Source organism: Leisingera sp. ABD4_442 (assembly GCF_056160905.1).
In genome coordinates this window covers 147-54214 of the sequence record NZ_JBSWYB010000011.1, presented here as the reverse complement: position 1 = coordinate 54214, position 54068 = coordinate 147, and the positions used below count along the sequence as shown (strand labels likewise).

The 54068-nt window shown below is 64.9% G+C and carries 58 protein-coding genes (1 of these 58 only partly in view); 29 read left to right on the top strand and 29 right to left on the bottom strand.

Annotated elements, in window-relative coordinates; all coding sequences use genetic code 11:
- Both secG and ACXAHG_RS11030 read left to right on the top strand, forming a co-directional pair.
- Nucleotides 1-324: the 3' portion of a preprotein translocase subunit SecG gene (gene secG / locus ACXAHG_RS11035; protein ID WP_475042091.1), read on the top strand. It extends 36 nt beyond the left edge of the window; only the last 324 of its 360 coding nucleotides appear in the window; its start codon lies off the left edge, out of view; it ends in the stop codon at nt 322-324.
- Nucleotides 325-496: 172 nt separating this feature from the next.
- On the top strand, nt 497-2140 hold the full coding sequence (locus ACXAHG_RS11030) for a CTP synthase (protein WP_475057238.1): 1644 nt from the start codon (nt 497-499) through the stop codon (nt 2138-2140).
- Nucleotides 2141-2296: 156 nt separating this feature from the next.
- Here the strand turns inward: ACXAHG_RS11030 and ACXAHG_RS11025 are convergent, their stop codons facing one another.
- The gene (locus tag ACXAHG_RS11025) at nt 2297-2677 is read right to left on the bottom strand and encodes a DUF983 domain-containing protein (RefSeq protein ID WP_475042089.1); all 381 of its coding nucleotides are present in this window, start codon (nt 2675-2677) and stop codon (nt 2297-2299) included.
- A gap of 147 nt (nt 2678-2824) precedes the next feature.
- On the opposite strand from ACXAHG_RS11025, the gene ACXAHG_RS11020 reads away from it, so the two are divergent.
- The 4 genes from ACXAHG_RS11020 (at nt 2825) to ACXAHG_RS11005 (ending at nt 5980) form a co-directional block, all read left to right on the top strand.
- Complete coding sequence (locus ACXAHG_RS11020) at nt 2825-4195, top strand: aminotransferase-like domain-containing protein (RefSeq protein ID WP_475057237.1); 1371 nt, start codon at nt 2825-2827, stop codon at nt 4193-4195.
- 123 nt (nt 4196-4318) lie between these two features.
- Nucleotides 4319-4591 carry a hypothetical protein gene (locus ACXAHG_RS11015; RefSeq protein WP_475057236.1) on the top strand — a complete coding sequence of 91 codons (273 nt, stop codon included), beginning with the start codon at nt 4319-4321 and terminating at the stop codon, nt 4589-4591.
- 73 nt (nt 4592-4664) lie between these two features.
- Entirely contained in the window at nt 4665-4997 is a 333-nt protein-coding gene (locus ACXAHG_RS11010; protein ID WP_475057234.1) for a DnaJ family domain-containing protein, read from the top strand.
- Between the two features lie 80 nt (nt 4998-5077).
- Nucleotides 5078-5980, top strand: a complete 903-nt coding sequence (locus tag ACXAHG_RS11005; protein ID WP_475057233.1) for a fructose bisphosphate aldolase — start codon at nt 5078-5080, stop codon at nt 5978-5980.
- 63 nt (nt 5981-6043) lie between these two features.
- Here the strand turns inward: ACXAHG_RS11005 and ACXAHG_RS11000 are convergent, their stop codons facing one another.
- The 4 genes from ACXAHG_RS11000 to ACXAHG_RS10985 all read right to left on the bottom strand — a co-directional run bounded on the left by ACXAHG_RS11000 (nt 6044) and on the right by ACXAHG_RS10985 (nt 8868).
- The gene (locus ACXAHG_RS11000; RefSeq protein WP_475042079.1) at nt 6044-6310 is read right to left on the bottom strand and encodes a hypothetical protein; all 267 of its coding nucleotides are present in this window, start codon (nt 6308-6310) and stop codon (nt 6044-6046) included.
- Complete coding sequence (locus ACXAHG_RS10995; RefSeq protein ID WP_475042077.1) at nt 6307-6504, bottom strand: hypothetical protein; 198 nt, start codon at nt 6502-6504, stop codon at nt 6307-6309. The genes ACXAHG_RS11000 and ACXAHG_RS10995 overlap by 4 nt, the downstream gene beginning before the upstream one ends.
- A 422-nt stretch (nt 6505-6926) precedes the next feature.
- Nucleotides 6927-7712, bottom strand: coding sequence for a crotonase/enoyl-CoA hydratase family protein (locus ACXAHG_RS10990; RefSeq protein WP_475057232.1), 786 nt, complete (start codon nt 7710-7712; stop codon nt 6927-6929).
- 85 nt (nt 7713-7797) lie between these two features.
- Nucleotides 7798-8868, bottom strand: a complete 1071-nt coding sequence (locus ACXAHG_RS10985; protein ID WP_475057231.1) for an SMP-30/gluconolactonase/LRE family protein — start codon at nt 8866-8868, stop codon at nt 7798-7800.
- 93 nt (nt 8869-8961) lie between these two features.
- Here ACXAHG_RS10985 and ACXAHG_RS10980 point away from each other — a divergent pair, with 93 nt between their 5' ends.
- Nucleotides 8962-10071: a pyridoxal phosphate-dependent aminotransferase gene (locus ACXAHG_RS10980; protein WP_475057230.1), complete on the top strand. Its 1110-nt coding sequence runs from the start codon at nt 8962-8964 to the stop codon at nt 10069-10071.
- A gap of 104 nt (nt 10072-10175) precedes the next feature.
- A complete protein-coding gene (locus ACXAHG_RS10975; protein WP_475057229.1) occupies nt 10176-10370 on the top strand; it encodes a histidinol phosphate aminotransferase in 195 nt (64 codons plus the stop codon).
- 108 nt (nt 10371-10478) lie between these two features.
- On the opposite strand, the gene ACXAHG_RS10970 is transcribed toward ACXAHG_RS10975, so the two are convergent.
- Entirely contained in the window at nt 10479-11687 is a 1209-nt protein-coding gene (locus tag ACXAHG_RS10970) for a pyridoxal-phosphate-dependent aminotransferase family protein (RefSeq protein WP_475057227.1), read from the bottom strand.
- Between the two features lie 207 nt (nt 11688-11894).
- Between ACXAHG_RS10970 and ACXAHG_RS10965 the strand changes: the two genes are divergently transcribed.
- Nucleotides 11895-13757: an ABC transporter ATP-binding protein gene (locus ACXAHG_RS10965; protein WP_475057353.1), complete on the top strand. Its 1863-nt coding sequence runs from the start codon at nt 11895-11897 to the stop codon at nt 13755-13757.
- A 37-nt stretch (nt 13758-13794) separates the two neighbouring features.
- Here the strand turns inward: ACXAHG_RS10965 and ACXAHG_RS10960 are convergent, their stop codons facing one another.
- Nucleotides 13795-14475 (bottom strand): TIGR04283 family arsenosugar biosynthesis glycosyltransferase, encoded by a 681-nt coding sequence (locus tag ACXAHG_RS10960; protein ID WP_475057225.1) that lies wholly within the window; start codon nt 14473-14475, stop codon nt 13795-13797.
- An 89-nt stretch (nt 14476-14564) separates the two neighbouring features.
- On the opposite strand from ACXAHG_RS10960, the gene ygfZ reads away from it, so the two are divergent.
- The 3 genes from ygfZ (at nt 14565) to ACXAHG_RS10945 (ending at nt 16705) form a co-directional block, all read left to right on the top strand.
- Nucleotides 14565-15299, top strand: a complete 735-nt coding sequence (gene ygfZ / locus ACXAHG_RS10955) for a CAF17-like 4Fe-4S cluster assembly/insertion protein YgfZ (protein WP_475057223.1) — start codon at nt 14565-14567, stop codon at nt 15297-15299.
- Nucleotides 15296-16099, top strand: coding sequence for a fructosamine kinase family protein (locus tag ACXAHG_RS10950; protein ID WP_475057221.1), 804 nt, complete (start codon nt 15296-15298; stop codon nt 16097-16099). The genes ygfZ and ACXAHG_RS10950 overlap by 4 nt, the downstream gene beginning before the upstream one ends.
- A 69-nt stretch (nt 16100-16168) precedes the next feature.
- Nucleotides 16169-16705, top strand: coding sequence for a hypothetical protein (locus ACXAHG_RS10945; protein WP_475057220.1), 537 nt, complete (start codon nt 16169-16171; stop codon nt 16703-16705).
- 138 nt (nt 16706-16843) lie between these two features.
- On the opposite strand, the gene efp is transcribed toward ACXAHG_RS10945, so the two are convergent.
- Nucleotides 16844-17407: an elongation factor P gene (gene efp, locus ACXAHG_RS10940; protein ID WP_065270015.1), complete on the bottom strand. Its 564-nt coding sequence runs from the start codon at nt 17405-17407 to the stop codon at nt 16844-16846.
- 219 nt (nt 17408-17626) lie between these two features.
- Between efp and ACXAHG_RS10935 the strand changes: the two genes are divergently transcribed.
- Together ACXAHG_RS10935 and ACXAHG_RS10930 are read left to right on the top strand one after the other, a co-directional pair.
- Nucleotides 17627-17944 (top strand): DUF6280 family protein, encoded by a 318-nt coding sequence (locus ACXAHG_RS10935; protein ID WP_008556013.1) that lies wholly within the window; start codon nt 17627-17629, stop codon nt 17942-17944.
- A 193-nt stretch (nt 17945-18137) separates the two neighbouring features.
- Nucleotides 18138-19592 (top strand): cobyric acid synthase, encoded by a 1455-nt coding sequence (locus ACXAHG_RS10930; RefSeq protein WP_475057218.1) that lies wholly within the window; start codon nt 18138-18140, stop codon nt 19590-19592.
- A 235-nt stretch (nt 19593-19827) separates the two neighbouring features.
- Here the strand turns inward: ACXAHG_RS10930 and ACXAHG_RS10925 are convergent, their stop codons facing one another.
- The 5 genes from ACXAHG_RS10925 to ACXAHG_RS10905 all read right to left on the bottom strand — a co-directional run bounded on the left by ACXAHG_RS10925 (nt 19828) and on the right by ACXAHG_RS10905 (nt 24274).
- Entirely contained in the window at nt 19828-20982 is a 1155-nt protein-coding gene (locus ACXAHG_RS10925; protein ID WP_475057217.1) for a hypothetical protein, read from the bottom strand.
- 75 nt (nt 20983-21057) lie between these two features.
- Nucleotides 21058-22482 carry a TolC family outer membrane protein gene (locus ACXAHG_RS10920; RefSeq protein ID WP_475057216.1) on the bottom strand — a complete coding sequence of 475 codons (1425 nt, stop codon included), beginning with the start codon at nt 22480-22482 and terminating at the stop codon, nt 21058-21060.
- Nucleotides 22483-22619: 137 nt separating this feature from the next.
- Nucleotides 22620-23273 (bottom strand): protein-L-isoaspartate O-methyltransferase family protein, encoded by a 654-nt coding sequence (locus ACXAHG_RS10915; protein WP_475042057.1) that lies wholly within the window; start codon nt 23271-23273, stop codon nt 22620-22622.
- A gap of 193 nt (nt 23274-23466) precedes the next feature.
- Nucleotides 23467-23793, bottom strand: a complete 327-nt coding sequence (locus ACXAHG_RS10910) for a TraR/DksA family transcriptional regulator (protein WP_475057215.1) — start codon at nt 23791-23793, stop codon at nt 23467-23469.
- 154 nt (nt 23794-23947) lie between these two features.
- Nucleotides 23948-24274 (bottom strand): TraR/DksA family transcriptional regulator, encoded by a 327-nt coding sequence (locus ACXAHG_RS10905; RefSeq protein WP_475057214.1) that lies wholly within the window; start codon nt 24272-24274, stop codon nt 23948-23950.
- Between the two features lie 172 nt (nt 24275-24446).
- On the opposite strand from ACXAHG_RS10905, the gene ACXAHG_RS10900 reads away from it, so the two are divergent.
- Nucleotides 24447-24584 (top strand): entericidin A/B family lipoprotein, encoded by a 138-nt coding sequence (locus ACXAHG_RS10900; protein ID WP_475042052.1) that lies wholly within the window; start codon nt 24447-24449, stop codon nt 24582-24584.
- Between the two features lie 72 nt (nt 24585-24656).
- On the opposite strand, the gene ACXAHG_RS10895 is transcribed toward ACXAHG_RS10900, so the two are convergent.
- Complete coding sequence (locus ACXAHG_RS10895; protein ID WP_475030703.1) at nt 24657-24914, bottom strand: hypothetical protein; 258 nt, start codon at nt 24912-24914, stop codon at nt 24657-24659.
- Between the two features lie 355 nt (nt 24915-25269).
- Between ACXAHG_RS10895 and ACXAHG_RS10890 the strand changes: the two genes are divergently transcribed.
- Nucleotides 25270-26388: a hypothetical protein gene (locus tag ACXAHG_RS10890; RefSeq protein ID WP_475057213.1), complete on the top strand. Its 1119-nt coding sequence runs from the start codon at nt 25270-25272 to the stop codon at nt 26386-26388.
- A gap of 382 nt (nt 26389-26770) precedes the next feature.
- Here the strand turns inward: ACXAHG_RS10890 and lepA are convergent, their stop codons facing one another.
- Nucleotides 26771-28570: a translation elongation factor 4 gene (lepA, locus tag ACXAHG_RS10885; RefSeq protein ID WP_475057212.1), complete on the bottom strand. Its 1800-nt coding sequence runs from the start codon at nt 28568-28570 to the stop codon at nt 26771-26773.
- Nucleotides 28571-28654: 84 nt separating this feature from the next.
- Between lepA and ACXAHG_RS10880 the strand changes: the two genes are divergently transcribed.
- The 4 genes from ACXAHG_RS10880 to ACXAHG_RS10865 all read left to right on the top strand — a co-directional run bounded on the left by ACXAHG_RS10880 (nt 28655) and on the right by ACXAHG_RS10865 (nt 32165).
- On the top strand, nt 28655-30019 hold the full coding sequence (locus ACXAHG_RS10880) for a hypothetical protein (RefSeq protein ID WP_475057211.1): 1365 nt from the start codon (nt 28655-28657) through the stop codon (nt 30017-30019).
- A 362-nt stretch (nt 30020-30381) separates the two neighbouring features.
- On the top strand, nt 30382-30564 hold the full coding sequence (locus ACXAHG_RS10875) for a hypothetical protein (protein WP_475042046.1): 183 nt from the start codon (nt 30382-30384) through the stop codon (nt 30562-30564).
- A 138-nt stretch (nt 30565-30702) separates the two neighbouring features.
- Nucleotides 30703-31023, top strand: a complete 321-nt coding sequence (locus ACXAHG_RS10870; protein ID WP_475057210.1) for a hypothetical protein — start codon at nt 30703-30705, stop codon at nt 31021-31023.
- A gap of 176 nt (nt 31024-31199) precedes the next feature.
- Nucleotides 31200-32165 (top strand): LysR family transcriptional regulator, encoded by a 966-nt coding sequence (locus ACXAHG_RS10865; protein ID WP_475057209.1) that lies wholly within the window; start codon nt 31200-31202, stop codon nt 32163-32165.
- 1 nt (nt 32166) lies between these two features.
- Here the strand turns inward: ACXAHG_RS10865 and ACXAHG_RS10860 are convergent, their stop codons facing one another.
- Nucleotides 32167-32604: a low molecular weight protein-tyrosine-phosphatase gene (locus ACXAHG_RS10860; RefSeq protein WP_475057208.1), complete on the bottom strand. Its 438-nt coding sequence runs from the start codon at nt 32602-32604 to the stop codon at nt 32167-32169.
- A 70-nt stretch (nt 32605-32674) separates the two neighbouring features.
- Between ACXAHG_RS10860 and ACXAHG_RS10855 the strand changes: the two genes are divergently transcribed.
- Nucleotides 32675-33367, top strand: coding sequence for an NAD-dependent deacylase (locus ACXAHG_RS10855; protein ID WP_475057207.1), 693 nt, complete (start codon nt 32675-32677; stop codon nt 33365-33367).
- 94 nt (nt 33368-33461) lie between these two features.
- Here ACXAHG_RS10855 and ACXAHG_RS10850 read toward each other — a convergent pair whose 3' ends face one another.
- From ACXAHG_RS10850 to meaB, 5 genes are all read right to left on the bottom strand, one after another.
- Nucleotides 33462-33950: a copper chaperone PCu(A)C gene (locus ACXAHG_RS10850; protein WP_475057206.1), complete on the bottom strand. Its 489-nt coding sequence runs from the start codon at nt 33948-33950 to the stop codon at nt 33462-33464.
- Between the two features lie 53 nt (nt 33951-34003).
- Nucleotides 34004-34375, bottom strand: a complete 372-nt coding sequence (locus ACXAHG_RS10845) for a hypothetical protein (protein WP_475057204.1) — start codon at nt 34373-34375, stop codon at nt 34004-34006.
- A 117-nt stretch (nt 34376-34492) separates the two neighbouring features.
- Complete coding sequence (rpmB, locus tag ACXAHG_RS10840) at nt 34493-34783, bottom strand: 50S ribosomal protein L28 (protein WP_475057203.1); 291 nt, start codon at nt 34781-34783, stop codon at nt 34493-34495.
- A gap of 150 nt (nt 34784-34933) precedes the next feature.
- Complete coding sequence (locus tag ACXAHG_RS10835) at nt 34934-35737, bottom strand: alpha/beta hydrolase (RefSeq protein ID WP_475057201.1); 804 nt, start codon at nt 35735-35737, stop codon at nt 34934-34936.
- Between the two features lie 5 nt (nt 35738-35742).
- The gene (gene meaB / locus ACXAHG_RS10830; RefSeq protein WP_475057200.1) at nt 35743-36720 is read right to left on the bottom strand and encodes a methylmalonyl Co-A mutase-associated GTPase MeaB; all 978 of its coding nucleotides are present in this window, start codon (nt 36718-36720) and stop codon (nt 35743-35745) included.
- Nucleotides 36721-37069: 349 nt separating this feature from the next.
- Between meaB and hrpB the strand changes: the two genes are divergently transcribed.
- The 3 genes from hrpB to ACXAHG_RS10815 all read left to right on the top strand — a co-directional run bounded on the left by hrpB (nt 37070) and on the right by ACXAHG_RS10815 (nt 41755).
- On the top strand, nt 37070-39517 hold the full coding sequence (gene hrpB, locus ACXAHG_RS10825) for an ATP-dependent helicase HrpB (protein ID WP_475057199.1): 2448 nt from the start codon (nt 37070-37072) through the stop codon (nt 39515-39517).
- Between the two features lie 207 nt (nt 39518-39724).
- Nucleotides 39725-40183, top strand: coding sequence for an NUDIX hydrolase (locus ACXAHG_RS10820; RefSeq protein WP_475057197.1), 459 nt, complete (start codon nt 39725-39727; stop codon nt 40181-40183).
- 90 nt (nt 40184-40273) lie between these two features.
- Nucleotides 40274-41755, top strand: a complete 1482-nt coding sequence (locus ACXAHG_RS10815; protein WP_475057196.1) for an inorganic phosphate transporter — start codon at nt 40274-40276, stop codon at nt 41753-41755.
- Nucleotides 41756-41830: 75 nt separating this feature from the next.
- Here ACXAHG_RS10815 and ACXAHG_RS10810 read toward each other — a convergent pair whose 3' ends face one another.
- The 5 genes from ACXAHG_RS10810 to ACXAHG_RS10790 form a co-directional block, all read right to left on the bottom strand.
- Nucleotides 41831-42550, bottom strand: coding sequence for an SDR family NAD(P)-dependent oxidoreductase (locus ACXAHG_RS10810; RefSeq protein WP_475057194.1), 720 nt, complete (start codon nt 42548-42550; stop codon nt 41831-41833).
- Between the two features lie 107 nt (nt 42551-42657).
- Entirely contained in the window at nt 42658-43230 is a 573-nt protein-coding gene (locus ACXAHG_RS10805; RefSeq protein WP_475057193.1) for a cysteine hydrolase family protein, read from the bottom strand.
- A 228-nt stretch (nt 43231-43458) separates the two neighbouring features.
- On the bottom strand, nt 43459-43845 hold the full coding sequence (locus ACXAHG_RS10800) for an ACT domain-containing protein (RefSeq protein ID WP_475057191.1): 387 nt from the start codon (nt 43843-43845) through the stop codon (nt 43459-43461).
- Nucleotides 43846-43847: 2 nt separating this feature from the next.
- Nucleotides 43848-44774, bottom strand: coding sequence for an ornithine carbamoyltransferase (gene argF / locus ACXAHG_RS10795; RefSeq protein WP_475042025.1), 927 nt, complete (start codon nt 44772-44774; stop codon nt 43848-43850).
- 79 nt (nt 44775-44853) lie between these two features.
- The gene (locus tag ACXAHG_RS10790; protein ID WP_475057190.1) at nt 44854-46029 is read right to left on the bottom strand and encodes an acetylornithine transaminase; all 1176 of its coding nucleotides are present in this window, start codon (nt 46027-46029) and stop codon (nt 44854-44856) included.
- A gap of 396 nt (nt 46030-46425) precedes the next feature.
- On the opposite strand from ACXAHG_RS10790, the gene ACXAHG_RS10785 reads away from it, so the two are divergent.
- Both ACXAHG_RS10785 and ACXAHG_RS10780 read left to right on the top strand, forming a co-directional pair.
- The gene (locus ACXAHG_RS10785; RefSeq protein ID WP_475057188.1) at nt 46426-47337 is read left to right on the top strand and encodes a DMT family transporter; all 912 of its coding nucleotides are present in this window, start codon (nt 46426-46428) and stop codon (nt 47335-47337) included.
- Between the two features lie 116 nt (nt 47338-47453).
- Nucleotides 47454-48686 (top strand): MFS transporter, encoded by a 1233-nt coding sequence (locus ACXAHG_RS10780; RefSeq protein WP_475057186.1) that lies wholly within the window; start codon nt 47454-47456, stop codon nt 48684-48686.
- Nucleotides 48687-48691: 5 nt separating this feature from the next.
- On the opposite strand, the gene ACXAHG_RS10775 is transcribed toward ACXAHG_RS10780, so the two are convergent.
- Nucleotides 48692-49504, bottom strand: coding sequence for an ABC transporter permease (locus tag ACXAHG_RS10775; RefSeq protein ID WP_475057185.1), 813 nt, complete (start codon nt 49502-49504; stop codon nt 48692-48694).
- A gap of 161 nt (nt 49505-49665) precedes the next feature.
- On the opposite strand from ACXAHG_RS10775, the gene ACXAHG_RS10770 reads away from it, so the two are divergent.
- Nucleotides 49666-50262, top strand: a complete 597-nt coding sequence (locus ACXAHG_RS10770) for a GcrA family cell cycle regulator (RefSeq protein ID WP_475042017.1) — start codon at nt 49666-49668, stop codon at nt 50260-50262.
- A gap of 68 nt (nt 50263-50330) precedes the next feature.
- Here the strand turns inward: ACXAHG_RS10770 and ACXAHG_RS10765 are convergent, their stop codons facing one another.
- Nucleotides 50331-51209, bottom strand: coding sequence for a LysR family transcriptional regulator (locus tag ACXAHG_RS10765; protein ID WP_475057184.1), 879 nt, complete (start codon nt 51207-51209; stop codon nt 50331-50333).
- A gap of 125 nt (nt 51210-51334) precedes the next feature.
- On the opposite strand from ACXAHG_RS10765, the gene ACXAHG_RS10760 reads away from it, so the two are divergent.
- Nucleotides 51335-52183 (top strand): alpha/beta fold hydrolase, encoded by an 849-nt coding sequence (locus tag ACXAHG_RS10760; RefSeq protein WP_475057182.1) that lies wholly within the window; start codon nt 51335-51337, stop codon nt 52181-52183.
- A gap of 101 nt (nt 52184-52284) precedes the next feature.
- Here the strand turns inward: ACXAHG_RS10760 and ACXAHG_RS10755 are convergent, their stop codons facing one another.
- The gene (locus tag ACXAHG_RS10755) at nt 52285-52803 is read right to left on the bottom strand and encodes a YHS domain-containing (seleno)protein (RefSeq protein WP_475042011.1); all 519 of its coding nucleotides are present in this window, start codon (nt 52801-52803) and stop codon (nt 52285-52287) included.
- A gap of 273 nt (nt 52804-53076) precedes the next feature.
- Here ACXAHG_RS10755 and yghU point away from each other — a divergent pair, with 273 nt between their 5' ends.
- On the top strand, nt 53077-53952 hold the full coding sequence (yghU, locus tag ACXAHG_RS10750) for a glutathione-dependent disulfide-bond oxidoreductase (RefSeq protein WP_475042009.1): 876 nt from the start codon (nt 53077-53079) through the stop codon (nt 53950-53952).
- The last annotated feature ends 116 nt before the right edge of the window (nt 53953-54068 follow it).

Genomic DNA, 54068 nt, shown 5'->3' with positions numbered 1-54068 from the left:
GCTCTCGGCCTGATTGCCGTGGTTCTGCTGCAGCGCTCCGAAGGCGGCGGCCTGGGCATGGGCGGCGGCGGCGGCGGCGCGATCTCCGGCCGCGCGGCGGCAACCGCGCTCAGCAAGGTGACCTGGCTGCTGGCCATTGCCTTCATCTGCACCTCGATCACCCTGACCATCATGGCCGCGCAGAAATCCGCAGGCGCCTCGGTCACCGACCGCCTGGCCGTGCCGCAGGCTGAGGGCGACGCCCCTGCCGCACCGGCGCTGGGCAGCGATCTCCTGCCGCCCTCCGAAGGCGACAACGCACCGCTGGTTCCCAGCGCAGACTGATCCACTACACCTTGAGAGGGTTATAGGGACCGCAACAGCATCTTGCGGTTCCCTTGCACTTTTTGTGCGAATCCTTTATATATGAAGTCCCGTGATGCAGCGGTTTTTGATCCCGAAATCGAAACCGCCGGGCAGCTGAAATCTGACTTCTCACGGGGGCAGCCGAACACTTATGGCGCGTTTTATCTTTATCACTGGCGGTGTTGTTTCATCCCTGGGCAAGGGCCTGGCCTCCGCCGCATTGGGTGCCCTTCTGCAGGCGCGGGGCTACTCGGTCCGGCTGCGCAAGCTGGACCCCTATCTGAACGTCGACCCGGGCACGATGAGCCCGTTTGAGCACGGCGAAGTCTTCGTCACCGACGACGGCGCCGAGACCGACCTGGACCTGGGCCACTACGAACGCTTCACCGGCGTTCCTGCGCGCAAGACCGACTCGATCTCCTCGGGCCGCATCTACACCAACGTGCTGGAGAAGGAGCGCCGCGGCGACTACCTCGGCAAGACCATCCAGGTCATTCCGCACGTTACCAATGAAATCAAGGACTTCATCTCCATCGGCGAGGATGAGGTCGACTTCATGCTGTGCGAGATCGGCGGCACCGTCGGCGACATCGAGGGCCTGCCCTTCTTCGAGGCGATCCGCCAGTTCGCCCAGGACAAGCCGCGCGGCGAATGCATCTTCATGCACCTGACGCTGCTGCCCTATATCAAGGCCTCCGGCGAGCTGAAGACCAAGCCGACACAGCACTCGGTGAAGGAGCTGCGCTCCATCGGCCTGGCCCCCGACATCCTGGTCTGCCGCTCGGAAGGGCCGATCCCGGCCAAGGAACGCGAGAAGCTGGCGCTGTTCTGCAACGTGCGCGCCGACAGCGTGATTGCCGCGCAGGATCTGAAATCCATCTACGAGGCGCCGCTGGCCTATCACCGCGAAGGCCTCGACCAGGCGGTGCTGGATGCCTTTGGCATTGCCCCCGCTCCGAAGCCGAACCTGGAACGCTGGGAAGATGTGGCCGACCGCATCTACAACCCCGAGGGCGAAGTGCGGGTGGCCATCGTTGGCAAATACACCCAATTGGAAGACGCCTATAAATCCATCGCCGAGGCGCTGACCCACGGCGGCATGTCGAACCGGGTCAAGGTCAAGATCGAGTGGGTCGACGCAGAGCTGTTCGACAAGGAAGACGCCGCCCCCTACCTGCAGGGCTACCACGCGATTCTGGTGCCCGGCGGCTTTGGCGAGCGCGGCACCGAGGGCAAGATCAAGGCGGCGCAATACGCGCGTGAAAACAAGGTGCCGTATCTCGGCATCTGCCTCGGCATGCAGATGGCGGTGATCGAGGCTGCGCGCAACGTTGCGGGCATCTCCGAGGCGGGCTCCGAGGAGTTCGACCACGAGGCCGGCAAGAAACGTTTCGAGCCTGTTGTCTATCACCTCAAGGAATGGGTGCAGGGCAATATGACCGTGGAGCGCAAAGTGGGCGACGACAAGGGCGGCACCATGCGCTTGGGCGCCTATGATGCAACCCTGGCCGAGGGTTCCAAAGTCGCGGATGTCTATGGCAGCACCCATATCGAGGAGCGCCACCGCCACCGCTATGAGGTCGACACCAAATACCGCGAGCAGCTGGAATCCTGCGGCCTCAGCTTCTCCGGCATGTCGCCGGACGGCCGCCTGCCGGAGATCGTCGAGTGGACCGACCACCCGTGGTTCATCGGCGTGCAGTTCCACCCGGAGCTGAAGTCCAAACCCTTCGCGCCGCATCCGCTGTTCGACGATTTTGTCCGCGCCGCCAAGGACGCCTCGCGGCTGGTGTAATCCCCCGCAGGCGGGGCTCTCCCGCCCGTCCCGGATCAATCAAAGACTGATCCATCCCGGTTGGGCCCGGCGCCGCTGTGCGGCGCTGGGAGAAGACAGAAAAAGGCGGGCCGCCGGCCCGCCTTTTGCATTTTGATTGAATGTTTTTTGCCCGGTTCAGAAGCCGTGCATCCGCTTGGCCCATTGATAGGCCACCACCAGCCCCTTCATCCGCGGCAGCATGATCAGCGAGGCGCCCACCGTGATCACTGACATGAGAATCGCCAGGGTCCAGGGGTCCGGGCGCAACTGCATGTAGATGATGTGCAGCGCAAAGCCGAGGATATGGCCCACCACCAGGATGGTCAGATAGGCCGGCCCGTCGTCGGCGCGCTGATGGTGCAGCTCCTGGCCGCATTTGGAACAGCCGTCATTCACTTTCAGATAGCTGTGCAGCAGCTTGCCTTCGCCGCAGTTCGGGCAGCGCAGCCGCAGCCCTTTCCACAATGCGGGCTTCAGCTCCCGCTGGGTCTCTTCCAGCACATCCGCTTGGGTCATCGCACGTCTCCTTGGATCTGCGGGCCTGATAGCGTGATTCTTGGATTGAATGCAAACAATATGCGATCATTGATGTTGCATTTACGGGGTGCCTCAGGCATTGAACCAATCATTCACGACACAAAGGCGCCAACCGGAGACCCGCCTATGAAACAATGGACCCCCGCCCGGCTGGAGGGCGCCCGGCCCCGCTATTTGGAGCTGGCCGACGCGATCAAATCCGACATTGACGAAGGCGTGCTGTGCCCCGGCGACCGGCTGCCGCCGCAACGCCGGGTGGCGCAGGATCTGGGGGTGGATTTCTCCACCGTGTCGCGGGGATACGCGGAGGCGGTGCGGCGCGGCTATATCGAGAGCTTCGTCGGCCGCGGCACCTTTGTGAAAGCGCTGGATGCGCTGCCGGAACGCCCTGATCCGCGCCGGGCGCTGGAAGAAGACCCGATGATGAACATGCCGCCGGAACCAGAGGATCCGGCGCTCATGGCGCGGATGCGGCAGGGGCTGGAGCATGTCTCGGCCAATCTGCAGCCGCTGCTGCGCTATCAATCGGTGACCGGCAGCCCGCAGGACCGCGCCATTGCGGCCCAGTGGTTGCAGGCCAACGGGCTGCATTGCGCGGCGGACCGGCTGGTGATCACCCCCGGCGCCCATGCCAGCCTTTATGCGGTCCTGACGGTTCTGGGCGAGCCGGGCGCGACGGTCCTGTGCGAAGATGTGACCTATCCCGGGCTGCGCTCCATCGCGGCGCGGCTGGGGATCCGGCTGATCGGGCTGGCAGGCGACAAGGACGGCATCCTGCCCGGCGAACTGGAGAAGGCTATCACCGGCGACTGGCCGGCCGCGCTCTACCTCAACCCGACGCTTCAGAACCCGACCACCCGGACCATCCCCGCCAAGCGGCGCCAGGAGATTGCCGCGGTGCTGCAGAAACACGATCTGCCGCTGATTGAGGATGACGCTTATTGCTTTGTCGACAATGGCGCGCCTGCGGCAATCAGCAGCCTGATCCCGGACCTGGGCTGGCATATTGCCGGCCTCTCCAAATGCTTCGGCGCCGGGCTGCGGCTGGCCTATACCACGGTGCCAAAACGGGCGCTGCTGGGGCAGTTCAGCCAGGCGCTGCGGTCAATGCATGTGATGGTATCGCCCCTCAACCTGGCGCTCTTGGGCCGCTGGATCGAGGACGGCACCGCTGCGGAGATCCAGCGGTTCATCCGCAAGGCGGCAGCAGAACGGCAAGCGCTGGCGGCGGCGGTGCTGCAGGAGTGTTTCATTGACAGCGATCCGCTGGCCTTCAACCTGTGGCTGACCCTGCCGCGGGGCACCAGCCGGGCCGAGGTGATGGGCCGCATGGCAGGCCGTCAGATCGGCATCATGCCGAGCGATGCCTTCACGGTTTCGGGCCTGCCGCAGGAAGCGGTGCGGGTCTGCCTGGGCGGGCCGATCGGGCTGGAGGAGCTGCGCGAGGATCTGCTGGCACTGAATGATGCGGTGACGCGCAAGGACTGGCTGGGGTGACTGTCTGCAATCCCAAGCGCTTGGCTTTGAGGGTCGGACCGGCAATTTCCCCGCTGCATTCTGTTGCCCTTTGGTCTGGGTTGCAGCATTGCTGCAAAGGTATCAGCAGTTGAAGTGATCCCCATGACAAAAGCCCTTCTGTTTTCCGCAACCGTTCTGCTGGCCCTCCCTGCCTTGGCTGAGCCGGTGCCGCGCCTCGAGGAATTCCTGTCCATACTGCGCCAAAACGGCTGCAGCATGTCGAGTGATGAAGCGGACAGAATTTTGTTCAAGCACGGCTTCACCCCGGACGACGTCTGGCCAATTGCCGATTATTTAACCGGGCGCGGCGAGGCCACCATCGAGAAGAAGGAAGGCCGGCTGGTTCTGTCCGGGCCGGTCTGCAGCGCCGGTTAATTTGAAGCGCCTGCACTGGCTGGCGGCTTCTGCCCTCTTTTGATAGCTTGGCAGCGCAACCCGGAGACCCCGCATGATCCGTGCTTTCCGCAACCTGATTGAACGCCAGCTGACCAAGGCCCAGGCCGAGGGGCAGCTGCAGGGGCTGGAGGGCGAAGGCAAGCCGCTGCCCAACCGCAGCAGCGAAGCGCATGTGGACGCCGGGCTGGCGGCGGGAATGCGGATCATGGCGCAGGCCGGCGTGGTGCCGGAGGAGTTCGGGCTGAAAGAACAGCTCGCCGCAGCGCGTAAGGAATACGCTGCGCTGACGGATCCTGAGCAGCGCAAGGCGGCGATGGCACGGATCTCGGACCTGGAAATGCGCTACAACATGGCGCGGGATGCGCGGAAATCCTTCTTCCGTTAGCGCAACACCCCGTTGTTTCCCGCCGGATTCGCGCTATAGACAGCGCCAAGACAGACCATTCCAAAGAAGAGTGACGCATTATGGCCAAAGACGCTTCTGTACATCAGGAACAACTCGACCGCATCGCCGCTGGCAAGGGCTTCATTGCCGCGCTGGACCAGTCCGGCGGCTCGACCCCGAAGGCGCTGGCGCTTTATGGCGTGAACGAGGACGCCTATTCGGGTGACGACGAGATGTTCGCCGAGATCCATAAGATGCGCACCCGCATCATCACCTCGCCGAGCTTTGGCAAGGACCGCATCCTGGGGGCAATCCTGTTCGAGAAGACCATGGACGGCGAGATCGAAGGCAAGCCGACCGCGGATTTCCTGTGGGGCAACTGCGGCGTGGTGCCGTTCCTGAAGGTCGACAAGGGCCTGGCCGATGAGGCCAACGGCGTGCAGATGATGAAGCCGATGCCGGAACTGGACGCGCTGCTGGAGCGTGCCAACGGCAAAGGCATCTTTGGCACCAAGATGCGTTCGGTCGTCAAGGAAGCAAACGCAGAAGGAATCAAGGCGGTTGTCGCCCAGCAGTTCGAAGTGGGCCAGCAGATCGTTGCGGCCGGCCTGGTGCCGATCATCGAGCCGGAAGTGGACATCAATTCCGCCACCAAAGCCGAGGCCGAGGAGCTGCTGAAGGCCGAGATCAAGGCGCAGCTGGATGCCCTGCCGGCGGACAGCAAAGTGGCGCTGAAGCTGACCATCCCGACCAAAGCGGGCCTGTACGACGATCTGGCCGATCACGCCAATGTGGTGCGGGTTGTGGCGCTGTCGGGCGGTTATACCACCGACGACGCCTGCGCGCGCCTGGCGCAAAACGCCAAGATGATCGCCTCCTTCAGCCGCGCGCTGACCGAGGGGCTGAACGTGTCGATGTCCGACGCAGAATATGACGCCGCCCTGGGGGCCAATATCTCCAAGATCTACGACGCCTCGCTGTAAGGGGCCGCAGACTGCGATTTGAGAAGGCCGCGCCGGCACAAGGGCGCGGCCTTTTTCGTTGGATCAGCGGCCGTTGCGCCCGGCGCAGCAGACCGCCAGCACCAGCCCCGCACCGCTGAGAAACGGCAGCCAGAAAAAGCGCAGCGCCGTGAGGGTGAACCAGCCGGGCTGATCCTCCGGCGCCTGGCCTGCACCGCCAAGCCAGGCCCAGAAGATCAGCGCCGAGGCGGAGATCAGCACCCCGCAAAAGGCAATCAGCCAGCGCGCCGAGCTAGGCATCTGCGCCTCGGCCGGGCGGGGCCGGCCGCGGGCCTCCAGCCATCCGCTCACGCCGCTTCGGTCAGAGAGGGGCGGATGCCGGTGCAGCTGACCCTGTTTTCATTGGAAGCCAGATAGCGCTGCGCCTCCTCGCGGTCGCCAAAGCTGAGCGCTTCGTCATAAAAATAGGTGATCCTGTCCCCGGTCCGGGACAAGAGGCCGCCGCTTTCAAACAGGATAAACCATTTCTTGCGCACCAGATGCATCAGCCTCACTCCTTTCTGAAGCCCGGCAGAGGACGGTTGTGCCCCGGCCGGTTCTATTGCGTTACACAAGGGTGCAAACAGCCATCCGGGGGCCGTTGCGGCCTGCCCGGCGACAGGGTCCAATTGCTGAATTGGCCTGATTTGCGCCCTCCTGAAGGCAGGTTTCGCCCCCAGATGTTGCCAAATGGTTAACGCCGGTTTCTGCTGGTTTTACGCGGCATCATTCTGCCGGGCGGCGGCGGTTTCCCGCCTGCATCGGCGGATTTACGGAGAATTTGGCGAAATTCCGCTGTTGCGGTTTCGGGCCGCCTGCCGGCAGGAAACCGCCGGTGCCCGGACGGCGTCCGCAGCCGCCGGCCGTGCCGCCCGCGGGATGCGGGGCAATGAGTATTTTTGACCAGAAAGAAGCCCGGCGGTGCGCGTCAGCCGAAATCGGGCGGGCGTTTCTGCAGCCCTGCTGCCACCGCCTCGATCTGGTCGGGCTTGCCGATCAGATCCAGCTGTTCGGCGCTTTCGGCCAGCAGCACATCGGCCTGGGCGGCGCCGCTTTCGGCATAGGTGATCAGCCGTTTGGCGGCGCACACGGCAGAGGGGCTTTGGGCGGCGATTTCCTGGGCCAGCGCATTGGCGCGGCTGAGCGGGCTGCCTGCCAGTTCGGTGACCAGCCCCCAGTCCAGCGCCTGCTGGGCCGCCACCTTCTCAGCCGTCCAGGTGAGGCGGCGCAGCACGTCGGAGCGCAGCAGCCGCGGCAAGAGCGCCATGCCGCCCATATCGGGGATCAGGCCCCATTTCATCTCCATCACCGAGAGCTGCGTGTCGGGGTGGGCAATGCGGATGTCGGCGCCCAGCGCGATCTGCAACCCGCCGCCGAAACAGGCGCCGTGGAGGGCTGCGATCACCGGCATGGGCAGCCGCCGCCAGATCATCGCCACCTCCTGGAAGGCATTGGCGTCTTCGTGGGTGCGCTCCATGAGCAGAGTGCTGAGGTCGCGCTGCGCAAAGCCGGCCAGTGCCGCCATGTCGAGGCCCGCGCAGAAGCTCTTGCCGGCGCCCGAGAGCACCACTGCGCGGGCGTCCGAGGCGGCCACCTCCTGGCCCGCGGCGATGATCATTTCGATCATCTCCTCATCAAGCGCGTTGTGCTTGTCCGGGCGGGCCAGCGTCACATAGGCGATGTGGTCCTTGTAGCCGGTGGTGACTTTCTTCATGGCTGCTCCCCCTGGTCCGCTATATGCCCAGCCTGCCCCGGAAGCGGCGGACATGCCAGCCCTACCTGAGGTCAGGAGCGCGGGGTCAGGGTCTGGGCTGCAGCGGCATCCGGGCGAAGAACGGCGACTCGAGGGTCATGATGTAGAGCTGCCCGTCCATCACCCTGCCGCCGGTGGTGACACCGAGGCGCCCGTCCGGGTCCTGCAGCGTGCGCAGCACGTTGCCCTGCCCGTCGACCTGGATGATCATGCCGCGGTGGATGGGGGCCGGGCGCACCAGCGGGCCGAGGCGCCAGATGACTTTGCGCAGGAACGGATAGGGCATCAGTTTTTCCGACGGCACCCGCGGGCTGGCGAAGGCGAGCCAATAGGTGCCGTCGCCCTGGGCCTCGAGGTTGTCGGGGTAGCCGGGGAGATTGTCCAGGAACACCTCCTGCTCGCCCTTGCGCGGCCCTTTGAGCCAGAGCCGGTGGACGCGGGCGCGGCCTGTTTCGTTGATCAGCAGGAAGTCTTCGTCCGGCGAGAGGGCAATGCCATTGGTGTAGACAAAGCCGGTGGCGATTTTTTCCACGGTGCCGTCCGGTTTGATCCGCGCCACATAGCCGGTGTTTGACTGCTCCCAGATCGTCAGGATCGAAGTTGGCTTGGTGCCGCCCAGGGTTTCCGGGTCGAAGCGGTCCGACGAGTTGGAGAAATAGATGGTGCCGTCGCGGGCCACATCCAGCTGGTTGGCATAGACGATCGGGGCGCCGCCCACGCTGTCCGCCACCACCTCCAGCCTGCCGGGGCCGGACCAGCGCAGGATGCCGCGGAAGCTGTCGGCGATATAAAGCGCGCCGTCCGGGCCGCCCCTGAGCCCCAGCGGGCGGCCGCCGAGACTGTCCGCCAGCACCGGCTCAGCCCCGTCGATGCGGTAGAGATTGCCTGCGAGGCTGGTGGTGTAGATGGCGCCGTCCGGGGTTTGGGCGATGTCCTCCGGCCCCAGGTCTCCGTCTGGCAGTTGGATCAGCCGGGCCGCGTCCAGCGCATTGTTTTCGGCGTAATCGCCAGTGAAGCCCGGGGCCTCGGGCGGGGTGTATGCGATGGGCTCGACCGGCACCGGCCAGAACAGGAGGTAGCCGAGGGCGGCGGCCGGCAGGGCCAGGGCAATGCGCATGAAAGAATCCTTGTTGAACTGGGGGCAGACTGCGCAGGCAGCGGGCGGGACGCAAGCCTTGCTCCGCCTGGCGGCTTGGGGTTATCTGCCGCCATGACTGGTCCCCGCTATACCCCGCTTGCGCAATCGCTGCCCGCCACCGTGCCCTTTGTCGGCCCCGAAACGCAGGAGCGTGCCCGCGGCGCGGCGTTTGCCGCGCGGCTGGGGGCGAATGAGAATATCTTCGGCCCCTCGCCCCGGGCGCTGGAGGCGATGGCGCAGGCCTCGGCAGAGATCTGGAAATACGGCGACCCGGAGAGCCATGAGCTGCGCCAGGCGCTGGCGGGTCATCACGGGGTGAGCCCGGCGCATATCATCGTGGGCGAAGGCATTGACGGGCTGCTGGGCTATTTGCTGCGGCTGCTGGTTGGGCCGGGCGATGCGGTGGTGACCTCGCTGGGGGCGTACCCGACCTTCAACTATCATGCGGCGGGCTTTGGCGGAATGATCCATACGGTGCCCTACAAGGACGACCGCGAGGATTTCGAGGCGCTGTTTGCCAGGGCGGCTGAGGTGGATGCCAAGATCGTCTATCTGGCCAATCCGGACAATCCGATGGGCAGCTGGCACCAGGGCGCGGAGATTGCCGCGGCGCTGAACCATCTGCCCGATGGCTGCCTGCTGCTGCTGGACGAGGCCTATGTGGAATGCGCGCCGGAGGGCACCGCGGCGCCCATCAGTGCCGATGATGCGCGGGTGATCCGGATGCGGACCTTTTCCAAGGCGTATGGCATGGCGGGCGCGCGGGCGGGCTATGCCATCGGCCATCCGGAGCTGATTGCCGCCTTCAACAAGGTGCGCAATCACTTTGGCATGAACCGGGCGGCGCAGGCGGGGGCGCTGGCGGCGCTGCAGGATCAGGACTGGCTGGCAAAGGTGCTGGCGCAGATTGAGGCTGCGCGGGTGCGGATTGCAGAAATTGCGGCAGAGAACGGGCTGGCCGCCCTGCCCTCTGCCACCAATTTCGTGGCAATCGACTGCGGCCGGGACGGGGCCTTTGCCAAGATGGTGCTGGAGGGGCTGGTGGATCAGGGGATCTTTGTGCGGATGCCCTTTGCCGCGCCGCAGAACCGCTGCATAAGGGTGAGCTGCGGGCCGGAGGCGGAGCTGGACGCCTTTGCCGCGGCGCTGCCGCAGGCGCTGGCCGCAGCGCGGGCGGGCTGAGGGCGGCGGCTGAAACCTGCCGGCAGGCGCTGTGATCGCGGCGGTTTTACCGGACATTCACCCCTTCCGGGCTACCATCAAGGGGTAACACCGGGAGAATTGTCATGCGTGACCCTGAACTGCCGGACGGAATGCCGGATTTCTTTACCGCTGCCATCATGTTTGCCGGGATCAACCTGATGTGGATCTTCTTTGTGGTCTGGGTGATTTACGGGCTGGTGCCCGTGCTGGTGCTGGCGGTACTGATCAACCATCTCATCACCAGGCTGGAAATCCGCCTGAATTCGCAAAAGGCGTGACGCCCGCGCACGCCCGGCGCTGCAAACGGGGGCCGGGTTTTGCAGACGGGGGCGGCCTGTGCAAACGGGGCCTCAGCGGCCCGCTGGTATTCAATGGCGCGCCAGCATTCAGCGGCCCGCCAATACCTGTGCAGCCGCCTCCAGCGCGCCTGATCCGTGCGGAACATCCAGCGCGGTGAGGCCGGTTTGGATGCCGCCCAGAAGACCCATCACCATCTGACCGTTCACATGGCCCATGTGGCCCAGCCGGAAATAGCCGTGCCATTCCGGGCTTTTGGGGGCCACCATGCCAAGGCCGATGCCCAGCGTCAGGCCCAGGTTCTGCTCCACCCAGCCGCGCAGCCGGGTGCCATCCGGCGCGCCGATGTGCAGTGCGGTGACCGCGTGGGAGCGCAAAGACCGGTCCGCCACATTCATCCGCAGCGGGCCGTCCGCGCCCCAGGCCTCGCAGGCCGCCCAGATGGCGCGGGCCAGATGAGCGTGGCGTTTCCACGTGTTTTCAATGCCTTCGCCGTGGATCATGTCCAGCGCCGCACGCAGGCCATAGAGGTGATGGGTGGGCGCGGTGCCGCCGAAATACTGGTAGAACTCCTCCGGGTTGGCGCGCGGCGCCCAGTCCCAGTAGCGGCTGATGCGCGGCAATGCGGCCCGCGCCGCGGCGGCACGCTCGTTGAAGAACACAAAGCTGAGCCCCGGCGGCATCATCAGCCCCTTCTGGCTGGCGGTGACCATCACGTCGACGCCCCAATCGTCCATCTCGAATTGCTCACACCCCAAAGAGGCGATGCAATCGGCCATTAGCAGCGCCGGGTGGCCTGCCGCATCCAACAGGCTGCGCAGGGCCGCGATGTCGTTGCGGATCGAGCTGGAGGTGTCAACATGCACGCCCAGCACTGCCTTGATGCGGTGGCCCGTGTCGGCGGCAAGCGCATCGGCGATGCGGCCCATGTCCCAGGGGGCGCTGGTGCCGAAATCGAGCACCTCGGTTTCGATCCCCAGCCCCTGGGCCATTTCCGACCAGCCGATGGCAAAGCGGCCCGAGGCGGGGACCAGAACGCGGTCGCCGGGCTGCAGGGTGTTCTGCAGCGCCGCCTCCCAGGCGCCGTGGCCGTTGGCGATATAGATCGCCGCGTGATGATCCGTGCGCGCCACCCGCCGCAGGTCCGGGATCAGGGCGGCGGTCATCTCTACCAGCTCGCCGGCATAGATGTTGGGCGACGGGCGGTGCATGGCCTGCAGCACCTGATCGGGCACAACCGACGGGCCCGGGATCGCCAGATAGGGCCGGCCTGCCGATAGGTTCAGTGATCCGCTCATGTCTGATGTTCCTTGCGGCGCGGGCGGGAAGAAAGCCGCCGCAGTTGATCCATGGCGGCACAGTAGCCGGCAGCGGCGCAGGGTCAATTCCCGCTGACGCAGGGTCACGGCGAAGTGCTTGCGCCCTGCCCCCCAGCTGCTTAAATGGCGCTGGAACGACAGGGAAAGGCCCGCAATGACACGAATTTCCCGCCGGAAAGCGCCGAGATGAGCCAGAAACCGCACAAGTCCTCAAAAGAGCTGTTCGGCTGGCTGTGGCGCGGATACCTGCGCCATTACATCGGTCTGCTGGGCATTGCCGTGGTCTTCATGCTGGTGGAGGGCGCCACCATGGGCGCGCTTGGCTATATGATGCAGCCGATGTTCGACCTGGTGTTTGTTGCGGGCAACACCAATGCGCTGGTCTGGGTCAGCCTGGCGTTCCTGGCGATCTTCACCCTGCGCGGCGTCTCCAGCGTCACCCAGAAGGTGCTGCTGAGCAAGGTGTCGCAGACTTCTGCCGCGCATCTGCGCAAGGACATGCTGGCCCGCCTGATCCGCCAGGACCCGGCGTTTCACCAGCAGCACCCGCCGGGCCTGCTGCTGCAGCGGGTGCAAAGCGACGTCGGCGCGATCAATGCGGTTTGGCAGGCGGTGATCACCGGCGCGGGCCGTGATCTGGTGGCACTGGTGGCGGTGCTGGGCGTGGCCTTCAGCATCGACTGGCGCTGGACGCTGATCCTGCTGATCGGGGTGCCGGTGCTGTTGCTGCCGATCTCCACCATCCAGCGCTATGTGCGCAAGAAGGCGTCGCGCGCCCGCGATTTGGGCGCTGATCTGGCCACAAGGCTGGACGAGATTTTCCACGGCATCGTGCCGGTCAAGCTGAACCGGCTGGAAGAGTATCAGACCCGCCGCTTTGGCGAGCGGCAGGACGAATTTGTCAAATCCGAGGTCAAGGCGGCCTTTGGCACCTCCTCGATTTCGGGCATGACCGACATTATGGCCGGTGTCGGCTTCATGGCGGTGCTGCTTTATGGCGGCAACGAGATCATTGCGGGCGAAAAGACCGTCGGTCAGTTCATGAGCTTCTTCACCTCGATCGGGCTGTCGTTTGAGCCGATGCGGCGGCTGGCCAATATTTCCGGCGTGTGGCAGGGCGCGGCGGCGGCGCTGGAGCGGATCAAGGAGCTGCTGGACGCGCCGATCCTGCTGAGCGAGCCAGACCAGCCGAAGCCGGCGCCGCAAGGCCTGCCCGCGATCAAGCTGGAGGCGGTGGACCTGAGCTATGGCGATGCGCAGATCCTGAACGGGCTGGGGCTGGAGGCGGAGGCCGGCAAGACCACCGCGCTGGTGGGTGCGTCGGGGGCCGGCAAATCGACGATCTTCAACCTGCTGACCCGGATGGTGGACCCGCAGGCGGGCTCTGTCACCGTGGGCGGGGTTGAGGTGCGCGACCTGAACACCGCCGATCTGCGCGGGCTGTTTTCGGTCGTCACCCAGGATGCGATGCTGTTTGACGAGACCCTGCGCGAGAACATCGTGCTGGGCCGCACCGATGTGAGCGACGAGGAACTGCAGGCCGCCTTGGAGGCCTCGCATGTGGCGGATTTCCTGCCCAAGCTGGAACACGGGCTGGAGACACGGGTGGGGCCGCGCGGCTCTGCCCTGTCGGGGGGCCAGCGGCAGCGGGTGGTGATTGCGCGGGCCTTGCTGCGCAACACGCCGGTGCTGCTGCTGGACGAGGCGACCTCAGCCCTGGATGCGCAGTCCGAGAAGGTGGTGCAGAAGGCGCTGGACAGGCTGGCGGGCGGACGCACCACGCTGGTGATTGCGCATAGGCTGTCGACGATCCGCAATGCCGACAAGATCGTGGTGATGGACCGCGGCCAGGTGGTGGATCAGGGCAGCCATGACGAGCTGCTGGCGCGCGGCGGGCTTTATGCCGATCTCTACCGGCTGCAATTCCAGGACGGCAAGACGGTGGTGGATACCGCGGGCATTGCAGCCCAGGCGGAGCAGGTGCCCGGCGGCGCCCGGCGCGGCAAGGAACGCTGGTTCCGCCGCTTTGCGAAGAAGGTGTTCGGGTAAGCAACTTCCGTTTCATGCTGAGGGCCGGGCAAAACAGTTATTTGCTGTAGGACTTTGCCAGGGTTTCCGGCTTTACCCCCAGAAAATACCGCATCAGCGTCCAAAGGTTGCGCGTGCCGCGCCGCAGCCAGCCTGCGCGCTGGTAGCGCGCGGCGCTGGTCAGTGCCGCGCAGGGCAGCAGCGTTATGGTGCCGAGGCGGCGCACCAGTGCCACATCCTCCATCAGCGGCTGGTCGGGATAGCCGCCTGCGGCCTCATAAGTTTCGCGGCGGATCAGCAGGCCCTGATCACCGTAGGGCAGCGCAAACAGCCGGGTGCGCAGGTTGGCCCAGCCGGCCACCCAGGCGGGCATCAGCCCGCGCGCCCGGAATTTCAGGCGGAAACAGGCAGGGCTGCCCTGCCCCTCTGCCAGATGCTGCGCCGCCGATGCGGCCCAGCCCGGCTGCAGGTGGGTGTCGGCGTGGATCACCAGCAGCCACTCGCCCTGCGCTGCCGCGCAGCCCCGGCGCAATTGGCCGCCGCGCGAGGGCGCGCCGCTGATCCATTCGGCGCCCGCCGCTTCAGCAATGGCGCGGGTGGCATCCGTGGAGCCGCCGTCGCTCACCACCAGTTCGCGGATCAGCCCTGCCGCCAGCCCCTCCATCAGGTGCTCCAGCGTGGCGGGCAGCTCCTCAGCCGCGTTCAGGGTGGGGATCACGATGCTGACCGGCGCGGGCATGGGGGCTCCTTGAGGCGGATTTGCTGTTTTCTTCCGCCCTGCTTCCTATATCACTGGGCCAAGCAGTGAAACGCCTTTGGAGAGACCAGATGACCGACCGCCGCATCCTGCGCCTGAGTGGCAGCGACGCCAAGAGCTTCCTGCAGGGGCTTGTGACCAGCAATGTGGACCGGCTGGAGGACGGGCTGGTTTACACCGCGCTGCTGACGCCGCAGGGCAAATACATCGCGGATTTCTTTCTGGCGGCTGACGGCGATGCGGTACTGCTGGATGTGGAGGCGTCATTGGCCGAGGGGCTGATGAAGCGGCTGAACATGTACCGGCTGCGCGCCGATGTGCAGGTGGAGATGACGGAGCTGCAAGTAAAGCGCGGCACCGGGGATAGGCCGGAGGGCGCGCTGGCTGATCCTCGCCACGGGGATATGGGCTGGCGGCTTTATGGGGCTGAGGGCGGTGATGACGGCAGCGACTGGGACACAATCCGGGTGGCGCACTGCATCCCCGAAACAGGCGTTGAGCTGGGGCCGGAGAGCTATATCCTGGAGGCCGGGTTCGAGGCGCTGAACGGGGTTGATTTCCGCAAGGGCTGCTATGTCGGCCAGGAGGTGACCGCGCGGATGAAGCACAAGACCGAGCTGCGCAAGGGGTTGCGCACGGTGGATGTCGAGGGCGCGGCGCCGGTGGGGACGGAGATCACCGCAGGCGGCAAACCCGTGGGCACGCTGTTCACCCAGTCGGGCGGCAAGGGCATTGCCTATCTGCGGTTTGACCGCGCCAAGGGGGAGATGCAGGCCGGGGACGCCCGCGTCACCTGGCACGCGTGAGCGGGCTGAACGATACCGTTCTGTCCCTGCTGGGTGCCGAGGTTTTGCGCGCCCGCCCGCTGCATGGCGGCGACCTATCGGAGGTGCAGCTTCTGGAGCTGACGGACGGCCGCCACGTGGTGGCCAAAACCGGCCCGCTGGTTTCGGTGGAGGCTGCGATGCTGCGCGCGATCCGGGACGCGGGCGCGCCTGCGCCCGAGGTTCTGGGCGCCGCCGGTCAGGTGCTGCTGATGGAAGCGCTGGAGGAGACCGCGGCCGGCGCCGCAGGCTGGCAGGCGCTGGGGCATTCGCTGCGGCAGCTGCATTCCGCAACCGGGCCGCACTATGGCTGGGCGGAGGGTTATGCCTTTGGCCCGGTGGCGATCCCCAACACGCCGCAGGATAACTGGGCGGAGTTCTGGGCCAGCCGCCGCCTGCTGGCAGCCCCGGACGCCCTGCCCCGCGACCTGCGGCTGCGGGTTGAGACCTTGTGCAAGCGCCTGCCTGAACTGCTGCCCGCAGCACCGCCTGCCGCCCTGCTGCATGGCGATCTGTGGAGCGGCAATGTGCTGTTCAGCGGACCCGCCGCCTATCTGATCGACCCGGCCTGTTACTGGGGCGACGCCGAGGTGGATCTGGCAATGCTGCATCTGTTTGGCGCGCCGCCTGCCGCGTTTCACAGCGCATACGGTGCGCTGGAGCCGGGACACGAGGCGCGCCGCCCCCTCTATCAGCTGTGGCCCGCGCTGGTGCATCTGCGGCTGTTCGGCAGCGGCTATCGCGGCATGGTGGAGGCGCGGCTGGAGGTGCTGGGCTTCTGACAAGCCTCTGTTCACGTGATTGCGTTAGGGTTTCCGCCGGACTTGCTGAAAGGGTAGTTGATGCGTCTGATGTTTGCAGCTTGCTTCGCCGTGCTGGCGGCCTCTCCTGCCTGGGCGGGCTACTGGAGTTTCAAGGACTGGCACGCCGCCACCGAACCGCATGAGACGGAGCAGGACAGCTATACGGCCTGCCGCGCCTGGACCGGCGGCGATGGCGATCCGCTGTTAATGCTGGAGGTGTTTTCCGGCGATGCCGGCCCGCCCGCCTTCTACCCGATGGCCAGGGTGCAGGAATATGCGCCGCGCCATTACCCGACGCTGATGCAGCAGGGCGGCACGGTGGATTTCATCTTTGACTTCGACCGGACGTTTTCCATCGCAGCCGGGATCAACGCCTGGATCAATGAAGAAGGCCTGGCGGAGGCGGAAAGCGTGCTGCAGTTCCGGGATCACCTGCCAATGCTGCAGGCGATGAGACAGGGCCGCTGGGTGGAGATCTGGGCGGGCAGCGACATGCTGTATGAGGCCTCGCTCAGCGGGTTTACTGCAGCCTATGGCAAGATGATGGATGAATGCGGCTTCAGCCTGGCGCTGCCGGCCGGGTGAACCGTCCGGCGGCCTGTGCAAAAGTTTTCTGAAAACTTTTGCCAAGACTTTTTGAAAAGTCTTGGGCCCCCCGCGCAGACACAGAAAAAGCCGCCCCCGAGGGAGGGCGGCTTTTCCGTTTTCCGGATGCGGCCTGGATCAGGCGCGCTCGGAGTATTCCATGGTCTCGGTGTTCACCACGATCATCTCGTCCTGGCCGACAAAGGGCGGCACCATCACCTTGACGCCGTTATCGAGGATCGCGGGCTTGAAAGAGTTGGCCGCGGTCTGGCCTTTGACGACCGGCTCGGTCTCGACGATCTTGCAGGTGACTTTCTGCGGCACGGTCGCGTTCAGCGCCTCGGATTCGTAGAATTCAACCACGATGGTCATGCCGTCCTGCAGGAACGGGCGGCGGTCGCCCAGCAGTTCCGCCGGCAGTTCGATCTGCTCATAGGTCTCGGCGTCCATGAACACCAGCATGCCGTCGCTCTCATAAAGGAACTGCTGGTCTTTCTGCTCCAGGCGGACGCGCTCCACCTTGTCTGCGGAACGGAAGCGTTCATTGAGCTTGGAGCCGTTGCGCAGGTTGCGCATCTCGACCTGGGCGAATGCGCCGCCCTTGCCGGGCTTGACGTGGTCGACCTTCACCGCTGCCCAAAGGCCGCCATTATGTTCCAGCACATTGCCGGGACGGATTTCGTTGCCGTTGATCTTGGGCATGGGAAAATGCCTTTCAGATGGTTGATGATAATTTGCAAGACCCTATATCTGGCGGGCTGAGCGCTGGCAAGACAAGGATATAGTGTGGAAGATGAGTGAATAAGGTATGCGCAATTTGCATGAAAGCTATGCATCTGCGCTCTATCCGAATCGTCACAATTCCGCCATAAGCAGCGCTACGCCGAAAATTGCAATAGCAAGAACAACAAGGGATACGAGATGCGAGATTTCGTAGACGGCACCGCTTATAATAACGAGCAAGGCAACCGTGCCCGCAAACTGTTTGCTGCGGTTGTCCTGGCCGCACTGGATGATGCCATCGCCGACGACAAGAAATACGGCAATGGCCCGGAACAGATCGCCCGCTGGGCGCGCTCGCGCGATGGCCGCGAAGTGCTGTCCTGCGCCGGTATCGACCCGAACGAACGGGTTGTGGAAGGCCTGATGGACTTTGTGGGCCGCGGTGTGCGGACCTCGGTTGCGCTGTCGCGTGAAGAAAGCGAACGCCGCAACGCTGCGCAGGCTGAAGCCGCCTAAGAGCTTCTGCCTGCAGTTTCGAAAAGCGCGTCCCGATGGGGCGCGTTTTTCTTTTGCGCGCCAGGGCTTTCCGCGGCGTCAGCCTGTCGCGCGGCGGCGCCTGCGGGACGCTTGCGGCACAGCCCCCATGGACGGGGGCGTCTAACCTGCTATGCAAGCCCCTGAACGGCGGGGCACAGGCAGGGAGCGGTTGATGGCACGCGCAATCATGATCCAGGGCACCGGCAGCAATGTCGGCAAGTCGCTTTTGGTGGCGGGGCTGGCACGCGCCTATGTGCGGCGCGGGCTGAAGGTGGCGCCGTTCAAGCCGCAGAACATGTCCAACAATGCCGCCGTCACGCCCGAGGGCGGGGAAATCGGCCGGGCGCAGGCGCTGCAGGCGCGGGCTGCGATGCGCGCGCCCCATACCGATATGAACCCGGTGCTTTTGAAGCCCGAGACGGATACAGGCGCCCAGGTGATCGTGCAGGGCAAGCGCCGCGGCACCCAAGGCGCAGGCTCTTTCATGCGCGACAAATCGGGCCTGTTGGAGGCGGCGCTGGAGAGCTTTCACCGGCTGGCGGCGGACGCGGATCTGGTGCTGATCGAGGGCGCCGGATCGCCTGCGGAGACCAATCTGCGCAAAAACGATATTGCCAATATGGGCTTTGCCTGCGCGGCAGAGGTGCCGGTGGTGATTGCCGGCGACATCCACCGCGGCGGGGTGATTGCACAGATCGTCGGCACCCATGCGGTGCTGGAACCGCAGGATCTGGAGCGGGTTGTCGGCTTCATGGTCAACCGCTTCCGCGGCGACCTGAGCCTGTTTGACGGCGGCCGCGACGACATTGCCGCGCGCACCGGCTGGCCCAGCCTGGGGGTGGTGCCGTGGTTCTGGGATGCCTGGAAGCTGCCGGCCGAGGACATGATGGACATTGCCTCGCGCCAGGGCGGCGCCTGCAAAGTGGTGGTGCCACAGCTGGAGCGGATGGCGAATTTCGACGATCTGGACCCGCTGGCGGCGGAGCCGGAGGTGACGGTGGAGATCGTGCCGCCGGGGCGCGCCCTGCCCGGTGATGCGGATCTAGTGATCCTGCCCGGCAGCAAGTCGACCATCGGCGACCTCAACTACCTGCGTGCGCAGGGCTGGGACATCGACATCCTGGCGCACCACCGCCGCGGCGGCCATGTGCTGGGCCTGTGCGGCGGCTATCAGATGCTGGGCAAGACCATTGACGACCCCGAAGGTGTCGACGGGCGGCCCGGCAAGGTTGACGGCCTGGGCCTCTTGGATGTGCACACGGTTATGGCCGGCGAAAAGCGGGTGACGCTGACCGAGGCAGTGACCCGCGACGGCAACCTGGCTGTCAGCGGCTATGAGATCCACATGGGCCGCACCGAGGGCGCCGATTGCGCGCGGGCCTGGCTGAGCATTGATGGCCGCCCGGAAGGCGCGGCCTCAGCTGATGGGCGCGTCAAGGGTTCCTACCTGCACGGTCTGTTTTCCGCAGACGCCTTCCGCGCCAGCGTGCTGGCATCGCTGGGGCATGAAAGCCTGGCCGGTTACGAAGACGGTGTCGACGCCACCCTGGACGCGCTGGCCGATCACCTGGAGCGTTACATGGACCTGGATCAGCTGCTGGCGCTGGCGCAACCGGTGCGGGCCTGACCGCAGCCGCGGGGCGGGCCGCCTTCCCCTTTCTCCGCCGCCTTCGCTGATGCCGTCAGATGGCGGACAGGGTTCTGCGTCTAGGATTTGCCAGATTTGCTGGCGCGCAGCGTCCTTGATGCGGAAGCTTGTCCGCCATAGGCATCCGGCTGCGAAGGGGATTGGGAAAGGGGGAGGCTCCTCCCCCTTATTCTCTTGAGCCGGAAGCGGAAACCTGATCCCGCCCCGGCCCGGATCAAAGCAGATCGTGGGCTGCCAGGGCGCGGTGGATTTCGCGGCGGACCAGTTTGCGCACGTTACGGGTGATGCGCTCCCCCAAGGGGCCCTGCAGTTCCTCGCGGACGATGGAGGCGACCAGATCGCGCAGGCTGTCCTCGTCCAGATAGCTGTCGCCGCCCTCACCAAGCGCCTCCAGCGCGGCGCCGGTAAAGGCAGCCTCTGCCACGTCTTCTGCGCGGGGTATCGCATCGCCGTCGTTGACGCCCGGCTCCGGCGCCAGGCTGGCACCGCCGTCCCGCGCCGCTTTGGCAGCACGGGGGGCTGCAGCGGGCTCATCCTGCCATGCGATGGCGGTCTCCGCAGCTGCGCTGGCAAAGGGGCCTTCGGTCTTGCTGTCCGGTTCCCAATGCTGGGGCGCGTCCTCCTGGCTGCGGCTGCCGCGGGCCTCCAGCTCAGCGATCTTGCGCACCACAGATGCGGCGCGGGCGCCCGCGGTCCCGCGGTCCGCGGTGTCTGCCGCGGGTTCGTCCGTTGCGCTGCCAGCTGGTGCGCTGTCCGGCGCAGCGCCTGCTGCAGCGGCATAAAGCGTAGCAGCCGGGTCCGCCCAGGGTGCCTGCGGAGCGGCCGCAGGCGGTTCAGCCCTCAGCTCCTCCTCCTCAGCAGGTGCTTCGGCCTCCACACGCGGTTCAGCCGCCGCAGTTTGCGGCGCAACGTCCCAATTCTGAGGCTGCGCGTCCTCTGCCGCTGGATCGAATTCAGCGGTTTCCGGGACTGCAGGTCCGGCCTCAGGCTCAGCTTCTGCTTCTGCTTCTGCTTCTGCTTCTGCTTCTGGCTGGCTGATGCGATGGTGCCGGAAGGCAATGGGATGTTCGAACTGCAAAGCGGTTGCGGGGTCTACCGGGGCCTCGGCGGTCTGATCCTGCGGCACGGCCAATGGATCCGCCCCAGCCCCTGCGCTGTCCTGGTCAGGCTCCGCAAAACCCTGCTCAGGTTCCGCAACGTCAGGCTCTGCAACCTCAGGTTCCGTCTCCTGCACCCGCAGGGCGGGTGTCAGAACCAGCCGGGCGGCTGGTTCCGGTGCTGCAGGTTCGCCGCGGGTGTCTTCGCTCACCAGGCGGCGGATCGAGGACAATACATCTTCAATCTCAGCATGGGTAACTGGGTCGGACATTTTATAAACCACTCTTGCCTCTTGAGTCAGAGTGTAACGGCCTTCCCGTCACCGCACAACAGATAGGATGAATTGTCAGTTCCGCCCCAAGGCCTTGAGCACCCGGTCCAGATCCTTGCCGCGCTTGCTGTGCTGAGCGGGCGCGTCCTTGACCAGGTTGTAGTAGAGCGTGGGGTCATAGATTTCCACCGCAAGGCCCAGGTGTTCGGCGGTCAGCAGACCCTGTGCCTGCAGCAGCTGATAGGCGGCAGTGGCCTGGCTTGCGCGCGAGTTGACCTGTTCGGTCTGCGCGTCCAGGTACTCCTGCTCTGCTTGCAGAACATCCAGCGTGGTGCGGGCGCCCAGGGTGGCCTCTTCGCGGATGCCGTCAAAGGCGACCTTGGAGGCGCGGACGCGCTCATTGGCGGAAATCAGGGTGGCGCGCGCGGTTTCCACGTTGAAATAGGCGGCGCTGACGTTCTGGCGCACGGCGCGCTGAGTGTTGATCAGCGCACCGCGCTCTGCGTCCGCGCTGGCAATTGCCCGGCGCCGGGTCGCCGCATTGCGCCCGCCGGCATAAAGCTCCTGCGACAGGATAACCGAGGCGGAGGCGTCCGAGCTGACGCCGGTGCCGTCGTTCACATCCTCGCTGAGGCCTGCAGTGGCGCGGAAGCTGACGCTTGGCCCCAGCGCCTTGGCGGCGGCGGCCACCAGGTAATCGGCGGATTTGACCGCGTGCTGCTGGCCCAGCAGGTCCGGCTGGTTGCGCACCGCGATGGATTGCGCCTGGTCGATCGAGACCACGCGGGACGGCAGCCGCGGCTGGCCTGCAATGGCGCCCGGCACGTTGCCGACAACCTGCAGATAGGTGGCGCGGCTGGTCAGCAGGGTGCCTTCGGCATCGGTCAGGTTGGCGCGCGCCGCCGCCACCCGGCTTTCGGCCAGGGCGACATCGGTGCGGGTCACCTCGCCCACTTCGAACCGGTCCTGGGCGGCCTTCAGCTCTTCCTGCAGCAGGCGCAGGTTGTTGCGGCGCAGGGCGACGTTTTCCTGCGCCTGCAGCACGCCGACATAGGCCTGCACGGCGTTGAACAGCACCTGCTGTTCGATGCTGAGCAGCTGCTGGCGGGCGGCCAGCACCAGTTCCTGGGCGGCCAGTTTGCGCAGCCGGGTTTCACCACCGTCATAAAGCAGCTGGGTCAGCTGCAGCTGGGTCGCCAGGTCATTGCTGGTGTTTTCGCTGAACGCACCCAGGCTGTTGGTGCCGCGGGAATAGGTATGGCTGGCGGTGATGGTCCATTCGATCAGCGGCCGCAGGCGGGAGACCGCAATCGCCACATCCTCGTCCGCAGCACGCAGCAGCGCCCGGTTCTGCTCCAGCAGGCCGCTGGTCTTATAGGCGCCGATCATTGCATCGGACAGGTTGTCAGCCGCGGCCTTCAGCGGCACCAGCACGGTGGCGGCCACGCCGCCGGCAAAAACAAAAGCTTTAAACACACTCGCCGGAAATTTCATTCGCATCGGTTGCCTTATCTTTTGCCGCGCCGCCAGCCGCGGTTTTTGTTTTATGCATTCCGGCCGCCCCGCACAGGGCGCCCGGCCTCAGTCCTGTTCACGCAGCCGGCCGGACCGGCTGCTGCGCGGCCTGCCCCAAAAGGTCAGAGCGCAAATTCGCGGGCCGCGGCAAAGCCCGGCAGCACCGGGGCGCTGGCGTTGAACGCAAAGCGCCAGGACAGCTGGCCGCCGCTTTTGTAGCCGATTTTCACCTCGCCCAGGGCGCCGGTCATCATTAGCGCGGCGATCCGGCCGCCGTCCTTGAGCTGGTCCAGCAGCGCCGCGGGCAGTTCCCCGGCCCCGCCCTGCACCAGGATCACGTCATAAGGGCCATGCTCTGCCGCGCCTTCGGCCAGCGGGCCGGTGTGGACGATTGCATTGTCCGCGCCGGTTTCCGACAGCAGCGCCTGCGCGTCGTTTGCCATGTCCTCGTCTTCCTCGACGCCGATCACCATCTGCGCCACCCGGGCGGCCACTGCGGTGGAGTAGCCCAGCCCGCAGGCCACATCGAGCACCAGTTCGTCGTTCTGCAGATCCACCGCATCCAGCATCTTGGCCAGGGTGCGCGGCTCCACCAGCACCCGGCCCTGCCCCAGGTCCACATTCTGGTCGGCATAGGCCGCCTCGCGCTGGGAATCCGGCACGAACTGTTCGCGCGGAACCGCCAGCATCGCATCAATGATCGGGTATTTGGTGACATCCGACGGGCGGATCTGGGTGTCCACCATCATGCGGCGGCGCTCAGTGAATTCTGGCATCTGCTAAACTCATTTGTTCAGTCGGTCAGGCAGGTTGTGACATATCCCGGGCACCACGGCAACGGGGCCTTTTGCGCGAATACCTAAAGTAGTGCAGCGCTGCAGCGGGGCAACTGCACGGCGCCGGCACGCCGAACAGCCGGCGCGCCCCGCGGGCGGCCGGCTGCCGGAATGCTTCCTGTGAAGACGCCCGTTAAAGCGCGCAGCTTTTGCAGAAAGGAGAGGCCGGGCGCTGGTCCAGCCAGTCGTCGCCCATGTCATCGCCGCAGATCTGGCAATAGCCATACGACCCCTCGCGCAAACGCGCCAAGGCGGCATCAATCCGGCGCAGCTCCTCGAGCCCGGCGCGGGCCGGGACCGCAGCCCGTGATGCCAGCGCAGGCCCGGCTTCGATCCCGGTTCCGGTTCCAGTCCCAGCTCCGCGCAGCTCTGCTGCCGGCGCCAGCCCGGCGTGGGAAAGCACCCCCGCCAGCTCCGTCCGGCGCACCTCAAGCGATTGTTTTCTGGCGGAAAAGTCCATTGTCCATACCCTCCAGCTCAATTTTCGCGGACCTTGCCGCAAGGGCAAGGCTGCAGCCTTGATCCAGATCAAGATACTCGCGATTCACAAGGAATGCACTACCCCATAAGTTGCAAACTTTTGGTAAATCCGCGATTGAGCCGAAAACGGCCGGTCAGCCGGGGCCGGCGCCTGCGCAGGTCTTGCACAGCGGCGCCGCGGGCAGCAGGTCCAGCCGCGCATCCGAAATCAGATCGCCGCAGCGCACGCAAGCGCCATAGGTCCCCGCCCGGATCCGCGCCAGCGCCGCGTCAATGCCGCGCAGCTCATCCAGCTCTGCCTTGCCGAGGCTTTCCAGCACCTCATCCCCCTGGCGCTCGGAGGAGCGGTCCTCCCAGTCCTTGGGCATCGGCGCATCCAGCGCGTGCTCCACCTCTGTCAGATGCCCGGTCAGCTCTGCCCGGCGCGCCTCCAATGCCTGTTTGCGGGTGGAAAGGTCCATGTCTCTGCCCTCCTTTGCGGTTCAGCGGCAGGTTAGGCCGGGGGCGCCGGGCGGGCCTTGATATGCGTCAAGGCAGCTGCCGCGGCGAAGCGGCTGGCCTGCCCCGCCGCGGCTTGCTAGACAGTCCGGCAGATGAACAGAGACAGATGAACGGACATAAGGAGCCTTTGACATGACCCGGATTTTTGCCGTTGGGCTGATGCTGCTGGGGCTGGCAGCCTGCGAGACCGCCAAGGGCGCGGGGCGCGATATTTCCAAGGCCGGCAACGCGATCAGCGGCGCGGCGCAGGACGTGCAGGACGCGCTGTAAGGTTTTTTAAGCTCAAGAGAGACGCCCGGCCCCGTGTTCGCAATTCGGCACCGGGCGTTTTCATGTGCGGGGTTATTCAATCCCCAGCATCGCCTTGGCTTCGGCCAGAATGGCGACCGAGGACGCATGATCGCCGCCCTCATGCAGGGCCTCGCCCTCGTCGCGCAATTCCTGAACCGTGGCCAGATCGGCCTCGCTGAGATCGGTGCCCGCGGCAATCGCCGCGTCGATTTTGGCCATATCCGCCGGACACTGGCCGGAGAGCGCCGGCGACGCCAGCAGGCACAGCGCCGCGGCCAGGGTGGTGAGTTTCACTGTTTTGGTGGTCATGGGGCCATCCTCCGAAAGTTTGGCTGGAGGGAGGATAGCAGTTTTGCGGCCGGTTTTCAGCCGGATGGGTGGTGGATGGGCGGAACCGGCGGAGGTTGGCGCATGGGCAAGCCTCATCTTTCGCCTTTAAATTGCCTTACTCGACTAATACAACAGTTTGAAGTTAAGAAATTTTTGAACCTACTGAGCGTCCCTACCGACCCCAATTGACGCCAAGTAGCATCAGAAAAACCACTTGACTCTTGATGCTTAACGCTCATTTGTACAGTTGCGTGTAACAAGGAAGCTCAGAGCTTTTTGGTAACAGTTATTTTACCGGTTGATGCGATACACGTCGAAGTAGTATAGGAGGCACATGAATGGACTTCCACAGACTGATAATCGATTTGATGGTCCGCCTTCAGAAGCTTTCGAAGGCGAGCAATTTCGATCACTTGTTCGCAATGCAACCAAAGACGCCAAAATAACTTTTGGCGCCTTTCGCGGCACATTCGACCTCAACCGTCACGACATTGAAAATTTCTACCACCTAATTGACCAACGTGTCTCAGAACAAAATGGTTGCTCTGCATCTTTCTGTGAGTTTGCTGTTTATTATAATAATGGTACTTCGCGGAAGTTTCCCAACATCTCCGATTTCACTGCCTACACGGAAACGCGAAACCGCTACCCTACTGTCGTAACACTCCACTTAGTGTACTTCATTAATTTTCCTGAGTCTGAGACCCCGGAAAAGCAAGAAGTAGACATCGTCATTCGTGCTTCTGAAAGCACAAAAGACACTATCGACATGGTATCCAATGACAGCCGAATGAGGTTGTCAGGGGATAAAGTTCAACTTGCCGTGGCAGAAGACACTCGAAACCTTGGACTTATCACATACACAATAAACCACTCTAAAATTTCTTGGGGCCTCGACCTAGAGGGGCACATCCAAGGGCATATTGAAACATTACTAGCAGAACCTAGCAAAGCTGAGATCTTCCTTCAGAAAGCCGCCGGGCCACTAGATATGGTGACCACATTGTTTTGCGGCCTATATATCGTCAACCTAATTATCGACTCATTCTTTAAGTTTTTATACAAAACGGACGGAGCCGAAAACAGCGCTGACGTTCTAGAACTCGCTGCTGAATACTTAGTGAACGGTCAGATAGCGAAGTACATTGTCGTCTCATTGGTTGTATCAGTAGTTTTCTTCATACTTTTCAGTGCGTTCATTTCATCCGCAACTAAGTCTATTCGCCGCCCCAAGCCAAGCTTCATCGCATTAAGCGAGGCGGACCTTAGACGCAGAGACCGCAAACACGACAGCTACAAAAAACGTTGGACCAGGTTTGGCGCCATCGTTCTTTTTAATCTCATTGTTGCCTTGATGGTTACCTTCTTAGAAGAGCGAATCTCTACGGCCTGGACTACATGGACCAAGACATCGGTTCCTCAAGAAGAGGCAAAAAATAGTACCGAGAATTAACGTTTTGACTTTCAAGAGTAGATTTTAGGGCTTCTCAAAGAGCGCGAAGCGATCAACGAGAGCGGCTCAACGCCCCGGTACGCCGTAATTGTGTGGTGAAATTCTTACTGAGCAAAACGCCGGGACGCGGGCAGGAAATTGACAGCGCCCAGTGCAACTTTTTGTGCATGCTGCATAGCGCCCACCCGTGGGGGCGGATCGGGCGCTGCCCGGCCTTTCGGCCGGGCGGGGCATTGGCAATCGCAGACATGAAAAACGGGGCCGTGGCCCCGTGTTGCTTGCGTTTGAATGTGTGGTGTTTCCGGCGCAGAACAGGACCGGGCGGGCACGCAATTGGCTGCGCCAACCGCTTTCGCCCGCGCGCCCTCGAAAATGGTCAGCTTCAGCTGTCCATTTTGAGGGCGGAAATGAACGCTTCCTGCGGGATGTCCACTTTGCCGAACTGGCGCATTTTCTTCTTGCCCGCTTTCTGCTTGTCCAAAAGCTTGCGCTTCCGGGTGGCGTCGCCGCCGTAGCATTTGGCGGTCACGTCCTTGCGCAGCGCCGAGAGGGTCTCGCGCGCGATCACCTTGCCGCCGATGGCCGCCTGGATCGGGATCTTGAACATGTGGCGGGGAATGAGGTCTTTGAGCTTTTCGCACATGGCGCGGCCGCGCATCTCGGCCCGGTCGCGGTGGACCATGGTGGAGAGCGCATCGACCGGCTCGTCATTCACCAAGACAGACATCTTGACCAGGTTGTCCTCGCGGTAGCCGGTCATCTGGTAGTCGAAGGAGGCGTAGCCCTTGGTCACCGATTTCAGGCGGTCGTAGAAATCGAAGACCACCTCGTTCAGCGGCAGGTCATAGACCACCATGGCGCGGGAGCCGGCGTAGGACAGGTCCATCTGGATGCCGCGGCGGTCCTGGCAGAGCTTCAGCACGTCGCCCAGGTAGTCGTCCGGCACCAGGATGGTCGCCTTGATGCGCGGCTCCTCGATATGGCCGACCTTGGAGGGGTCGGGCATGTCGGCGGGGTTGTGCAGCTCAATCATCTCCCCGTCTTTCATGTAGACGTGGTAGATCACGCTTGGCGCGGTGGTGATCAGCTCGATGTTGTATTCGCGTTCGATCCGGTCGCGGATCACCTCCAGGTGCAAAAGCCCGAGGAATCCGCAGCGGAAGCCGAAGCCGAGGGCGGCGGAGGTTTCCATCTCAAAACTGAAGGAGGCGTCGTTCAGAGCCAGCTTGTCGATGGCGTCGCGCAGGTCTTCGAACTCGGCTGAATCCACCGGGAAGAGGCCGCAGAACACCACTGGCTGGGCCGGTTTGAAGCCCGGCAGCGCCTTTTCGGTGCCATTGCGGTCATTGGTGATAGTGTCGCCGACGCGGGTGTCGCGCACCTGCTTGATCGAGGCGGTGAGGAAGCCGATCTCGCCCGGCCCCAGCTCATCCACCACCTGCATGGCGGGGCGGAACACGCCGATGCGGTCGACGTGGTGCAGGGTGTTGTTCGACATGAACTTGACCCGCATGCCCTTCTTCAGGACGCCGTCCATGATGCGGACCAGCACGATCACACCGAGATAGCTGTCGTACCAGCTGTCCACCAGCATCGCTTTGAGCGGCGCGTCGCGGGTGCCTTCGGGCGCGGGCAGGTGCTGGACAATGCTTTCCAGCGTTTCGCGGATGCCCTGGCCGGTCTTGGCCGAAACCTGGATAGCGCCGGTGGCATCAATACCGATCACATCTTCGATCTGCTCCGCCACCCGGTCGCAGTCCGATGCGGGCAGGTCGATCTTGTTCAGGACGGGGACGATCTCGTGGTCCGCGTCGATGGCCTGATAGACATTCGCCAGCGTCTGCGCCTCCACCCCTTGGGTCGAGTCGACCACCAAGAGCGAGCCTTCAACCGCGCGCATGGAGCGGGAGACCTCATAGGCAAAGTCGACGTGGCCGGGGGTGTCGATCAGGTTCAGCACATAGGTCTCACCGTCGTCCGCCTGATAGTCGATGCGCACGGTGTTGGCCTTGATGGTGATCCCGCGCTCGCGCTCGATGTCCATGGCGTCGAGCAGCTGTTCCTTCATATCGCGGTCCTTCACCGTTCCGGTCTCTTGGATGAGCCGGTCAGCGAGGGTGGATTTGCCATGGTCGATATGGGCGACGATGGAGAAATTGCGGATGTGAGCGAGGTCAGTCATGCTGAGGCATATGATTTGGATTATTGTGTTGGTCAAGCGGGCGTATACCGTCAAAGAAAGATATTTGACCGGAGACGAGTGACTTTGGACAAAAAAGACGAGCCGAACATCGCAGATCAGTTCGCGGCCTGGCTGGAAACTCAGGAAAAGGCAGTTTGCCGGGCGATTGCAGCACGTGCTGCCCTGCGCAGTCTTCCCGCGGCTATGTCGGTCGCCACGCATAGTACAGGACGGGGAATAACCGGTGCAGGCTTGTTGCTCGCCAGCCTGCGCGCCGCACTCATTTCCGCGGTGACCTGCTCCTTGCAACGGGCCGGAACAGAAAATCTCAATACAGTCGCAGAAACCGCTTCTGCCGGTGCTGCCAAAGCATCTGCAGATTACTCTGCCCCTTACGCAGAAGCCCGTGCTTCTGCGGCTTCAGCCCGTTCAGCGTTCAACGCCGTCATGACGCATTTTTCTGATCCTCAAGCGGCCTGCTCTAAGGCAGTATACGCGGCGGCCAATGCCGCAGGCCGCTTGAGCGAGAGCCCGCCCGCGCGGGTTGAAGCATACAACGCTGTCTATGCAGAGTGCCGGAATGATGCCCCAAAGGCCGGGTTTGAAGCTTTCCAAACTACGTTATGGCAGGATGAGACCACAGTGAATTCACTTCTGGCTCGCTGGACGAAGTTCCAAGAGTACGCCAGGGACCATCCGGTCTGGAATTTCTGGCTGGACTGGTATCGCGGTTTCATGGAAGGCAAACCGCTCGACTGGGACCTCCAGCGCCGCGTTGCCTTGATTGACGACGCGATCTGGGGCGCTGGCCCCGAAGCCGTCGCCGCCGAAATCGAGCGCATAAGGGCTGAATTCAACGCGCCGCCGTCAGACAAGGAAAGGTTCCCAAAGCACGAACCCAAGTCCGTACGGCACTTGTTCGAAAACCGAGTTATTGCCTACGCAAGTCTGCAAGGCCTGGCTGCGCAAGTCACTCACAGTATTGAGCGCTTTCATGCGGAAACCGGCGCCAATGCGCTCCCTGAAGCTCTGGAGCCTCTGGCGGCTTTGCCAGCTTTGCTGCTGGCAGTGAATTCAACAATTCAGGATGCCCCCAGCGACGGGGTCATTGCGAGTGAAACGGAAGATCAGCTGCGCGCAGAGATTGGCCGCCTCAATGCCAAGGTTGCCGATCTGGAAAGCAAAATCTCCGGGCTGGAAGCTGTCATCGCGGGCCTGCCCACGACTGAACGCAAGGGCATTTTGCATCTGCTGGCCCAAACCGCCCTTTGGGGCAGTCTTGCCGGCGGGCTTTGGATGCTAAGCGGGGAGGATGCCGATCTACGCGACCGTTATGAAAACCTGATCGAAAGAAAAGAACAAATCCGCATTCTACTTATGCAAGAAGGGCTTCCGCAAACACAGGTCGAGAAATCACTCCGCCCGGCCGCAAGGCCGGGCCGCGCCTGACCTTCCCCACGGGAAGGCGCGATGCGCCTCCCCAAGGTCAGCCACGGCCCTCCGCGATCACCATCGGACAGCGCTCATTAACCTCCCGCCCGGCGGCACCGCCGGGCAGCGCCCGATCCGCCCCGTCAAACCAAAGGTTTGCCTCCGGCAAAACGGGCGGGCGCTTCGCTTCCCGCCCTCGGACCTGACGCTGCGCTCTGATTTTCCGCGCGACCCTTGTTCCGCCCCCCTCTTGCCATCCGCCAAAACCCCGCAAATCCTCCCCTTCCCCTGCGCGCCTCGGCAAAATGCGCTATACTCCCTGGGTACCCGGGAAACGCGCGCCCCTTGACGGGAGACACCAGCACAGGAGGACGATCCGCATGGATGCAATCAAAGCCGCTGAATATGCCCGCGCGCTCTACAGCGCGCATGGCGACAAGGCCGAAGCCGAGGCCGCGCAGAAAATGCGCGCCTGCGAAGCGGCCGGCAAGGACAGTGAGGCGGCGGACTGGAAAGCCGTGCGCCAGGCAATCCGGGCGATGCGCGGCCCCAACCAGGCCTGAGCCCGCGAGGCCGGAGAGCCGCCGGGCGCGGGTCTCCGGACGCCCCGTTTACCACGATTGAAACAGCCGTGGGCATGCGCCATACTGCAGCCAATTCCGCGGGCAGAAGACCCGCTGCCAAAACGGGGCACGAGACAGATGAAACACTTCCTCACCGCAGCCGCCTGCGCCGGTTTCCTGGCAGGCCTGGCATCCCTGGCGCCGGGCAGCGCCGAGGCCGGCGCCATTGAGCGCGCCTGCCGCCAGTCGGACCGCACCGCGGCCTCGCCGTCGTTGTGCAGCTGCATCCAGAAGGCGGCCAACCGCAGCCTGACCGCCTCGGAGCGCAAGAAGGTCTCCAAATGGTTCAAGGACCCGCATCAGGCCCAGGTGGTGCGCCAGTCCTCCAGCCGCAGCGATGAGCGGCTGTGGCAGCGCTACAAGGCGTTTGGCGACCACGCGGCGCAAAGCTGCGGCTGATCCGCCGCCTGTTTCTTCAGGACCAAGGCCAGGGCGCCCTCTTGCGGGCGTCTTTTTATTGATTTGATGCATTTTCTCTGCGGCATTTTCGCAGCCGGGCAGGCACCGCGGCCTGCGGCCCTTGACCGGGCCTGCGCAACGCGAAAAAAACGGCGCAAGGTATTGGAGCAGTTCATATGTTGATCAAAGGTGTTACCTTACGCGGGCTGGAAGTGTTTGAGGCCCTGGCCAAAACCGGGTCCGTGGCGCAGGCCGCCGAGATGACCGGGCTCAGCCAGCCGGCCGTCAGCCAGCAGATGCGCAACCTGGAAAAAGCGCTGGACAGCGAGCTGATCGACCATGGCCGCCGCCCGATGGTGCTGACCGCCGCCGGGCGCAGTTTCCTGGCCCGCACCGAGGCGGTGCTGGGCGAGCTGCGGCTGGCACAAAGCGAGCTGACGGTGATGGACCTGACCCACCTGCAGGCGCTGTCAATCGGGCTAATTGACGATTTCGACAATGACCTGACACCGCGGCTGGCAACTATTCTTGCGGACAGCCTGACCCAATGCCGGTTCAAGATGATCACCGCCTCCAGCCATGACATCGTGCGCGCCATGGAAGCGCGCGAGCTGCATATCGCCATTGCCGCCACCGCCGGCGGCCTGCACGAGGGGCTGGTGGAATACCCTTTGGTGCGCGATCCCTTCATCCTGGTGGCGCCGCGCGGCACGGTCTCGGATGCGGCGCAGGCGGCGGAGCAGCTGCGGGACCTGCCGTTCCTGCGCTACGCCCGCGAGCAGCTGATCTCGCAGCAGATCGAAGGGCTGCTGGGGCGCCAGAAGCTGGAGTTCGAGGACAGGTTTGAGGTCGGCTCGCATCTGGCGCTGATGGCGATGGTGGCGCGGCGGATCGGCTGGGCGATCACCACACCGCTGGGCTACATGCGCGCGGGCCGCTTCCATGACCAGATCGACGCCTTCCCGCTGCCGTTTGGCGAGATGTCGCGGACAATCTCGCTGTTCACCGCCGCCGACTGGGCCGACCGGGTGCCGCGCGATGTGGCCGAGACCGTGCGCCGGCTGGTGCAGACCCAGATGATCGACCCGGCAGTGCAGCAGATGCCGTTCCTGGCGGGCGGCTTCCGGGTGATCGCGGAGTGATTTAGAGCGCCGCCTTGAGGCCCTTGGCGGCCTGTTCGATCAGGTCCAGGCAGCCGTCGAAATCGCGGGTGTAATAGGGGTCCGGCACATGGGTCGCGCCGGTCTCTGGCGCGTAGTCGGTGAACAGGCGCACCGGGGTTTCGCTGCCGGCGGGGCGCAGGGCCTCTATGTTGTCCAGATTGCTGGCGTCCATGGCGATGATCAGGTCGAAACTGTTGAAATCACCGCGGCGGAACTGGCGTGCGCGCAGGTCCGAGATGTCCAGCCCGCGTGTGCTTGCCGCCGCCTGCATCGGGCCGTAGGGCGGCTCGCCCACGTGGTAAGATGCCGTGCCGGCACTGTCGGTCTCAGTCTCCGGGCAGAGCGCGCGGAACACGCCTTCGGCGGCCGGCGAGCGGCAGATGTTTCCTAGGCAGACAAACAGAATACGGGTAGGCATTGGGTTATGGCTCCTGCTGGACAGGGCAGTGATAGGAGGTTTGGGCGCGATGGAAAAGAGGACGGCGGAAATGAGCGCGAAGATCGTCATCCTGACCGGCGCCGGCATTTCCGCCGAAAGCGGGCTGGGCACCTTCCGCGACGAGGGCGGATTGTGGGCGCAGCACCGGATCGAGGATGTGGCAACGCCGGAGGGCTTCGCGCGCAATCCGGACTTGGTGCACGGGTTTTACAATGCGCGGCGCAGGCAGGCGGCGGGTGTTGAACCCAACCCGGCGCATCAGGCGCTGGCGCGGCTGCAGGCAGAGCACCCGGGTGAGGTGGTGATCGTCACCCAGAACGTGGACGGGCTGCATGAGGCTGGCGGCGCAGACGGGGTGCTGCATATGCATGGCACACTGGCAGGCGCGCTCTGTGCCGCTTGCGGCCACCGCTGGGCTGCGCCGATGGAAATGCAGACCGGACAGCCCTGCCCCATCTGCGCGGCCCCTGCCGGGCGGCCCGACGTGGTCTGGTTTGGCGAGATGCCCTATTTCATGGAGGAGATCTATACCCATCTGGCCGGGGCGGATCTGTTTGCCGCCATCGGCACCTCGGGCGAGGTCTACCCGGCCGCGGCCTTTGTCGACGAGGCGCATCTGGCCGGCGCCCATACGGTGGAATTGAACCTGGAGCCGTCGGCCACCGCCTCCCGCTTTGCCGAGCGACGCTTTGGCCCGGCCAGCGAGGCCGTGCCCGCCTGGGTGGCCGAGCTGCTTACCTAGCCTCAGGCGGCAAAAAGCCCGCCAAGCGGCGGGCTTTGGGCGCGAAGGAGGGCTGCGGCGCAGCCTGACGCCGCGCCCGCCCTGCCCTTCGGGTTTAGTTGGAGTGGCCGGAGTGATCCATGCTGCCGTGGCCTTCGGCCTTGCGCTCCAGATCCACCGGCACTTCGATCTCGACCTCGCCGGCTTTCTCGAACACCAGCGTGACCTTGACCACATCGCCGTGGTTCAGCGCCTGCTTCAGGCCCATGAACATCACATGGTCGCCGCCGCGCTGCAGCATATGGGTTGCGCCCGCGGGGACTGCAAAGCCTTCCTCCACATGCATCATCTTCATGACGCCGTCATCGCCTTCCTTGTGGGTATGCAGCTGCACCCGCGCCGCCACGTCCGAGCGCACGTCGATCAGCTGATCATCGGCTGCGCCTTTGTTCATGATCTGCATGAAGGCGGCACCGGCCTTGGCGGTGGGCGACGAGACCCGCGCGTATTGGCCGTGCACCATAATCATGGCATCGCCCGCAAAGGCGGAAGTGGCAAAGGCAGCAGCAGCCGCGGCTGCAAAGACAACAGACTTCAGGGACATGTTCTGTCTCCTCATAGTTGGGTTTTCAAATTTCAGATGGGTATAGGGGCCGTTCAGGCGGCGGCTGGCGGCGCCCGGGCAGTGGCCTGCAGGACATGCCGCACCGTGGCCAGGGCGGCCTGCTGACCGGCCGTCACTGCGCTGCTGACCGCAGCCGGCAGCACCAGCCCCGCGGGCTGCGCCACCGCATCCAGCACATGCATCACGCAGTCGGGGCAATTGTGCGGCGGCTTTACCGGCCGGCCTTCGCTGTCGACATAGACCGTGACCGCGCCGGTGCCGGTGCAGATCACCATCTGCCCCGCGGCGTCACGCTCCCCCTGCCGGGCGGCGGCGCTGTGCGCGGTCAGGGCAACCGTCAGGGCCAGGAACAGGCCAAAGAATATGCGCAAGGCGTGCATCATCACGGGCAGGTATGCCCCCAAGGCGTGCCATCTGCAAGGCCCGGCTCTGCGGCAGATTGCGCAAACGCAAACACCGCGCAGGGTTGCCCCCGCGCGGTGTGTGTAAGGTGATCCGGTGAAGGGATCAGGCCAGGATTATCAAGCCTGTGCGGCTTGTGCCTTGGCGATCTCTTTCTTCACTTTCAGCGCGGTGGCCGACAGCTCTTCGTCCTTGGCTTTGGCCAGGAACGCGTCCAGGCCGCCACAGTGGTCGACGGAACGCAGAGCAGCTGCGGAGATGCGCAGCTTGATGCCGCGGCCCAGAACTTCGGACTGCAGGGTCACGTCGTTCAGGTTGGGCAGAAAGCGGCGTTTGGTTTTGTTGTTGGCGTGGCTGACATTGTTGCCAGTCATCGGGCCTTTTCCGGTCAGTTCGCAACGGCGCGACATATCATCATCCTTCGTTTTTTGTAGGTCCGGAGCAGCTCCGGTCCAAATCACAAGGGGCGCCGCCATTGGCTGCGCCCGAAAACTGGTCCGCTGCTCTTACGCTCAACCGGCAACAGCGTCAAGTGATTCAACTCAGCTTTCTTGCCGCGCTTACTGCACCTTTTCCTGCGCCGCTGCAAGCCTCTGCAGACCGGCTTCTGCAGCCGCGCCGAGGCCGGGCCTGCCGCGCTGCCGGGCCACCCGGGCGAGCTTTTGCCAATAGGTCCGCGACAGCCTGCGCCGGCTGCGGTGCAGCGCCAGCACCCGCGCCGCGTTCAGCGGCCCGTCGCGCAGCAGCGATTGCAGGTCCCAGAAGCTGCCGCCCTCGCGGATCACCTGGCTGGCCGGATGGCCGCCGCAGGACAGGCGGCACAGTTGCAGATCCGGGAACACCGCCTGGATGAACAGCGCGTGGCTCAGGTCCATCTTGCGGAACGGGTCGAACAGCACCACCCCCTGCAGGTCATGGCGGCCGTAGCGCACCAGATCGCCCAGCGCCGCATCAAAGGCCTCTGCCTCCTTGCGGCGCCGGTCATGCGGCACCGCGCCCGCCTCGATGGTGTATTGCGGCGAGACCGCGATCAGGCGTTGCAGGTTCAGCGCCGCCGAGAACCGCAGCGCCCCGTAGCCGCCCATGGAAAACCCCATGGCAGAGACCTCGCCATAGCGCTTGGCCAAATTCTTCAGGCTGCGCGACAGCGCCTTGGTCTCGCTGTTGATGTACCAGTCGTTGTTGCGCGGCTGGATATGCAGATGCGCATAGCCGTGCCTGGTCATGTTTTTGACCGGGCCGCGGTCCTCGAACTCCCCGGCCACGGCGACCCGCTGGCGGAAGGTCACGAACAGCCGCTCCGCGCCCGGATTGAACAGCGAGGCGCGCAGTTTTTCACCGTCAAAGACCCGGGTTTCCTGCATGTGCCCTAGCCCTTCAAGTGGTCCTGCAGCATCTGCCCGGCTGCCGCGGCCGGGGTCAGCGCGCCCTCGGCCACCTGGGTGGACAGCTCTGCCATCGCGGCCTGGGCGCTGGCGGTGTGCAGCCGAGCCAGCAGGGCCTGGCGCACCTCCTGGTCGAACCAGTAGCAGGACTGATCGGCGCGGCGGCGGTCCCAGTGGCCGTTCTCACGGCGCCAGGTGGTCAGTACCTGCATCTCTTCCCAGGCCTTGTCCAGCCCGTGTTCTTCAACAGCGGAGACCATCAGCGCCTTGGGAAAGCCCTCCGGGTCCTGCGGGCGCTTGCGCAGCAGGCGCAGGGCACCGGCGTAATCGGCGCAGGTGCGGGTGGCGACGGGTTTCAGCGGCCCGTCGGCCTTGTTCACCAGGATGAGATCGGCCATTTCCATGATGCCGCGTTTGACCCCCTGCAGCTCATCGCCGCCTGCAGGCGCCAGCAGCAGCAGGAACAGGTCCGACATTTCCGCCACCACGGTTTCCGACTGACCGACGCCGACGGTTTCGATCAGCACGACATCGAAGCCTGCCGCTTCGCACAGGGCAACCGCCTCGCGCGAGCGGCGGGCGACGCCGCCCAGGTGGCTTTGGCTGGGGGACGGGCGGATAAAGGCGTTGCGTTCGCGGCTGAGGCGCTCCATCCGGGTCTTGTCGCCCAGGATCGAGCCGCCGGAGCGGGCCGAGCTGGGATCAACCGCCAGCACCGCTACCCGCAGGCCAAGCCCTGTCAGCATCATGCCGAAGCTTTCGATGAAGGTGGATTTGCCCACCCCTGGCGTGCCCGACAGGCCGATGCGCAGCGACTGGCGCTTGTGTTTTGCCAGATCCGACAGCAGCTCCTGCGCCTTGGCGCGGTGATCCTCGCGGCCGCTTTCCACCAAGGTGATAGCCCGGGCCAGCGCCCTGCGGTCGCCATCGAGGATTTTCTGTGTCAGCTGTTCGGTGTCCATGCGCGTCTTCCTGTCGTGTTGGGCGGACCTTGGCGCAAGCCATGCCGCAAAGTCCAGCCCCTGCCGTCTGCCGGGCACCCTACATCAGCAGGCGGTGCAGGAAAGGCGGCAAATCCGCCGCGGTTGGTGCGGTTTGCGCAGCGAAAGAATGGCGATTTGGCGCCGGAGAACCAAATTGCTACTGCGATCTACCGCCCGGCGGCACCGCCGGGCAGCGCCCGTCCACCCCCACGTGCGGGCGCTTCGCTTCCCGCCCTCAGACGGCCGCAGCCCTAAGTGGAGATTTCAAAGGCAGTTATCACAGACACACTGCTAGACCTCCCGCCCCCCTTTGGCGATAAGGCGGGTCATGACCAGATTGCCGATCGAAGACGCCCTCCCCGAATTGCTGGACGCCCTGCGCGCCCGCGGCCGTGCCGTGCTGCAGGCGCCGCCAGGTGCGGGCAAGACCACAAGGGTGCCGCTGGCGATGCTGGAAGCCGGCCTCACCCGGGGCCGCATTGTGATGCTGGAACCCCGCCGCCTCGCCGCCCGTGCCGCGGCGGAGCGGATGGCGGAAACGCTAGGCGAAAAGCCCGGCCAGACCGTCGGCTATAGGGTGCGCGGCGATTCAAAAGTCTCCAAATCCACCCGTATCGAAGTGGTGACAGAGGGCATCCTGACCCGGATGCTGCAATCGGACCCGGACCTGCCCGGCGTCGGCGCGGTGATCTTTGACGAGTTTCACGAACGCTCCCTGAACGCCGATCTGGGTCTTGGCTTATGCCTGGAGGTCGCGGGCGCGCTGCGGGATGACCTGATGCTGCTGGCGATGTCGGCGACGCTGGACGCCGGGCCGGTGGCGGCGCTGATGGACGCGCCGATGGTTACCTCCGAGGGCCGCAGCTACCCGGTCGGGACCCGCTGGCTGGAACGCCCCCTGCCCGCGCAAGCGCGCCGCCTGGATGCGCTGGCCGATCTGGTGGTGCAGGCGGAGCGCGACACCAAGGCCACCGGCGGCGGCATCCTGGTGTTCCTGCCCGGCGAGGGCGAGATCCGCCGCACCGCTGCGGCGCTGGAAAAACGCCTGCCCGCTCATTGCCATATCCGCCCCCTGTTCGGCGCCCTGCCCTTTGCCGAGCAGCGCGCGGCGATCCAGCCGGAACCGCAGGGCCGCAAGGTGGTGCTGGCGACCTCGATTGCCGAAACCTCGCTGACCATACAGGACATCCGGGTTGTGGTGGACATGGGCCAGGCGCGGCGGGCAAGGTTTGATCCCGGCTCCGGCATGTCGCGGCTGGTGACAGAGAAAGTGACCCGCGCCGAGGCGACCCAGCGCCAGGGCCGCGCGGGCCGGGTGGCAGAGGGTGTCTGCTACCGGTTGTGGACCAAGGGCGAGGAAGGCGCGCTGATGGCGTTTCCGCCCGCCGAGATCGAAAGCGCCGACCTCACCGCGCTGGCGCTGGAGCTGGCGCTGTGGGGCGCCGCTCCTGACGATCTGATGTTCCTGACCCAGCCGCCCGCAGGTGCGATGGCAGAGGCGCAAGCACTGCTCGCGATGCTCGGCGCCCTGGATGCGCAGGGGCGTATCACCGAGCATGGCAAGGCGCTGGCCGCCCTGCCGCTGCATCCGCGGCTTGGGCATATGCTGCTGCAGGCAGGCCCTGCCGCTGCGCCCTTGGCGGCCCTGCTGGGCGAGCGTGACCCGCTGCGCGGGGCGCCTGCGGATCTGTCCTTGCGGCTGAAGGCGCTGCGCGACCCCAAGGGGTTCATGCGCGGCCACCCCTATCAGCTGAACCGCCCGGTGGTGAAGCGCATCAAAAGCGAGGCGCGGCGGCTGGAGAAACAGGCAGGCCGCCGCGATGCGGGCCTGTCGGCTGCGGCAATGGCAGCGCTTGCCTATCCCGACCGCATCGGCCAGCGCCGCAAGGGCGACAGCCCGCGGTTCGTGCTGTCCGGCGGCAAGGGCGCCATATTGGACGGCGGCGACACGCTGGCAGGCGCGCCGTTCATCGTGGCGCTGGACACCGACGGCAACCCGCGCGAGGCGAAGATCCGGATGGCGGCGCAGATCCCGCAAGGCGAAATCCGGGAGCTGTTTGCCGGGCAGATCGCCTGGGAGGACACCTGCGAGTGGTCCAAGCGCGACCGGCGGGTGGCGGCGCGCCAGCAGGAGCGGTTCGGCGCAGTGGTGCTGGACGACCGGATCTGGAAGGACGTGCCGCCGGATGCAGTGGCGCAGGCGATGCTCGACGGGGTGCGCGACCTGGGCCTGCGTCTGACCGGCGCCGCGGCCCGGCTGGCCGCACGGGTGGAGCTGGTGCGGGCGGAAGGCTTTGACCTGCCGGATTTCTCGCTGCCTGGCCTGACGGAGAGCCTGGAGCACTGGCTGCTGCCGATGCTCGGCGGGGTGAAATCGGCGGAGGACTGGAAACGCTTCGACCTCTTGCCCGCGCTTAAGGCGGCGCTCAGCTGGGAGCAGACGCAGGTGCTGGACCGCGAGGCGCCGGGCAGTTTCATCACCCCGCTGGGGCGCAAGATCCCAATCAGCTATGACGGCGAGATCCCCGAAATCGCGGTCCGCCTGCAGGAGATGTTCGGGGTGACCCGGCATCCGTCTGTTGGCGGCGTGCCGCTGAAGGTGTCGCTTTTGTCGCCTGCCCAGCGCCCGATCCAGATCACCCGCGACCTGCCGGGGTTCTGGGCCGGCTCCTATGCCGATGTGCGCAAAGACATGCGCGCCCAGTATCCGAAACACCCCTGGCCCGAGGATCCGACCCAGGAAGACCCGACGCTCAGGGCAAAACGGCGCAAGTAGAGCCGGAGCGCAGCGCGCCGCAGGCGCGCTGCCGGGCCCAACTGCCGGCGCTGCATCTGTGATGCAGTGTCCGGCAGGCGGGAGCTCCGCCTGCGTTCTGCCGGACAGCCGCGCGCATCACCTTGCACCTCCGTTCAATCGGGCGTAGATTCCCACAATTACACACATAAACACGGGAATTCCCCCAACAACAAAGGCTGAGCACCCATGACAAGCCCGCTGACCCGCGCCTGGAACGAGATTATCAAACCGATGCTGCAACGCCCTGCCCGCGTGCAGGTTGCCGCCCTGTGCTACCGCAACGGGGCAGACGGCAAGGAGGTGCTGATGATCACCAGCCGCGGCACCGGCCGCTGGATCCTGCCCAAGGGCTGGCCGGTCGAGGGCAAGGACGGCCCGGAGTCGGCGCTGCAGGAAGCCTGGGAAGAAGCCGGCGTCAAATCAGCCCGCATCACGCCGCAGCCGATCGGCGAATACCATTTCACCAAACGCCACGACAATGGCACCGAGGAGCCGGTGACCACGCTGATCTTCGAGGCCGAGGTGGAGCAACTGGAAGACGATTACCCGGAATCCGCAGAACGCACGCGGCAATGGATGAAGCCCGCGGAAGCAGCCGGGCTGGTGCATGAGCCGCAGTTGCAGGCCGTTTTGCGCCAATTGTAAAAGTTATGTGACATTTTCATGTCAGAAGCTTGAACCGTTTCCTGAGCGGGGGTAGGCGCGTGCGCAGACCCCGGAATCAGGAATGCGATGATGAGCCACGAAGATCAGCGCCCGCAATGGAACACGCTGGATAAGGATCTGAACAGGATCTCCCAGCTTGAGCTGGCCACCAGCTATGCCTCCCGCCCGCTGGTGGCGCCGGGCATCGCCTTGGCCTTCATCGTGCTGGCGGGCCTCGCTGCCGGCGTTTTCTTCGGCGGCTCCGCGATGAGCATGGTGGTGATCGCGGCGGCCGCCTTTGGCGCCTATATGGCGATCAACATCGGCGCCAATGACGTCGCCAATAACATGGGGCCGGCGGTGGGCGCCAATGCGCTGACCATGGGCGGCGCCATCGTGATTGCCGCCGTTTGCGAAAGCGCAGGCGCGCTTCTGGCGGGCGGCGATGTGGTCTCGACCATTTCCAAGGGCATCATCGACCCCGCCGCGGTCTCCAGCAGCAGCATCTCCATCTGGGCGATGATGGCGGCGCTGATCTCCTCGGCGCTGTGGGTGAACCTGGCCACCTGGGTCGGCGCGCCGGTTTCCACCACCCACTCCGTCGTGGGCGGCGTGCTGGGCGCCGGTGTGGCCGCCGCAGGCACCGCCGCGGTGAACTGGCCCACCATGGGCAAGATCGCCGCCAGCTGGGTGATCTCGCCGGTGCTGGGCGGGGTGATTGCCGCGCTGTTCCTTGCCTTCATCAAGGCCAAGATCATCTATCAGGACGACAAGATTGCCGCCGCACGCCGCTGGGTTCCGGTGCTGGTCGGCATCATGGCCGGCGCCTTTGGCGCCTATCTGGCCCTCAAAGGCCTGAAGAAGATCGTCAAGATCGACCTGCAGACCGCACTGCTGATCGGTGCCGCCGCCGGTGCGCTGGCCTATGTCATCACCGCGCCGCTGATCAAGCGCCAGTCCGAGGGCATGGAGAACCGCAACAAGTCGCTGAAGGCACTGTTCGGCCTGCCGCTGGTGATCTCTGCGGGCCTGCTGTCCTTTGCCCATGGCGCCAATGACGTCGCCAATGCGGTCGGCCCGCTGGCCGCCATCGTGCATGCCACCGAGTTTGGCGATTTCGCCTCCAAGGTGGCAATCCCGACCTGGGTGATGGTGATCGGCGCCTTCGGCATCTCCTTTGGCCTGTTCCTGTTCGGCCCCAAGCTGATCCGCATGGTCGGCAGCCAGATCACCAAGCTGAACCCGATGCGCGCCTACTGCGTGTCTCTGTCCGCCGCGATCACCGTGATTGTCGCCAGCTGGCTGGGGCTGCCGGTCTCCTCCACCCATATCGCGGTGGGCGCGGTGTTCGGCGTCGGCTTCTTCCGCGAGTGGCACATGGAACGCCGCCTGAAGAAATCCGCCGCAGGCCGCCCGGCCGAAAAGCGTATCGCGCCGGAGGAACGCCGCCGCCGCAAGCTGGTGCGCCGCAGCCACTTCATGACCATCGTGGCCGCCTGGGTGATCACCGTTCCGGCCGCAGCACTTCTGTCCGCGGTGATCTACCTGCTGCTCAACACCTTTGTGAGCTGATAAATTCCGAGGCCGGAACAAAGACCCCCGCGCCATCCGGCCGCGGGGGTTTTTCTTTGCCTTGCCAGCGATCCTCTAGAACCGCTCCACCCAGGGCCGCAGTACCAGTTCGTCGCTCCAGGCGGAGCGGTGCTGGCTGATCAGATGCATGTATTCCTGCGCAATAGCCTCCGGATCCAGCATACTGTCAGGGTTGTCCGCGCCCTCCACCCGCTCGGGCCGCGATGCATTGCGGATGCCGCCGTCGATATTGACCCAGGCCACATGAATGCCCTTGGGGTGCAGCTCCCGCGCCATCGCCTGCGCCAGCCCTCGCTGCGCAAACTTGCCCATGGCAAAGGGCGCCGACTGGGCAAAGCCCTTGACGCCGGCCGAGGCGCCGGTGAACAGGATCGTCCCCAGCCGCCCCTCTGCGGGCTGCTGCGCCAGCATCCGCCTGGCCGCCGCCTGCCCCAGCAGGAACGCACCATGGGCGGTGACCTCCACCGCCTTGCGCACCGCCTCCGGGTCCAGCTCCGCAACAGGCCCGCGCACCCGGGCAGACGGATTGTAGCAGGCCACCCGCAAATCGCCTGGCAAGCCCTCCACCAGCCGGGCCACGCCCGCCGCATCGGTGCCGTCCAGCTGATGCAGCACGGCGCCGGTCTCTGCCGCCAGCGCCTCCAGCTTGGCTGTATTGCGCGCGCTGAGGTGCAGCGCATAGCCCGCCGCCGAGAGCGCCCGGGCAAAGGAGGCCGACAGCCCCGCCCCTGCCCCGACGATCAGGGCAACCGGTTTTGATGATGTCTGTGCCATGGCAAAGCCTCCGCTGTTCCGACAACAGAAAGCTGGCGGCAAAGGTGAACTGGTTCAAGGGGCAGCAGAGGCAGGCCCTGCCTCCGCAGGCTGGTTTCAGGCCAGGTTCAGGCCGGGACGGCTGACAGCCGGGCAAGCACTTCGGATGCGGGCAGAACCGGGCCAAAGCCCGTATGCAGTGCCGAGAGCGTCACCTCCAGCACCTGTTCCGCATCCAGCATGCCGCCCTGGCGCGCGGGCATGTCAAAAGCAATCAGCGCATCCTCTACCACCTCGATTTCAAACCCGAGGTTTGCGGCAGAACGGGCTGTTGAGTTGACACAGAAGGCCGCAACTCCACCCGCGATTACCAGGGTTTCAATGCCGCTCTTACGCAAATGGTCTTCCAGCCCGGTGCCGGTAAAGCCGGAGGAACCGGTTTTCCAGAACACCGCCTCGCCTGCTGCCGGAAACGCGCAGTCCATTGGCTGGCCGCTGGGTAGATCGCGGCGGAACTTGCTTTCGGGGCGCGGGTCGTCATGCATTACATGCACCACCGGCAAGCCCGCCGCGCGGAAACCTGCGGCCAGCTCCGCGATTCTGTCTTCGGCCTGCGGATTGGCCCGCTGGCGCCCGGAGGCGGTCACATTGGCCATCTCCTGCTGCATGTCGACAATCAGCAAAGCTGTGTTCCGGTCCATGGAAATACCCTCGCGTTTGAATACTAGCGCAAGAGTTGCAGAGCGGCGCGGAGGTGGCCAGCCCAATCCCCGCGCCCGCCCGGCCGCAAAGCACTTCCGCTGCGTCAAACGCCAAGCGCCGGGCCAAAGGCCCGGCGCCACGCCCAACTGGCAAGGGTCATTCCATGGAATGGCCCGCGGCAGGCGGGAGAGCTCCCCGCCCGGCAGGCGAAACTTAGCAGCCTGGCTTCAGACTTCCACCCGGTGCCCTGCCGCCCGCCAGGCGCTCATTGCCGCGGCCAGCTCCGCCTGCCGGACCAGCAGATAGTCCCGGTAGAAGGTCGAGATGGCAAAGACCCCCAGCCCGGCCTCCGAGACCGGCCGCACCGCCGACAGGACCACCCCCGGCGCGTCGAATTCATAAAGGTCCGAGACCTGAAACGCCGCCCAGCCGGCAGAGCTTTCGGTGCCCCCGGGCACCCGCTCCGCCAGGCAGACAACCGAGATTTCATCTTCGGCATGGGTGATATTCACCAGCCCCGGCCCGCCGGCCCAGGCGGGCACGGCAGCACCGGGCGCAAGCCGCGACACGGCGTATTCACCGGGCAGCCCGCGCAACAGCAGCTTGATGGCCATGCTCAGCCCTCGAGGCACCAGCGCATGATGGCCTTCTGCGCGTGCAGACGGTTTTCCGCCTCGTCGAAAATAACCGACTGCGGGCCGTCCATAACGGCGGAGGTCACCTCTTCCTCGCGGTGGGCCGGCAGGCAGTGCATGAACAGCGCATCCGGTTTCGCATGGGCCATCAGTGCATCGTTCACCTGATAGGGGCGCAGCATATTGTGGCGGCGCTCCTTGGAGGACTGGCTGTCATGCATCGACACCCAGGTGTCGGCGACAATCAGATCGGCGCCTTCCACGGCTTTCGCCGCATCGCGCTCGACCACGATCTTGGATCCGGCCTTGCGCGCCAGCCCCATGAATTCTTCCTCCGGGTCCAGCTGCGACGGGCCGGTGAAGGTGAGGTCAAAGCCGAACTGCCCGGCGGCGTGGATGAAGGAGGCGCAGACGTTGTTGCCGTCGCCGCACCAGACCACCTTCTTGCCCTTGATCGGGCCGCGGTGCTCTTCATAGGTCAGCACGTCAGCCATGATCTGGCAGGGGTGGGTGCGGTCCGTCAGGCCGTTGATCACCGGCACGTCGGAATATTCCGCCATCTCGGTCAGCACGGTCTCGTCAAAGGTGCGGATCATGATCATATCGACATAGCGGCTGAGGACGCGCGCGGTGTCGGCAATGGTCTCACCGTGTCCCAGCTGCATGTCCTTGCCGCTGAGCACCATGGTCTGGCCGCCCATCTGGCGCACACCGACGTCAAAGGACACCCGGGTCCGGGTCGAGGGTTTTTCAAAGATCAGCGCCACCATCCGGTCCTTCAGCGGCAGCTCATCATCCAGCGCCGCCTTGCGGCGGCCAAGACGCGCCTGCTTGGTGGTCTGAGCCTGGTCGATGATGGCCCGCAGATCGGCCGGATCGGTTTTGTGTATGTCGAGGAAGTGGTTCATAACGGTGTCGCTCTTGGCTGAGGAAGGCCGGGGGCTGTCTGCCCCCGGACCCCCGAGGATATTTCTGGCCAGAAGAAGTTCAGGCGGCTTCTACTTGTGCGGCGGTTTTGTCCAGGCGGCTGACGGCCTCGGCGATGTCCTCGTCCGTGAGGGTCAGCGGCGGCAGCAGGCGGATCACATTATCCGCTGCCGGAACGGTGATCAGTTCGTTCTCATAGCCTGCATTCACCACATCCATGTTCACCGCCTTGCACTTGAGGCCCAGCATCAGGCCGGACCCGCGCACCTCTTCAAAGACGCCGGGATGGTCTGCGATCAGCCCTTCCAGTTTCTGCCGCAACAGGCCCGCCTTGCGGTTCACTTCCGCCAGGAATGCCTCATCGGCGACGTGATCCATCACCGCGCAGCCCACCGCGCAGCCCAGGGGGTTGCCGCCGTAGGTGGAGCCATGGGTGCCTGCGGTCATGCCGCTGGCCGCCTCTTCCGTGGCCAGCACCGCGCCCAGCGGGAAGCCGCCGCCGATGCCCTTGGCCGACATCATGATGTCCGGGGTGACGCCCGCCCATTCATGGGCAAACAGCTTGCCGGTGCGCCCGACGCCGCATTGCACCTCATCCAGGATCAGCAACAGCCCGTGCTCATCGCAAATCGCCCGCAGCGCCTTCAGCTCCGCATCGGGCACCACGCGGATGCCGCCCTCGCCCTGCACCGGCTCGATCATGATGGCGGCAGTGCTGTCTGAAATGGCATTGGTCACGCCATCAAGGTCGCCAAAGGCGAGATGCACGAAACCGGGCAGCAGCGGGCCGAATCCTTTGGTCATCTTCTCGGACCCCGCCGCGGCAATCCCCGCAGACGACCGGCCATGGAAGGAGCCGTCAAATGTGATGATCTCCACCCGCTCAGGCTGGCCCTTGTCGTAGAAATACTTGCGCGCCATTTTCACCGCCAGCTCGCAGGCCTCGGTGCCGGAATTGGTGAAGAACACGGTGTCGGCAAAACTATGCTCGACCAGCTTGTCCGCCAGCGCCTGCTGCTGCGGGATCTGGTAGAGGTTGGAGACATGCCACAGGGCCTGTGCCTGGGTGGTCAGCGCCTCCACCAGCGCCGGATGGGCATGGCCCAGCGCATTGACCGCAATGCCCGCCCCCAGATCCAGAAAGCGTCGCCCGTCCGCCGTGGTCAGCCAGGCGCCTTCGCCTTTGACGAACTCAAGCGGTGCACGGTTGTAGGTCGGCAGAACGGACGGGATCATCGGGATCATCCTTTTTCAAAGATAGAGGCCAAAGCTGTGCATCAGCATGGGCCTAGGGTCAACGATTTTGGAAAAGAGAATGCCGGAATGCGGCACAACAGACCAAAGGGCCGGTCACGCCAGGCGGCGTCGGCGTCGCGAGATGGTGATATTTGCGCGTTTGATCATGGGCAGGTTCCATAACGGAGGTTTTCCCGAAAGAAAACCCCTTCCGCCGCCTTTAACCGCCATTTCGCAGATCCCGCCCGGCCCCCGCTTCTTTCTGGTCAAAAATACTCCGGGGTGAATTGGCCGTCAGGCCAAGAGGGGCAGCGCCCCTGTCCTCGGATCAGAATCCGGCCAAGACCGCAGCCTTTCCCCTTGCATCCCGCGGCGGCTTGCCGCACCGCTGGGGCCATGAGCATTGCCACGCCGCAGAACCCAGCCCTGGCCGCCGCCCTGATCCTGGCGGCAACCACCTTCATTGCCGCCACCACCCTGCTGGCCAAGGCATTGGGGACCGAAGCCCTCGGCACACCGCTGCATCCGATGCAGATCAGCCACGGGCGGTTTCTGTTTGCCTTCATGGGGATTTCAACGGCAGTGCTGCTCCTGCGGCCCCGCTTCATCCGGCCGCATTGGGGCTATCATATCGGGCGCACCTCATTTGGCTGGGCGGGGGTTACGCTGATGTTTGCCTCGGTGGCCTATATCCCGCTGGCCGATGCCACCGCGATCACCTTCCTGAACCCGGTCTTCGGGATGCTGCTGGCGATCCCGCTGCTGGGAGAGCGCGTCGGCCCCTGGCGCTGGGGCGCGGCGCTGATTGCCTTGATCGGGGCGATGATCCTGCTGCGCCCCACTCCTGCCAGCTTCCAGCCCGCGGCGCTGCTGGCGCTGACAGCCGCGGCGGTGATGGGGATGGAGCTGATTTTCATCAAGAAACTGGCAGGCCGCGAAGCACCCTTGCAGGTCTTGTGGTTCAATAACCTCCTGGGCCTGGCCATTGCCAGCTGCGCGGTGCTGCGGGTCTGGCAGATGTCTACGCCTTCGCAATGGGGGGCGCTGGCAGCGCTTGGCCTTTTGATGGCCTGCGCCCAGGCCTGTTTCATCAACGGGATGGCCCGGGCCGATGCGTCTTTCGTGGCGCCCTTCAGCTATGCCACGCTGGTCTTTGCCGCGCTTTATGACTTCCTGGGCTTTGGTGCGGTGCCGGATGCCATCTCCGTGCTGGGCGCGGTGATCATCCTGGCGGGCGCCGCCATCCTCGCCTGGCGGGAGGGGCGGCAAAGACCCCAGGCCCGCGCCTCGGCGCCCGCCGCGAAATAGGCTTCACGGAAAGTTTCTCCCAGCCCCAGGCCCGGCAGCGACCGCCGCGTCGAAAACCGGCATTTCCCGCATATGTTCCGCCGCCACCCTGATCCCCAGCAGGACAGGAGGGACAGATGCACGAGCGGCGGATACCTGATTGGCTGCGCCACGCGCCGGTGCCTTCGGTGCGGGATTTCGGCATTCTCGCGGGGCTGGAGGCGGTGGTGCGCGGCATCCTGATCTCGGTGTTTCCGCTGATCATGTACCGGGCACTGGGAGACGCAGGGCTGGTCTCGGCTTCATATTTTGCCGTCGGCGTCTTGTCGCTGATTGCCGGGATGATGGTGCCAGGGCTGATCCGGCTGGTGCCGCGCCGATGGGCCTATTCGCTGGGGGCTGCGATGTTTGTCCTGTCCGCCGGTTTTGCCATTGAGGGCAGCCCGGCCGCGGTGCTGGCCGCGCTGGCGCTCAACACCGTGGCCTCCGTTGTCACCTTCATCTGCTTCAACGCCTATGTGCTGGATTACATCGCCCGGGTGGAGCTGGGCCGGTGCGAGACCTCGCGGATGTTCTACTCCGCGGTGGGCTGGACCGCCGGGCCGGTGGCGGGCGTGCTGCTCTTGGAGTGGTGGGCGCCTGCCCCCTTCCTGATCTCGGGCGGCGCGGCCCTGATCCTGCTGGCAGCCTTCTGGTGGATGCGGATGGGCAACGGCAAGCAGATCGCCCGCGCCCGCGGGCCTGCCTCCAGCCCCTTGAAATACCTGCCCCGCTTTCTGGCGCAGCCGCGGCTGGTCACCGGCTGGCTGTTTGCGGTGATCCGCTCGGCGGGCTGGTGGATCTATGTGGTCTACTTGCCGATCTTCGCCATCGAAAAGGGCCTGGGCGAGGAACTGGGCGGCGTTCTGCTGTCCGCCACCAATGCCGCCCTGTTCGGCGCGCCGCTGCTGCTGCGGCTGGTGCAACGCCACTCGATCCGCATGGCGGTGCGTGCCGGCTTCCTGAGCGTGACCTTGTGCTTTGGCGCAGCGGGCTTTGCCCAGGGATGGCCTATGGTGTCGATTGCGCTGCTGGTCGCGGGGTCTGCCGCGCTGATTCTGCTGGATATCTGCGCTGGTCTGCCGTTCCTGATGGCGGTGAAACCCTCGGAGCGGACTGAGATGTCGGCGGTTTACTCCAGCTACCGCGATATTTCCGGCATCCTGACACCGGGTGCCGCCTGGCTGGTGCTGCTGGTGGCGCCTGTTGCGGGCATCTTCACCGCGGGCGCCGCCGCCACCGCAGCCGCCGTCTGGCTGACCGGCAAGCTGCATCCGCGGCTGGGGCGGCGCAAGCCGGCGCCGGCAGCGGAGCCGGTGCCAGCCGAATAACGGGATCAGGGCTTCAGCCGGTAGCCGGTCCGCAGCATCACCCAGGCCAGGGTGCAGACGGCAAGCGTGGCGCCGCTGCAGACCGCCAGCCCCAGCAAGGGCGGGCTGTCAGAGGTGCCGATCACCCCGAATCGCACCCCGTCGATCAGGTAGAACACCGGATTGAGATGCGAGATCACTTTCAGAACCGGCGGCAATGCCTCTACCGAATAGAAGGTGCCGGAAAGGAACGCCAAGGGCGTCACGATGAAATTGGTGATCGCCGCCATCTGGTCGAACTTGTCCGCAAACACGCCTGCCACAATGCCCAAGCCCCCCAGGAACGCCGCGCCCAGCACGATGAAGACCAGCGCCACCAGCGGGTGCGCGGGCACGATCTGCAAGACCGCCATCAGCCCCAGCCCGATGCCCAGCGCCACCAGCGTGCCGCGCGCCACCGCGCCGGCCAGGTAGCCCAGCAGGATCTCCAGCCCCGACAGGGGCGGCATCAGCGTGTCGACGATATTGCCCTGCACCTTGGCAATAACGATGGAGGATGAGGTGTTTGCAAAGGCGTTCTGGATCACCGTCATCATCATGATGCCCGGCGCCAGGAAGGTCAGGAAGGGCACCCCCATCACATCACCGCGCTTCGGCCCGATGGCGATGTTGAAGATCATCAGGAACAAGGCCGCAGTGACCAGCGGCGCCAGCAGGGTCTGGGTCCAGACCGCCAGGAACCGCTTCACCTCGCGCCAGGCCAGCGCCCTGAGCCCCAGCCAGTTCACCCGCCCGAACCGGCGCGCGCCCAATTCCACCTGATAGCCCTGATCCGCCATGCTGCCCCTCGCGTTTCCTTGCCCGGACTGCATAACGGCTGTGCCAATAGGCGCAAGATGCCTTGTAACTCCGCCCGCAGTGATTAGAATAGGGCGATCACACGGAATATGATGGCGGCCGCAGAACCCCTGGGGCCGCTATTAGCTTGGAAAGGCAACAGATGTCCTGGACAGACGAGCGCGTCGAACTGCTCAAGAAAATGTGGGGCGAGGGCCAGTCGGCCAGCCAGATCGCCAAGGAACTGGGCGGCGTCACCCGTAACGCCGTCATTGGCAAGGTGCACCGCCTCGGCCTGTCCAACCGCAACAGCGGCTCTGCCAAGGCTGCCGAGCCGAAGGAAAAGCCCGCAGCCGCCCCCGCCGCCGCGGCGCCGAAACCTGCGGCAGCCCCCAAGCCCAAGCCGCAGCCCAAGACCGAACCGGCACGGCCCGCCGCCGCGCAGCCCGCGGCCGAAGCCAAGCCGGCAACGCCTGCGCGCCGCCAGATCATCCCGGCCGGCCAGCCGCTGCCGCCGCAGCCCTCGGCCAATGAAATCAGCCCCGAGGCGCTGGCCAAGGTCAACGAGATCGAGAAGAAAGCCAAGAAGCTGGGCCTGATGGAGCTGACCGAGCGCACCTGCAAATGGCCGGTCGGCGACCCCGCGACCGAGGACTTCTGGTTCTGCGGCCTGCCCGCCCAGCAGGGCAAACCCTATTGCGAGGCGCATGTGGGCGTGGCCTTCCAGCCGATGTCCTCGCGCCGCGACCGCCGCCGCTGACCGGCGCCGATCGTACAGTATTCGAAACCCGCGCCCCGGCGCGGGTTTTTTGTTTTGTCCGCCGCGGGCTACGCGGCGCTGACACGGTTTTGCCCGCCCGCCTCGCGGACAATCTCCGCTGCCAGCGCCTTGGCCGCAGCCGAGCGGGACTTCGCCGCAATCCGCACCACATAGGCAGGCGGCGGCGGCGGCGGCCCCATCACATGGTCGATGACCTCCATCTGCGGTGAAATATGGCGGGCGTTGAGCAAGGCCACCCCCAGCCCCGACACCACGCCAGAGGCAATCCCGGCAACGCTGGCGCATTCCAGAACCGTAACCAGCCCCGCACCGCGCTCTGATCCGGCCTCTTCGGCCCAATGCTTGTAGAAACACTGCGCATCAAAGGCCAGGAACGGCACCGGGCGGTCCGGCACCAAGGGCAGATCCGGCGATTTCACCCAGTGCAGGCTGTCTTCATAAAGCACCGTATCCGACGGCTGCAGCCGGCTCTGGAAGATTTGCATCACCGCCAGATCCGCCTCGCCGCGCGCCAGATGCTGCTCCAGCGTCAGGCTTTGCGCCACATGGGTGCGCACCTGCACCTCCGGATGCAGCCGGGCAAAGCGGCCCAGGATGCGCGACAGCCCGCTGCTGGTGGTGTCCTCGGTCATGCCCAGCCGGATGCTGCCCTTAAGCGGCTGGCTGATCAGGCTGGCCAGGGCCTCGTCATGCAGGGCGAGAATGCGGCGGGCGTAGCCCAGCAGCCGCTGGCCGTCTTCGGTGAACAGCGGCCCGCCGCTGCGCCGGGCCAGCAGGCCGCGGCCCAGCCGCTCCTCCAAGCGTTTGATTTTATGCGAGACCGCAGATTGCGACAGCGCCAGATGCTCCGCCGCCCGGGTCACCCCGCCGCAGTCCTGTACCGCGCAAAGCGCTTGCAGCGCGTCAATGTCCATGCGGTGGCTCATGCGGGTCTCCTGTCTCCGGTTCTTGCGTTCATCATGACAAATTTAGATCACACAATCAAATCAACTCATTTGAGTCATGCGTTATCCGGAGGCATGTTCCATTCCAGCAAACAAGGAGCTGACACATGGACCACATCGTCACCGAGCACATATTGATCAACGGCACCCGCATCACCCATGGCGTGCATGGCGCGGGCACGCCGGTTGTGCTGATCCACGGCACCCCGTCCTCCTCGCTGATCTGGCGCAATGTCATGCCCGCGCTGGTCAAGGCAGGCCATCAGGTTCATGCCTACGACCTGCTGGGCTACGGGCTGTCGGAACGCCCGGCCGATCCGGCCATCGACACCTCGATCAGCGCGCAGGTGCCAATTCTGGAGGGGCTGCTGGACTATTGGGGGCTGGAGAGCGCTCATATCATTGCCCATGACATCGGCGGCGCCGTCGCCAAGCGTCTTGGCATCTTCTCCCCCGAACGGCTGCGCTCGCTGACGCTGATCGACGCGGTCAGCTATGACAGCTACCCTTCCAAACGCACCCGCCAGCAGATGCAGGAGGGGCTGGAGGCGCTGATCAGGAAACCCGATGCGGATCACCGGGCGCATTTCCGGGAGTGGCTGCTGTCCGCGGTGCAGAACAAGCAAAGGCTGGCAGAGGGGCCGCTGGAGACCTACCTCGATTTCATCTCCGGCCCCATCGGCCAAGGCAGCCTGTTCCAGCATCAAATCCGCCATTACGACCCGAAACACACGATGGAGATAGCAGACCGCCTGCATGAGCTGGGCAAGCTGCCGGTCAAACTGATCTGGGGTGCTGATGATGCCTGGCAGGCCGCGGATTGGGCCAACCGGCTGCAGGAGGCCATTCCGGGCGCGGAACTGGACGTGCTGGAGGACTGCGGCCATTTTGCAATGGAGGACCAGCCGGAACGGATCGCCGCCCTGCTGACCGGTTTTCTGGCCCGGACCGGCTGACGCCAGCGTTGCAAAAAACCAGCAAAAAACCCGCGCTCGCCAGCGCGGGTTTCCAGTCTTGCCTGTTGAAAACGCAGGCGCCCTGCGGCCCGCGGGCCGGATCAGTTCGCAACCGGGCCTTCAGAGGTGAACTTCGGGATCACGCTGTCCGAGGCCGCCTTGGGTTCGATCCCCGGCCAGTTGCCTTCGGCCAGGTTAATGTTGCCCGGGATGTCTTCTTCCCAGAAACCGACCACAACATCGGTGATGTTCAGGTACAGCTTGTCATCGACGATGCGCCACAGGTTCGGGTTGGCCGGAACCTTGCCGCCCTTGGAGACGCCATAGGCGCAGTGGCCGTCATACTGCGGCGCGTAATAGGCGGGATCGGCCGCGAATTTGTCGCGGTTCTCCGCCGAAGAGAACGCCCAGGTGGCGCCATTGTACTCGGCTGTGAATTCGGTGCTGCCGCGCACCGGCGCGGTCTGCGGGGTGCCGACCGGGTTCATCTCCAGGCTGCGGTAGGCCACCACGTCATAGCCCGACACCGCATAGCCGGTGCCGTCGACATACTGCTCACCGGCAAAGGCCGGCATTGCAAAGCTCAGCGCTGCCGCAGCAGCAAATGCAAAACGCTTCATGAAATCATCCCTTTCATCGGTGATCGCTTCAAGTTGGGCACCGGCATCCCGTCCGGCTTCGAAACAGACATTATAGGGCCTGCAGCAAATGCGAAGGGGGGTTCACGCCTCTGTGTCCGCAAGCGCCGCTTCTGTGAGGTTTTGAAAAATTTCCGCTGCCCATACCTTCCAGTCATTGGAATTTGTAAATATCCCCTTATCTCTGCCAAAGCCAATTGCCGCAGCGCGTGCGATTGACCGGTTTCAGGAAACAATCAAAGCAAGGCCCGACAGATGTGCGATACCCCCTATACCCCGCCCAAGGTCTGGACATGGGACCAGGAAAACGGCGGCGAGTTTGCCTCCACCAACCGTCCCATCGCCGGTGCGACCCACGATAAGGAGCTGCCCGCGGGCAAGCACCCGCTGCAGCTTTACTCGCTGGCGACCCCGAACGGGGTGAAAGTGACGGTTATGCTGGAAGAACTGCTGGCCAAGGGCCACGCAGGCGCCGAATATGACGCCTGGCTGATCCGGATCGGCGATGGCGACCAGTTCGGCTCGGGCTTTGTGGAGATCAACCCCAACTCCAAGATCCCGGCGCTCCTGGACCGCAGCGGCGATGAACCGGTGCGGGTGTTTGAAAGCGCCTCGATCCTGATGCATCTGGCGGAGAAATTCGGCGAGTTCCTGCCCGAGGGCGGTACTGCGCGCACCGAGACGCTGAACTGGCTGTTCTGGCAGATGGGCAGCGCGCCCTACCTCGGCGGCGGCTTTGGCCATTTCTACGCCTATGCGCCGGAGAAATGGCAGTACCCGATCGACCGCTTCGCGATGGAGAGCAAGCGGCAGCTGGACGTTCTGGACCGGCAGCTGGCAGAGCGGACCTATATCGCGGGTGAAGACTACACCATCGCCGATATGGCGATCTGGCCCTGGTACGGCCAGCTGGTGCTGGGCCGCCTCTATGATGCGGCGGAGTTCCTGGACGTTGAAAGCTACACCAATGTGGTCCGCTGGGCCAAGGCCATCGACGCCCGCCCGGCGGTGCAGCGCGGCCGCATGGTGAACCGCTCCTTCGGCGATCTGGAGCTGCAATTGCACGAGCGCCACGACGCCAGCGATTTCGAGACCCGCACCCAGGACAAGCTGGAACCGGCGGCAGAGTAACCGCCTGGCCGCAAACACCCCGGCCCAGGCCTTGCCGGGTGCTCCCGCGCCCGCGCACCCCCGGGCAAGGCCCGGGCTTGCTTATGCGGCCTTGGGCCTGTCTCTTCTCCACATCT

Coding starts and splice junctions, on each gene's coding strand:
- ACXAHG_RS11030 (WP_475057238.1), top strand. CDS start 497: ATGGCGCGTTTTATCTTTATCACTGGCGGTGTTGTTTCATCCCTGGGC.
- ACXAHG_RS11025 (WP_475042089.1), bottom strand. CDS start 2,677: ATGACCCAAGCGGATGTGCTGGAAGAGACCCAGCGGGAGCTGAAGCCC.
- ACXAHG_RS11020 (WP_475057237.1), top strand. CDS start 2,825: ATGAAACAATGGACCCCCGCCCGGCTGGAGGGCGCCCGGCCCCGCTAT.
- ACXAHG_RS11015 (WP_475057236.1), top strand. CDS start 4,319: ATGACAAAAGCCCTTCTGTTTTCCGCAACCGTTCTGCTGGCCCTCCCT.
- ACXAHG_RS11010 (WP_475057234.1), top strand. CDS start 4,665: ATGATCCGTGCTTTCCGCAACCTGATTGAACGCCAGCTGACCAAGGCC.
- ACXAHG_RS11005 (WP_475057233.1), top strand. CDS start 5,078: ATGGCCAAAGACGCTTCTGTACATCAGGAACAACTCGACCGCATCGCC.
- ACXAHG_RS10995 (WP_475042077.1), bottom strand. CDS start 6,504: ATGCATCTGGTGCGCAAGAAATGGTTTATCCTGTTTGAAAGCGGCGGC.
- ACXAHG_RS10990 (WP_475057232.1), bottom strand. CDS start 7,712: ATGAAGAAAGTCACCACCGGCTACAAGGACCACATCGCCTATGTGACG.
- ACXAHG_RS10985 (WP_475057231.1), bottom strand. CDS start 8,868: ATGCGCATTGCCCTGGCCCTGCCGGCCGCCGCCCTCGGCTACCTCCTG.
- ACXAHG_RS10980 (WP_475057230.1), top strand. CDS start 8,962: ATGACTGGTCCCCGCTATACCCCGCTTGCGCAATCGCTGCCCGCCACC.
- ACXAHG_RS10975 (WP_475057229.1), top strand. CDS start 10,176: ATGCGTGACCCTGAACTGCCGGACGGAATGCCGGATTTCTTTACCGCT.
- ACXAHG_RS10970 (WP_475057227.1), bottom strand. CDS start 11,687: ATGAGCGGATCACTGAACCTATCGGCAGGCCGGCCCTATCTGGCGATC.
- ACXAHG_RS10965 (WP_475057353.1), top strand. CDS start 11,895: ATGAGCCAGAAACCGCACAAGTCCTCAAAAGAGCTGTTCGGCTGGCTG.
- ACXAHG_RS10960 (WP_475057225.1), bottom strand. CDS start 14,475: ATGCCCGCGCCGGTCAGCATCGTGATCCCCACCCTGAACGCGGCTGAG.
- ygfZ (WP_475057223.1), top strand. CDS start 14,565: ATGACCGACCGCCGCATCCTGCGCCTGAGTGGCAGCGACGCCAAGAGC.
- ACXAHG_RS10945 (WP_475057220.1), top strand. CDS start 16,169: ATGTTTGCAGCTTGCTTCGCCGTGCTGGCGGCCTCTCCTGCCTGGGCG.
- efp (WP_065270015.1), bottom strand. CDS start 17,407: ATGCCCAAGATCAACGGCAACGAAATCCGTCCCGGCAATGTGCTGGAA.
- ACXAHG_RS10935 (WP_008556013.1), top strand. CDS start 17,627: ATGCGAGATTTCGTAGACGGCACCGCTTATAATAACGAGCAAGGCAAC.
- ACXAHG_RS10930 (WP_475057218.1), top strand. CDS start 18,138: ATGGCACGCGCAATCATGATCCAGGGCACCGGCAGCAATGTCGGCAAG.
- ACXAHG_RS10925 (WP_475057217.1), bottom strand. CDS start 20,982: ATGTCCGACCCAGTTACCCATGCTGAGATTGAAGATGTATTGTCCTCG.
- ACXAHG_RS10920 (WP_475057216.1), bottom strand. CDS start 22,482: ATGCGAATGAAATTTCCGGCGAGTGTGTTTAAAGCTTTTGTTTTTGCC.
- ACXAHG_RS10915 (WP_475042057.1), bottom strand. CDS start 23,273: ATGCCAGAATTCACTGAGCGCCGCCGCATGATGGTGGACACCCAGATC.
- ACXAHG_RS10910 (WP_475057215.1), bottom strand. CDS start 23,793: ATGGACTTTTCCGCCAGAAAACAATCGCTTGAGGTGCGCCGGACGGAG.
- ACXAHG_RS10905 (WP_475057214.1), bottom strand. CDS start 24,274: ATGGACCTTTCCACCCGCAAACAGGCATTGGAGGCGCGCCGGGCAGAG.
- ACXAHG_RS10900 (WP_475042052.1), top strand. CDS start 24,447: ATGACCCGGATTTTTGCCGTTGGGCTGATGCTGCTGGGGCTGGCAGCC.
- ACXAHG_RS10895 (WP_475030703.1), bottom strand. CDS start 24,914: ATGACCACCAAAACAGTGAAACTCACCACCCTGGCCGCGGCGCTGTGC.
- ACXAHG_RS10890 (WP_475057213.1), top strand. CDS start 25,270: ATGAATGGACTTCCACAGACTGATAATCGATTTGATGGTCCGCCTTCA.
- lepA (WP_475057212.1), bottom strand. CDS start 28,570: ATGACTGACCTCGCTCACATCCGCAATTTCTCCATCGTCGCCCATATC.
- ACXAHG_RS10875 (WP_475042046.1), top strand. CDS start 30,382: ATGGATGCAATCAAAGCCGCTGAATATGCCCGCGCGCTCTACAGCGCG.
- ACXAHG_RS10870 (WP_475057210.1), top strand. CDS start 30,703: ATGAAACACTTCCTCACCGCAGCCGCCTGCGCCGGTTTCCTGGCAGGC.
- ACXAHG_RS10865 (WP_475057209.1), top strand. CDS start 31,200: ATGTTGATCAAAGGTGTTACCTTACGCGGGCTGGAAGTGTTTGAGGCC.
- ACXAHG_RS10860 (WP_475057208.1), bottom strand. CDS start 32,604: ATGCCTACCCGTATTCTGTTTGTCTGCCTAGGAAACATCTGCCGCTCG.
- ACXAHG_RS10855 (WP_475057207.1), top strand. CDS start 32,675: ATGAGCGCGAAGATCGTCATCCTGACCGGCGCCGGCATTTCCGCCGAA.
- ACXAHG_RS10850 (WP_475057206.1), bottom strand. CDS start 33,950: ATGTCCCTGAAGTCTGTTGTCTTTGCAGCCGCGGCTGCTGCTGCCTTT.
- rpmB (WP_475057203.1), bottom strand. CDS start 34,783: ATGTCGCGCCGTTGCGAACTGACCGGAAAAGGCCCGATGACTGGCAAC.
- ACXAHG_RS10835 (WP_475057201.1), bottom strand. CDS start 35,737: ATGCAGGAAACCCGGGTCTTTGACGGTGAAAAACTGCGCGCCTCGCTG.
- meaB (WP_475057200.1), bottom strand. CDS start 36,720: ATGGACACCGAACAGCTGACACAGAAAATCCTCGATGGCGACCGCAGG.
- hrpB (WP_475057199.1), top strand. CDS start 37,070: ATGACCAGATTGCCGATCGAAGACGCCCTCCCCGAATTGCTGGACGCC.
- ACXAHG_RS10820 (WP_475057197.1), top strand. CDS start 39,725: ATGACAAGCCCGCTGACCCGCGCCTGGAACGAGATTATCAAACCGATG.
- ACXAHG_RS10815 (WP_475057196.1), top strand. CDS start 40,274: ATGAGCCACGAAGATCAGCGCCCGCAATGGAACACGCTGGATAAGGAT.
- ACXAHG_RS10810 (WP_475057194.1), bottom strand. CDS start 42,550: ATGGCACAGACATCATCAAAACCGGTTGCCCTGATCGTCGGGGCAGGG.
- ACXAHG_RS10805 (WP_475057193.1), bottom strand. CDS start 43,230: ATGGACCGGAACACAGCTTTGCTGATTGTCGACATGCAGCAGGAGATG.
- ACXAHG_RS10800 (WP_475057191.1), bottom strand. CDS start 43,845: ATGGCCATCAAGCTGCTGTTGCGCGGGCTGCCCGGTGAATACGCCGTG.
- argF (WP_475042025.1), bottom strand. CDS start 44,774: ATGAACCACTTCCTCGACATACACAAAACCGATCCGGCCGATCTGCGG.
- ACXAHG_RS10790 (WP_475057190.1), bottom strand. CDS start 46,029: ATGATCCCGTCCGTTCTGCCGACCTACAACCGTGCACCGCTTGAGTTC.
- ACXAHG_RS10785 (WP_475057188.1), top strand. CDS start 46,426: ATGAGCATTGCCACGCCGCAGAACCCAGCCCTGGCCGCCGCCCTGATC.
- ACXAHG_RS10780 (WP_475057186.1), top strand. CDS start 47,454: ATGCACGAGCGGCGGATACCTGATTGGCTGCGCCACGCGCCGGTGCCT.
- ACXAHG_RS10775 (WP_475057185.1), bottom strand. CDS start 49,504: ATGGCGGATCAGGGCTATCAGGTGGAATTGGGCGCGCGCCGGTTCGGG.
- ACXAHG_RS10770 (WP_475042017.1), top strand. CDS start 49,666: ATGTCCTGGACAGACGAGCGCGTCGAACTGCTCAAGAAAATGTGGGGC.
- ACXAHG_RS10765 (WP_475057184.1), bottom strand. CDS start 51,209: ATGAGCCACCGCATGGACATTGACGCGCTGCAAGCGCTTTGCGCGGTA.
- ACXAHG_RS10760 (WP_475057182.1), top strand. CDS start 51,335: ATGGACCACATCGTCACCGAGCACATATTGATCAACGGCACCCGCATC.
- ACXAHG_RS10755 (WP_475042011.1), bottom strand. CDS start 52,803: ATGAAGCGTTTTGCATTTGCTGCTGCGGCAGCGCTGAGCTTTGCAATG.
- yghU (WP_475042009.1), top strand. CDS start 53,077: ATGTGCGATACCCCCTATACCCCGCCCAAGGTCTGGACATGGGACCAG.